This window comes from Bradyrhizobium sp. SZCCHNRI3043 (assembly GCF_032377735.1).
Classification (GTDB): Bacteria; Pseudomonadota; Alphaproteobacteria; order Rhizobiales; family Xanthobacteraceae; genus Bradyrhizobium.
This window is the reverse complement of record NZ_JAUHID010000014.1, coordinates 115344-171899: the sequence shown is the minus strand read 5'-3', so window position 1 is coordinate 171899 and position 56556 is coordinate 115344. Positions and strand designations below refer to the sequence as shown.

The following is a 56556-nucleotide window of genomic DNA, read 5'->3' as shown; positions in this document are numbered from 1 at the left end:
TCGGCCTGATGGGCGCGCGTGGCGGCGATCATGCCCCACATCGTGCCGAGCATCAGGAAGAAGTGCCGCCAGTGGTCGGTGTCGATGATGAAGCTTTCGCCGACCGTGCCGAGGAATGCTGCGAAGATTGCGATGTAGGTGCGCTGCCAGGGCACGCGCACGAACAGATAGCGGAAGCCGAGAATGACGGTGGTGAAGACCAGAGCGGGATAGCAGATGCCGGACAGCCAGCCGCCCGACATGAACGCGTTCAGATAGGAGTTGTGGGTGTCCTCGGGGAAGTAGTTGTGGAACTGCAGCGGCCCGATCCCGAACGGCAGGTCGAGCGCCATGTCGGCGCCGAGAATGTGGCGTCCGAAGCGTCCGAACCGGCCCTCGTCATAGCTCTGGTCGAAGCTTGCCCGCTGCTTGAACATGTCGGCGATGGAATCGATGGAGAGCAGAACGCCGATCAGGACGATGCCGGCCACGGCGGCCGCCAACGTCATGAAGATGATGCGGGAGCGCTCGCCCCGCGTCTGGCTGGTGAGCACCATCATCGCCAGCATGAAGGCGGCGGTGAGGACGAGGCCGCCCCAGGCCGCGCGCGAGAAGGCGAGCAGGATGGCGAGCGCCATCACGCCGAGCGCAAAGCTGGCGCGCAAGGTCGCGGCGAAGCGGGCGGTCACGACGTTCTGCAGCGCGAGCAGCGCCGGCAGGATCAGGAACGCGCCGAGCACGTTCGGGTCCTTGAAGGTGCCGCGCGCACGGCCATAGAGGGTGAGGAGATCGTATCCACCCGGCACCAGATGGAAATAGCCGGCGACGCCCGCGAGGGCTGCGATCGCGCCGCCCATCACGAGGCCGCGGCGGAGCATGTCGAGCCGCGCTTCTGTGTCGTCCGACGTCAGCATGACGATGAAGATCGCCGTGAAGGCCATGTACCAGGAGGTGGCGATCCAGGTCGCGATCTTGGAATCGTCGAGCAACGGTATGGCGCTGATCGTGTAGCCGAGATTGACCAGGACCAGCAACAGCAGGAGCGGCAGGAAGACGAGGCGCAGCCTCATGCCGGTCGCGAAGAACACCGCGGCGGAGGCGAGCGTGACGAGTTCATAGGGGCTCGGTTCGATGAACACGATGGCGCCGGAGACCCCGACCAGCCAGACCAGCGCACGCTGCAGGGCGACGACGCCCGGAGGGGCGATCGGCCTCGATGCGAACTCTCCGGCTGCCGCCGTCATGGCCATCGCGAACTCACACTCATACGCAACGCATGGCGGGATCGGCCAGACACACGCGCGAAGCGGGCGTGTGCCCGCTCCGGATCCCCGATATCAATAGGCGTTCTCGCTCTTGGTCATCAGCGCCAGCGGCGTCTTGAGCAGGATGTAGAGGTCGAACAGCACGGACCAGTTCTCGATGTAGTAGAGGTCGAACTCGACGCGCTTCTGGATCTTCTCCTGGTTGTCGATCTCGCCGCGCCAGCCGTTGATCTGCGCCCAGCCGGTGATGCCGGGCTTGACGCGGTGGCGGGCGAAATAGCCGTCGACGGCCTCGTCGAACATCCGGTTCTGCAATTTGCCCTGCACGGCGTGCGGCCGCGGACCGACCAGCGAGAGGTTGCCCTTGAACACCACGTTGAACAGTTGCGGCAGCTCGTCGAGGCTGGTCCTGCGAATGAAGCGGCCGACGCGGGTCACGCGCGGATCGTTCTTGGTGACGACCTTGGACGCCGTGGGATCAGCCTGGTGGTGATAGAGCGACCGGAACTTGAAGACGTCGATGCGCTCGTTGTTGAAGCCGAACCGCTTCTGCCGGAACAGCACCGGTCCCGGGCTGTCGAACTTGATCGCAAGCGCGACCAGCGCCATCACCGGAAGCGCAAGCAGCAGGATGAGGCCGCCGACCAGCCGGTCGAACAGCATCTTCATCACCAGGTCCCAGTCGGTGATGGGGGCCTCGAACACGTCGAGCGTCGGGACCGCGCCCAGATAGGAGTAAGAGCGCGGCCGGAAGCGCAGCTTGTTGGTATGGGCCGAAAGGCGAATGTCGACCGGCAGCACCCACAGCTTTTTCAGCATGTCCAGGATGCGGGTTTCCGCCGAGATCGGCAGCGCGAACAGCACCAGGTCGACGCGGGTTCTGCGCGCGAACTCGACGATATCATCGACCTTGCCGAGCTTCGGCGCGCCAGCGCAGGTCTCGAGCGCGCGGGAGTCGTTGCGGTCATCGAACACGCCGAGGATCTCGATCTCGGAGTCGTCCTGCGCCTTCAGGGCACGCACCAAGTCCTCGCCGCTCTGGTCGGCGCCGACGATGATGGTCCGGCGATCGAGGCGTCCTTGCCTGGCCCAGCTGCGGATCAGGTTGCGCAGCACGACGCGGCTCGCGATCAACGCGCCGAGCCCCACGAAGAAGAACGCGGCGAGCCAGAGACGGGAGACTTCGTTGCCGATCTTGGCGAAGAAGGAGAGCCCGATGAACAGCAGGAAGACGAAGCAGTAGGACGAGATCATCCGGGTCATCTGCCGCACCTGGGCGCGGAAGACCTGGATTTGGTAGATGTCGGCGGCCTGGAAGCACACCACCGTGGTCACGGCCAGGCCGAGAATGGCAACGAGATACTCCCAATGGAAGCCGCTGAGCGGAACCACGTAGCCGAAATAGATGACGCTGCCGACGACGCTCAGCAGCACGAAATCGATGATGCGAACGATGCCGGCGAGGACGATCGGAGAGTAGGCGCGGTGAACCTTCTGATTGGCGACCGCGAGGGCCGCCGGCGACAAGCGGCGGCGCCGTTCAACGGCCGGCCGTCCGGCCGCGGCGGTCGATGCGGCCGTCGCCGCAGCAGCATCCAACATCGAGCGAGCGTTGATCGGTTCCACAGTCGTACAAGCCCGGATTATGTTTGTTAGTATTTGTGGTCATGTAAGCGCTGATAGCGCCGGGGGAAATTCCCCACCGGCGGGATTAAGGGCCAAATCGGAAGAAACGGTTAGCGATGGTAAATGACGTCAGGTCTTGGTAAACGCCTCGCGATAGCTGTTGAGCACGCCATCGACCATCGCTTTCTGTGAGAAATGCTGGAAGACCCGCTCGCGCAGCGCCTTGGCGCGCAGTTGCGTGGTAGCCGGATCGTCCAGTGCGGCAGCGATTGCGTCGGCCAGCGCGGTCGCGTTGCCCGGCATGAACATCGCGTCGTCGTGCGGTCCGAAGATCTCAGGGATGCCGCCGACTCTCGCTGCGATCATCGGAACCCCGGCGGCTCCCGCCTCGATCACAACATAGGGCATGGAATCGCCACGCGAGGGAACGACGAGCAGCCGCCCTTTCGAAAATCCGTCGCGGGCCTTCACGTGGCCGATGAAGCGTACTGCGGCCGCAAGACCGAGGCGTTCGACCTGAGCCTTGAGTTTCGTCATCTCTTCGCCGTCGCCGCCCAAAGTCAGCGTCAGCGGGCGGCCACGGGAGCGCAGCTCCGCGACGGCATCGATCAGCAGATCCGTGCCCTTGATGTGCCTGAACTCGCCGACATACGCCAGGTCGGTCTGGTCCCGGGCTGGTGCGATCGGGTCGAACTCGCCTGCAGTGACACCGTTGAAGACGCAATTCACCAGTCCCTGAGGATGGCCGATCATGCGCTCATAGGTATCGCGGGCGAATACGCTCTCGAACAGGAAGAGGTCGGTCCGGTTCATCAGCGCACGTTCAAGCCGGCCATACAGCGCGCCTTTGAACGTGTCGCGTGGGTAGTGCAGCGAACCGCCGTGAGGCGTGTAGATGCGGATCGTTCCTGGCCGGTGCGGCAGCAGGCGGACGAATGCGCCGGCCTTGGCGCCGTGGCCGTGCAGAACGTTCGGGGCGAGTGTACGGGCGAGTCGATAAAACCGTCTCAGTGCCAGAATGTCGCTCGGCCAAGGCTCCCGATGAATGGGGATGCGGTGCACGCCGAGTGTCAGGCGAGGCGCGATCTGGGCCAGCGCGGCATCGGCGCGTTCGCCGCCGGTCAGGCTGTCCGCGATGATGCCCACGTCGTGCCCGTGATCGACCTGACCGTTGGCAAGGTCGAGGATATGCCGAAAGATGCCGCCGACGGGAGCTCTGACCGCGTGAAGGATTTTGAGAGGTTTGTTCTGCGACGGTGCCATGTCGAACTCGCCCGCGCCCTCGGCTTGCGCTTGGTTTTGCCAGGCGCCGCTGCGCGAGCTGATCTGACGACTGGCGGATAGCGGAAGCACGGGCGCCTCTCGTCGCTGAATATCGATAGCTCCAACCTCGATAGAGGCTTGATGGTTAACAAAGTCTCACTTGTCGTCACTACCAGGCAAGCTCGCACCAGCATTGTGACGATCTGGCGCAAGCTCACGTGTTGCGAGCAGCATATGGCGAAGGATGACGATTGTTCGATAGGGCGAGGTTGCAGGCGCTCCGGTTAACCCGTCAGCAACCTTAATAGAGTGTAATTGTACCACGTATGGTGGCGGCGTGGCGCGGGTCTCGCGGGAGTGGATAATGCGGTTGGCGTTCTGGCGTGCCGGCAAGAAGACACAGGTTGACGGAGCCTCCGCCCGACCTGTGACAGGCTCGCCGTCGTCGGCGGAGCCCGGCCCGGCCGGCGATCTCGACATCCGGCTGGTCGGTCGTGCCCTGGCGCGAAAGCGTGGCTTCATCCTTCTGCCCACGCTGCTCGCTCTCGTTCTGTCGATTGCCGCAGTCAACATGATCACACCGCGCTACAAGTCCGAAGCGCGGATTCTGATCGACGGCCGCGAGAACGTATTCGTGCGGCCGAACGGGGAGCGCACCGAAGAGCGGACGGCACTCGATGCCGAGGCGGTCACGAGTCAGGTGCAACTGGTCCTGTCGCGCGATCTGGCCCGCGACATCATCAGGAAGAACAAGCTGGGCGAGCTGCCGGAGTTCGATCCCGTGCTGCGGGGCGTGTCCCCGCTGAAGTCGGTCGCGGCGATGATCGGCCTCGTGAAAGATCCGCTCGCCATGACGCCGGACGAGCGCGTCATGGACGCCTATTACGAGCGCTTGACCGTTTACGCCGTGGACAAATCGCGGGTGCTCGTCGTCGAGTTCCAGTCGCAGGATCCGGCGCTTGCGGCGCAAGTCGCGAATTCGATCGCGGATGGCTATCTCGTAGTTCAGCAGAATGCCCGCCAGGCGCAGGCGAAATCGGCCAGCCAATGGCTCTCTGGGGAGATCCAGGGGCTGCGCAAGAAGGTCGAGGAGGCGGAGTCGCGGGTCGAGGAGTTCCGCGCCAAGTCGAATTCGTTCATGGGGACCAACAACACGTCGCTGTCCAACCAGCAGATGGGCGAGGTCAACACCCAGCTCAACAATGCGCGCGCCTTGAAATCGGATGCCGAGACCAAGGCAAGGCTGATCCGGGAGATGCTGCAGAGCGGCCAGCCGATCGAGGCGTCCGAGGTGGTCAACTCCGAGCTGATGCGCCGGCTGTCCGAGCAGCGCGTGAATCTGCGCGCGCAGCTCGCGGAGCAGTCGTCGACGCTGCTCGACAATCACCCGCGCATCAAGGAGCTGAAAGCGCAACTGGCTGATCTCGACCGCCAGATCCGCGACGAGGCCGGCAAGATCTCGCGTTCGCTCGACAGCGACGCGCGAATCGCCGACGGGCGGGTGCAGATGCTGAGCCAGAGCCTCGATCAGGCCAAGAAGCAGGCCACCTCCACCAATGGCCTCGATGTCCAGCTGCGGGCGCTGGAGCGCGATGCGAAGTCGCAGCGCGACCTGCTGGAATCGTATCTCGCCAAGTACCGCGAGGCGAACACCCGTGAGTCGCTCGACACCCCGCCGGCGGATGGGCGGATCATCTCGCGGGCGGTGCTGTCCAACACGCCGGCGTACCCGAAGAAGCTGCCGATCGTGCTGATCGCCACATTGGCGACCTTGATGCTGACCTCGGGCGTGGTCATCACCGGCGAGCTGCTGCGTCTGACCGCGCCGCGCCCAGCGAGCCAGATCCCAGCGGCGAGCGCGATGCCGGATGTCATGGTGCTCGCGGCCCGGGTCGAGCCGATGATCGCGGCGCCCATGGTCGCCGCAGCGCCGGCCGTTGCCGCGTCGGCATCGACTGCAGCGGCGCGTCCCGCCGCGGTCGTGCCGCCAGCGGTGGCCGCCGTCCCGCCCGAACCGGTCAAGCCGCCGCCGATGAACGAGTTCGAGCAGCTCGCATCCGATCTGCTCGCCGCGGGCGAGGGCGCCCGCAAGGTCACCGTGCTCGGTACGGCCGGCGGCGAGGCCGTCACGTCCACCGCGCTCGCGATCGCGCGCACCATGGCAGCGCAGGCGCGCGTGGTGCTGGTCGACCTCGCCGGCAGCCCGCAACTGCTTGCAGGCGTGTCGGTCGATCCGGCCGCGCCCGGCCTCATCGAGCTGATGCTGGGTGAGGCATCGTTTGCGTCCATCATCACCAAGGACCAGGCCTCGCGGCTGCATCTGGTCAACGCCGGCTGCCCCGGCGCCGACCGCAGCCAACTGCAATCGCCGCGGCTCGCGCTCGCGATCGATGCGCTGCTGCGAGTCTACGACCACGTGCTGCTCGACGCCGGCAACGCCTCCGACCTGCCGGCCGAGCTTTTGACCGCAGGCGCGCGCGCCATCGTCGTGCCCGATCCCAACATGCCTGCCGAGGCGCGCAGCCAGATGAGCGAGCAGCTGCGCGAGGTCGGCTTCGGCGCCGTCACCATGCTGAAGGCACCGGTCGGAGGCGCCAACCGCAACCAGCCGGGGCCGCGCGGCGTCGCCGCCTAGTCTCCGGCCTTCTCGTCGGCCTTTTCGTCCACCTGGGCGGCGCCGCCACGCGATTGCAGCGCGCCGCGCAGCTGCTGTGCCAGACGGAACAGGGCAGGGCTGTGCTTGACGGCATGCTTGGCCCGTCCGACCGCAGCCATCGTCGTTGCGGCGACGCGGCCCCGCGCGGTCAACGGCATGAAGCTGTCGAAGATCGGCTCGTCATCCTTGCAGAACATCCGCTTGTAGTCGTCAGATCCGATGCCGAGATCGAGGGCGCGAAAATCCTCTCGCGCGTAATGATCGATGATCGAGCGCATCAGGATCAGCCCGGGGCTCCAGCGCGCATTCTCCGACAGCGTGTAGGTGTTGAACATCATCGAGAAGCGCGCCCCGTCGGCGACGCCGGCAAACAATGCGATGATCTCGGCATCGCAGCGCAGCGCGTGGATATCGATGGCGCGATGCCCGCAGTCGAGTTTTGCCATGCAGGCGCTTCGCACGAAGGCCGCGACGCCGGGCTCGGCAAATACGTTCGGCAGCCTCTGCTCGGCCATGCGGACCGGCTTGGTGCGGAAGAACCAGTCGAGCAGCTCGGCGATCTCGGCGTCGCTGCTCGCGACCATGTAGCGATAGCCGGGCAGCGCCTGCAGCTTCTTTTCCTTGCTCTTCAGCCGCTTTCGGAACGAATTCGACAACAGCGCCGTCGGCGCAGCCCCCGGCGGCATCAACAGCACCGGACAGTCGTTCACCGACGACTGGTGCGGCCATTGCGCCAGTGGATTGGCGAGATCGCGCCAGTGCAGCGGCTGCTGTGTCAAGGCGAGCACGTCGACACCGCCGCGGTCGCGCAACCCTGCGAGCAGGACGTCGAGATCGCCGGCGCTGGCGCGCGTGGCGAATTCGCGATCCATCAGCGGCATGTTGAAGGTCGTATGCTTGCCGCCCATGAAGGTGGCGATGCGCACGCCGCAGGCGTGCCGCAACGTCAGCGGCAGCAGCAGCAGCGGGCGTTGCTCGGCATCACGCCCGATGACGATGAAAGGCGTCGCATGCTCGCGCGCGCCGACGTCGCGCTGCCATGCGCCGAGCAGGTCGAAGCGTTGGTAGGGCGTCGAGACATGTTCGGGGACTTCGAGCGCGCGCCAGACCGGCTCGGCGGCAGCCAGATCGGACACGATGTCGACCCGCGCGAGCCCCGACGGCAGTCGCCGCGCGGGCGCCTGCGCCGTCCGGCTCTCGATCACGGCGGCCATGGTCATCGCGCAGCTCGCGTTGTCGTGGAATTTTGTTGCTTGACGTCGGGAGACCCTCGCAAAGAAGTCTCAACAAAAGGTAATGGCAATGACTTCGTCCCAAATCGGGAATGGCACAAACAAAGACCTGTTCAAATCGGCAGCGGCCACGCGATCTTGACGGCGGACGATCGCTATCATCGGATGGCGGTGATCATGACGCGATCGCGCCATGGTCTGACAGCATCAGGTGGGCGCGGACGGTCTGGTTTCAAGTGGGATTCGGGGAAGGGGCGCGGGAATTGTCGTCGGACAACAGGTGGCTGCGCAGCGCCCGGCTCGAGCTGGCCTATTTCAGCGGTCGCACGCTGCTCGCGTCGCGAGCCACAGCCGGCGCCGGTGCCGTGCTGCGGTTCGAGCGGGTGCGGCCGCGGCGCAAGGGCGCGTTCCAGCCGCTGAAGTGCGCGGAGATCACGCCCGTCTTCCTCGACAAGGTGATCCGGGCGCTGAAGCGCTGGGGCTATGAGATCGTCTCGCTCGACGAGGCCTGCCACCGGTCGGTCCGGCTGCCCGAAAGCCGTCGCTTCGCCTGCCTGAGCTTCGACGGCGCCTCCAAGGACGTGATCACGCATGCCTATCCCGTGCTCGCCCGCCACGGCGTGCCGTTCACCGTTTACGTGCCCCCGGCCTTCCCCGATGGTCTCGGCGAGGCCTGGTGGCTGGCGCTGGAGGCCGTGATCGCGCGCGAGGCGCGCATCAGCCTCGTGATCGACCATCGGGAACAGCGATTCAACGTGGTCACGCCGGCTGAAAAATACGAGTTGTTCGCCCATCTCGCAGGCTGGCTGCGCAAGCTGCCGCCGGCCGAGCTGTCGATCGCGATCCGCGACCTCTGCGCGCGCCATTCGGCCGATCTCGCCGCCCTGAGCCGCGAGTCCGCGATGGATTGGACCGACATCGCCCGTCTCGCCGCCGACCCCAACGTCACGATCGGCAGTGCCACCGTGCATTATTCCGTGCTCGCCAATCTCCGGGATGCCGACGCCCAGCGCGAGATCACGATGGGCAAGGCGGTGCTGGAGACGGCGCTGCGCCGCCCGGTCCGGCACATGGCGTATCCGTTCGGCGACCGCTATTCGTTCCGCCGCAGCGACGTTGTGCTCGCCGAGCAGGCGGGCTTCGTCAGCGCGGCCTCGACGATGCCAGGCGTCGTGCAGAGCGAGGGCCGCACCCATCTGCACATGCTGCCGCGGATCGCCTGGGACGGCCGCTCGCGCTCGCTGCGCGCTTTGAAGGTGCTGATGGCCGGCATCACCCTGCCGCGGGAAAAATCCGCGCCGCAGCCGAAACTCGATCTCGGCTGATCAGCCCTGCTGCCGCTCCGGATCCGGGCGCAGCATCCAGCTCACGATCGGCATCGCCGGCAGCACCCAGCCCATGCCGACCACGACGTAATACACCGCCTGCAGCCAGCCGGAATTGGCGATCAGAGGGAATTGCGCCATCACCATGCCCATCATCGACCAGGCGAAAGCGAGCAGGAGCAGCGCGACGGCGCCGATCAGTTTGCGGGTGCGGATCGTCATGACGGGATTGTCAGCCTCGGCTGGGGGCGGCGCGGCTTGCGCGCGATTTCCTCGGGATTATAAGGGCCTGTCAGCCCCGGTTCAATCGAGCGCTCAACGTCCATGACCACGGTTCCCCGCACGACAGATCTCGCCGCGATCCGCATCTGGCTGCTCGTCGTGGCCGGCCTGATCGCGCTGATGGTGCTGGTCGGCGGCGCCACGCGGCTGACCGAATCCGGGCTCTCGATCGTCGAATGGAAGCCGGTCACCGGCACCTTGCCGCCGCTGTCGGAGCGGGCCTGGACCGACGCCTTCGAGGCCTACAAGACCATTCCGCAGTACCGGCAGATGAACGCCGGCATGACCCTGCACGACTTCAAGACCATCTTCTGGTGGGAGTGGAGCCACCGGCTGCTCGGCCGCGTCATCGGCATGGTCTACCTGCTGCCGTTCCTGTGGTTTTTGTGGCGTGGCGCCGTGTCTGGCCCGCTCGGCCGCAGGCTGTGGCTGATCTTCGGCCTCGGCGCGCTGCAGGGCGCGGTCGGCTGGTGGATGGTGGCCTCCGGCCTCACCGAGCGCACCGAGGTGGCGCCGGTCCGGCTGGCGACGCATCTCGCGCTGGCGCTGCTGATCTACGCGTCGATCGTCTGGACGCTGCGGCGGCTCGCGCCGCGCGAGGAGGCCGAGGTGCCGGCGCGGCTGCGGCTGACGGCCTGGCTGCTGGTCGGCGTCACCTTCGTGCAGCTCTATCTCGGCGCGCTGGTGGCCGGCCTGCGCGCCGGCCTCGTCTACAACACCTGGCCCGAGATCGACGGCGGCCTGATCCCGAAGGCGGCCAATCTGTGGATCCAGTCGCCGTGGTGGATCAACCTGTTCGAGAACGATTTGACGGTGCAGTTCATGCATCGCATGACCGCTTACACGCTGCTGGCGCTGGCGGCGTGGCACGCCTTCGACGTGATGCGCGCCGGCGCCGGACGGGCGGTGGTGCGCAGCGCCCACCGGCTGCTCGCCGCCATCCTGGTGCAGGCCGTGCTCGGCATCCTCACTCTGCTGGCGCTGGTGCCGATCTCGCTGGCGCTGTTGCATCAGGGCACGGCCATCATCGTGCTGACCTTCGCCGTGCTGCAGGCCGAGCGCCTGTCGCCGCGGCGTACGGCTGTTGTCGCCGTGCCGCAGGCGGCGGTGGCTGCGGGGCAGGCGGGGTAGAGTTTCTCTTCCGTCATTGCGAGGAGCCGAAGGCGACGAAGCAATCCAGAGTCCCGCGCGCGACTCTGGATTGCTTCCGCCTTCGCTCTTCGAGCTTCGGCGGACAAGTCGCTTCGCTCGCAATGACGTGGAGACATCAGTTTTCATCCTCGCGCGCTATCGCGCCGAGCTTTGCCGATCGTTTCACCCTCGAAAACACGCGAGGGCGCGGGGAAGGCCGGATGCCTGGCCGGCACCCATGGCCCGCGTGCAAAGAAAAAAGCACGCGGCGGTCACCACAGGTACGGCCGAAAACACCCGGCCTTCCCCGCGCGATGGTTTTAACGCTTATACGCGATCTCCCCGGGGACCGGGCTGTCTTGCCCCCGTCACCTCATGCGATGCGTTGAGCACCCACACGAAACTTAGCGCCAGCGTCGGGGCGCCAGGACCACGCGACTTCGCCGTCCGTGACAGGTCGCTCGTCCGCGCAAGCATACGCCCGCGCACGGCCCGCCACGTCCACCGCATTCCTGCCCTACGCAACTGGACGATCCGGAAGCGCCCCTCGGCTGGACAGGAACAAAAAGAGAACATAAACTGATTTGCGTCGTTTGGCAAGCGTGGCGTGTCGCGGACATCGCCGGGTGGGGCGGACCATGCAATTCGAGTTCGATTGGGATCCGGCCAAGGCAGAGAGCAATCTGCGCAAGCATGGCGTTGCCTTTGAGCGGGCGATGAGCATCTTCAGCGATCCGTTGGCGCTCTCGCGTCTCGATGACGGATCTGGCGCAGGCGAGGAACGATGGGTTACGATGGGACGCAATATTGCGCACGAGCTACTGCTGGTCGTGCATACGTACACGGAGCTATCGGCAGACCGCGCAGCGATCCGCATCATTTCTGTCCGTCGCCCGACCCGGCGCGAAATCCGCTCCTACGAGAATGGGTGATCCGATGAAGGATGAATACGATTTCTCGAACGCCGAACGCGGCAAGTTCTTTCGCAAGGGCGCGCGAATGCTGCCTCCGGTGCATCTCGAGCCTGATGTGCTCGATCACCTGACCGGGCTGGCCAGCGCGCGGGGCGTATCGTTGACCGAATTGGTCAACACGCTTCTCAAGGAGGATATTGAGCGGATCGAGGCTGCGAAATAGCTCTTTGGGAGTTTCTGCGAGCACCTCATGATGCCTTCGCGACCAGACTTCCGCGACACGGTTCGGGCGCGCTCGGACCGCGATCCGGCGTTTCGCGAGGCGTTGTTCCAGGAAGCCGTGAGTGCGCTGCTGCGCGGAGAGGTCGATGACGGCCGCGCCGGCCTGCGTGCGTATATCAACGCAACGATCGGCTTCGAGGCGTTGAGCAAGGCGCTTGGCCGGCCGGAGAAAAGCCTGTTGCGCATGTTCGGACCGTCAGGCAATCGGACGGCGGGTAACCTGCTCGGTGTGATCCGGGTGTTGCAGACCGAGACGGGGGTTCACCTCGAAGTCCGCGCCGTGGCAGCGGAGTGAGGCTGGGCCCGGTTTGACGTGCTCGCAAGGCAGGGGATGACCCCGCCGAATCGGTTTCGCGCCCCTCCGAATTTGCTATGCCGGTTCAGCAAGATGTGCGGAAATGGGGTGGACATGCTGACGGGCGAACTTCGGTCCAAGATCGACAATGTCTGGAATGCGTTCTGGTCGGGCGGCATCGCCAATCCGATCGAGGTGATCGAGCAGATCACCTACCTGCTGTTCATCCGCGGGCTGGATGAGGCGCATACGCGCGAGGAGAACCGCGCCACCCGGCTGGGCAAGCCGATGGAGCGGCGCATCTTCCCCGAAGGCAAGGACGGCGTCGGCACGGGCGGCGGCGTCGCTTACGAGGAGATGCGCTGGTCGCGGCTGAAGAACAAGGACCCGGCGACGATGTTCGACATCGTCTCGGAGCACGTCTTCCCGTTCCTGCGCAAGATGGCCGACGCGGACACCGCGCACGCCACCCACATGAAGGGCGCGCGCTTCACCATTCCGACGCCGGCACTGCTGGCGAAGGTGGTCGACCTGCTCGCCGACATCCCGATGGAGGACCGCGACACCAAGGGCGACCTCTACGAATACATGCTGGGCAAGATCGCCAGCGCCGGCCAGAACGGCCAGTTCCGCACCCCGCGCCACATCATCGCGCTGATGGTCGAGATGATGGCGCCGACGCGCAAGGACGTGATCTGCGATCCCGCCTGCGGCACCTGCGGCTTCCTGGTCGTCGCTGGCGAGTATCTGCGCGACAACGACCCAAAGCTGTTCCACGACAAGGAGAGCCGTGACCATTTCAACGAGGAGATGTTCCACGGCTTCGACTTCGATGCCACGATGCTGCGCATCGGCTCGATGAACATGACCTTGCACGGCGTCGACGATCCTGACATCCGTCGAAAAGATTCTCTGTCACAGGATCATGTCGGTGATACCGACCGCTACAGTCTCGTGCTCGCCAACCCGCCGTTCGCAGGCAATTTGGACTACGAGACCACAGCGAAGGATCTGCTTGCGATCGTCAAGACCAAGAAGACCGAGCTGTTGTTTTTGGCTTTGTTTCTGCGTCTCTTGAAGCCCGGCGGCCGCGCCGCCGTGATCGTGCCGGACGGCGTGCTGTTCGGCTCCTCGACCGCGCACAAGGCGATCCGCAAGATGCTGGTCGAGGACCACAAGCTCGACGGCATCGTCAAGTTGCCGTCCGGCGTGTTCCGGCCCTATGCCGGCGTCTCCACCGCGATCCTGCTGTTCACCAAGACCAATTCCGGCGGCACGGATCACGTCTGGTTCTATGATTGTCAGGCCGACGGTATTTCGCTGGACGATAAACGCACGCCTCTGCTGCCGGCTGACAAGCTCGGGCCGCGGGCTAAGCTTGATGCCGGCGAGCACGAAAAGAACAATCTGCCCGACATTGCGGCGCGCTGGAAGGAACGTGATGGAGCTGAGCGGGAGCGGCCGCGTACGAGTCAGAGCTTCTGCGTGCCCAAGACAGAGATCGCGGAAGCCGGCTACGACTTCTCTCTCAACCGCTACAATGAGGTGGTACACGATGCAGCCGAGCATCGGCCGCCGAAGGAGATCATCGCCGAGTTGAAAATGATTGAACAGGAAATCGCAGACGGTCTTGCTGAGTTGGAGGCGATGTTGTGAATGCGCTGACGCCTTTCCGTTCCAAGACTTGGCCGCGGGTTCGCCTCGGCGAAGTTGCCGAGCATCGTCTCGGCAAAATGCTGGATAACGCGAAGAACACTGGTGAACTGCGTCCTTATCTACGCAATCCCAATATCCGATGGTTTGAGATTGACTTAAATGATCTACAAGAGATTCGCGTTGAGGACAACGAATTACATAAGTACGAATTGCGACCGGGGGATGTGCTGATTTGCGAGGGCGGAGAAGCTGGACGAGCCGCGATTTGGAATGGCGAGGCCGAAGGAATAATTTTCCAAAAGGCTTGTCATCGAGTCAGGGTGGGTTCTGAGCTCGATGCGCGTTTCCTAGTTCACTGCCTGATGCACGACTACTTCAGTGGTAAGCTCAGTGATTATTACACGGGCGCTACGATTAAACATCTTACTGGGCAGGATCTCGCGCGCTACGAAATTCCGCTTCCGCCGATCGAAGAGCAGCGACGGATCGCGGCGATCCTGGACAAGGCCGATGCGCTGCGGCGGAAACGCAGGCATGCAAGAAGGCTGCTTGATAGCGTTGCTCAATCGATTTTTTTTGAGATGTTTGGCGATCCGCTTCGGGCCAACGGGCAGAAGGTGCAATTAATTGAAGTTGTTGAAGGAACGCAGATTGGCCCATTCGGTTCGCTCCTTCACCGCGAAGACTACAAAGCAGGGGGGATTCCCTTAATAAACCCCATGCATATCAATGGCGGACTTTTAACTCCTTCGCCGCAAGTCGCGATAAGTGCCGAAAAATTTGAATCGCTTAAGGCCTATCAATTGCGGCTTGGTGATATTGTGATGGGTCGAAGAGGTGAAATGGGACGCTGTGCAGAAGTCGTTTCAAGAGAAAAACTGGTATGCGGTACCGGATCATTGTTCATTCGACCAAACTTCTCCAAGGCGCTGCCAGCATTTTTGCAGGCATTAATTAGTTCTCCCTCGGCGATTGAGTATTTTGAAGGTGCAGCGGCTGGGATCACGATGCCTAATCTAAACAAGGCGGTCGTTGATAAATTGTCCTTCGTTCTGCCGCCAATCGAGGATCAAGAGAGATTTTCACTCGCAAAAGAAAGGGTTCAGCAGGAAAAAAAGAGGGCAGCTGAGGCCGACATCGCGATAGATGCGCTTTTCTCTTCACTCCAGTATAGCGCATTTTCGGGTTTGCTCTGAGCGGGCGGGTCCGACCCTCAGTAATCGCAGGCGATCATCGTGCCGACGGGGCGGCCGCTTGGCACGCTCGATATGCTCTTGCTAGCGCGTCGAGTGTATGACGTTCCACGAATCGCTGCGTCGCTGCACGTTGAGCCAGAACTCCGGGCTGTTGCCGAAAACGCGGGCGAGCATGAGGGCGGTGGAGGCGGTGACGTTGCGCTTGCCGTTGCAGAGCTCGTTGAGGTGCTTGCGCTGCACGCCCATGGCGGTAGCCAGCGCGGTCTGCGTCAGCCCGGGCGGCTGCATGAACTCCTCGACTAGGATTTCGGCCGCCGTTGCCGGCTTGCGTGTGGTCATCAGCATGGGCTTGCCTCGGAAGACTGGCTGCTCAGGAATGATCAACATGTAACCTGTTGAAAACGCTACTCGCAAGGAGCGACGAGCTATGGTATCGCTCAAGAGTTGCGGTTGTCCAAGGGGCGAAGGGTGGAAGCTGATACGTCGGCGATTGGCACATTCCGGGTGACGCTGCGCGGGCCCATGCTGCGGCGAGGGTTATGGCTCTACGTCTGGCGTGTCGTCAGGCGAGGGCAGCAAGAACTGCTCTATGTCGGTCGGACGGGTGACAATTCGAGCCCCAATGCTTCGTCGCCGTATAATCGCATGGGTCAACATCTCGGCTTGCTTGAGAACCAGAATGCATTGCGGCGGCATCTTTCAGACAAGAAGATCGAACCCGAGGACTGTGAGCGGTTCGAGTTCGTCGCGCATGGTCCGATCTACCCAGAGATCGCAAAACCCGAGAACTTCAAGCATTCCGATAAAGCGGCTGTCCGGGGGCTCATGGAGCTTCACACACCGTATCGGAATATCGTCGGTTCGATGGAGCGGCGCCTTGCTGATGAGCTCAGTAAGGCGGGCTACACGGTCCTCAACACCGTAAATTGGTCTCATGACCTTTCCGATGAGGATTGGCTTCCTGTTCGGCGCGCGTTCGAAGCTGATTTCCCCAAACTCAAGAAGATCGGCTGAATGTCCAACTTCGCCTTTCTCGCCGCTGAATTTCCGGCCGTGCACGAGGCGGCGGTCGAGGCCGAGCGCCAGGCGGCGGTGTCGCCGACAGCAGCGGCGTTCTTTGCCGGCAAGACCGTCGAGGTCGCGGTGAAATGGGCGTTCCGGTCCGACCCCAATCTCAAGCTGCCCTACCAGGATAACATCGCGGCGCTGTTGCATGAGCCGAGCTTCCGCCGCGCCGCGGGCGAGGCTGTCTTCGCCAAGGCCAAATACATCAACACGCTGCGCAACCGCGCCGTTCATGAGGCGCGCCGGATCAGCGCCGGCGATGCCACGGGCGCGGTCAAGGAGCTGTTCCACGTCTGCTTCTGGTTCGCCCGCACCTATGCCAAGGCCAAGCCAGCCGATGGGCTGAGCTTCGACCCGGCCGTGCTGTCGCGCCGCGACGAGGTGTTGAAGAAGGCGTTCGTCCAGCTCAAGACCCAGCAGGCCGAGCTCGATGCCAAGGACGGCGAGCTGACCAAGCTGTTGCTCGACAAGGACAACCTTGATGCCGAGCTGAAGAAGCTGCGCGCCGAGGTCGCCGCCGCGCGGAAAGAGGCCGAGGCCAAGCCGGATCAGCACAATTACGATGAGGCCGAAACCCGCGACCGCTTCATCGATCTGCTGCTGCGCGAGGCCGGCTGGCCGCTGGACCAGCCTGATGATCGCGAGTTTCGCGTCGAGGGCATGCCGAACAATGAGGGCGTGGGCTTCGTCGACTACGTGCTGTGGGGCGCGGACGGCAAGCCGCTCGGCCTGGTCGAGGCCAAGCGCACGCGCAAGGATGCGCGATCCGGCCAGCAGCAGGCCAAGCTCTATGCCGACCGTCTGGAGGCGCGCTACGGCCAGCGCCCGGTGATCTTCTATTCCAACGGCTACGAGCACTGGATCTGGGACGATACGCGCTATCCGCCGCGGCAGATCGGCGGCTTCTACAAGCGCGACGAGCTGGAGCTCCTGATCCAGCGCCGCACCGGCCGCAAGTCGCTGGCCGCGGAGGCGATCAGCCGCAGGATCGTCGAGCGGCCGTATCAGCACCGGGCGATCCGCTCGATCGCCAAACATTTCGAGGAGGACCGCGAGCGCAAGGCGCTGCTGGTGATGGCGACCGGCTCCGGCAAGACCCGCACCGTGATCGCGCTGGTCGACCTCCTGATGCGCGCCGGCTGGGTCAAGCGGGTGCTGTTCCTGGCCGACCGCGTTGCGCTGGTGAACCAGGCGGCGGGTGCGTTCAAGGCGCATCTGCCGGACGCCGCGCCGGTCAATCTGGTGACCGAGCGGACCGCCGACGGGCGCGTCTTCATCTGCACCTATCCGACCATGATGGGGCTGATCGACGGCCGCCAGGAAGGCAAGCTCAAATTCGGCCCCGGCCATTTCGACCTGATCGTGATCGACGAGGCGCACCGCTCGGTCTACCAGCGCTATCGCGCCATCTTCGAGTATTTCGATTCCTTCCTGGTCGGGCTGACGGCGACGCCGAAGGACGAGATCGACCGCAACACCTATTCGCTGTTCGATCTCGAAGACGGCGTGCCGACCGATGCCTATTCGCTGGAGGAGGCAGTGGCCGAGGGGCATCTGGTGCCGCCGAAGACGATCTCGGTGCCGCTGAAAATCGTCCGCTCCGGCCTGCGCTATGACGACCTCTCGGCGGAGGAAAAAGACCAGTGGGACATGCTGGAATGGGGCGAGGACGACGTCCCCGACACGGTCGAGGCGGCGGAGGTCAACAAGCGGCTGTTCAACGAGGAGACGGTCGATCTCGTCATCGCGCATCTGATGCAGAACGGCATCAAGGTCGAAGGCGGCGACCGGCTCGGCAAGACCATCATCTTCGCCAAGAACGAGGACCACGCCAAATATATCGAGACGCGCTTCAACGTGGCCTATCCGGCACTGGCCGGGCATTTCGCGCGCGTCATCACCCACAAGACCGGGGCCTATGCACAGACCCTGATCGACGACTTCTCGATCAAGACCAAAGTGCCGCACATCGCGATTTCGGTCGACATGCTCGACACCGGCATCGACGTGCCCGAGGTGGTCAATCTCGTGTTCTTCAAGCCGGTGCGCTCGAAGACCAAGTTCTGGCAGATGATCGGGCGCGGCACGCGGCTGTGTCCGGACCTGTTCGGTCCTGGGCAGGACAAGGAGGAGTTTTGCGTCTTCGACTATTGCCAGAACATCGAGTTCTTCGGCGCCAATCCGGAGCTGAACGAAGCCTCCGCGGCGAAGTCGCTGTCCGAGCGGCTGTTTGCGGGGCGGCTCGACCTGGTGCGGGCGCTGGATGAGAAGCTGTCGAAGGCGGCTGGCGGCGGTTTTTCGGCCGGCGAGCAGGCGCCTTATGAGGGTGACCAAGACGAGCCACCGAGCGAGCCGGAGATTCGGGCGTCCGCTGCCGCGACCCTGCAGGCGATCGTCGGCGGCCTCAACACGGAGAATTTCATCGTCCGCCAGCACCGCCGCGCGGTCGAGAAGTATCGCGAACCCCGGGAGTGGGACGCGATCGACGAGCACAAGCGCGAGGAGTTGGTCGAAGAGATCGCGCCGCTGCCGTCGAGCCACATGCTCGGCACCGAGGACGCCAAGCGTTTCGACCTCTTGATGTTCCAGCTCGAGCTGGCGCTGCTCAAAGGATCCAAGCGCTTCGATACCTTGCGCAAGCAGCTCCTGGAGATCGCCTCCGCCCTGGAGGACCAGACCGGTATTCCCGCGATTGCCAGGCATGCCGAGCTGATCGAGGAGATCCAGACCGAGCAGTGGTGGGAAGGCGTCACCGTGCCGCTGCTGGAACTCGTTCGCTTGCGGCTGCGCGACCTGATCCAGCACATCGAGAAGGGGCGCAAGACCGTCGTATACTCGAACTTCGCCGACGAGATCGGCGAAGGCGTCGAACTGCAGTTGCCCCAGGTCGGCGAAGCCGACTTTGCCCGCTTCAAGGCCAAGGCGCGCCACTTCCTGCGCGCGCATCGAGACAATCTGTCACTGAACAAGCTGCGTCAGGGCAAACCGCTGACGGCCTATGACCTGACCGAGCTGGAGCGGATGCTGCTGGAGGCCGGGATCGGCGAGGCCGGCGATATCGAACGCGCGCGCGAGGTCAGCCACGGCTTCGGCCGCTTCGTGCGCTCGCTGGTCGGGCTCGACCGCGCGGCGGTCAGCGCGGCCTTCGGCGAGTTCATCGCCGGCGGCACGGCGTCGGCGGCGCAGATCGAATTCATCGACATGGTGATCGAGCACCTGACCGATCAGGGCGTGATGGACCCGGCGCTGCTCTACGAGCCGCCCTTCACGGGCATCGCGCCGACAGGGCCGGAACATCTGTTCGACGAGAGCAGGGTGGTCAAGCTGTTCGACACCATCAAGGCGATCAACGCCAGCGCGGTGGCGTAGCCCTCTCGGCAATATCTATGGGCCTTCGTGTCGCGGGCTCATGCGGCGGATGAGGCTAGTCTCCGCCGTTGCTGTTGGCACGGATATCGCGAGCTTCAATCGGGCGCATACGCGTCCGGGTCGGGACTGCTGCTGGGCGACTTGAACGCGGCGCGTAAGGGGGCCGGCATCGGGTAGTTGAAGTTGATCCCGGTCGGCGGCACGGGTGACTCGAACCACTTCTTGTAGAGCGCCTCGATGGCGGGGCTCTGATAGAGCCCGGCCGTGACGCGATCGGCGATGGCCTTGAACGGCGCATCGTCCTTGCGCAGCATGATGCCGAAAGGTTCGGGCTTGGAGAATGCGTCGCTGCTGATCATGTACGCCGCCGGGTCCTTCGACCGCGCGATGGCGACCGCGAGCTGGACGTCATCGAGCACATAGGCCTGAGCCCGGTCGGTCTCCAGCATCAGGAACGCCTCGGCCTGGTCCTTGGCCGGAACGATGTTGATGCCGAGCTTGCGTTCGACATTGACCTTGTTCAGCTGTGCGATGTTGGTCGATCCGGCGATCGCGACGGCCGTCTTTCCCCTGAGGTCGTCGATCGTCTGGAGCGAGAGCGACTTCTTGGCCGCAAAGCGTGTGGCGCTGAGAAAGTGCGTATTGGCAAAGGTCACGAGTTTCTGGCGTTCGGCGTTGTTGGTGGTGGAGGCGCACAAGAGGTCGATCGTGCCGTTCGTCATCAGCGGTATGCGATTGGATGACGTCACCGGAACGGTTTCGATCGTGAGGTTAGGAAGCCCAAGCTCCTTCTTGACCGCATCCGCGATCCGGGCGCAGATGTCGAGCGCGTAGCCCACCGGCTTCTGGTTGCCGTCGAGATAGCTGAACGGTACCGACGATTCCTGGAAGCCGATCGATATCCTGTTCGTCTCCTTGACCTTCTGCAGCGTGCCCGTCAGTTCCTCGGCGCCGGCGGCGTTTGCAGCGAGCGCTGCCGTCAGCAGAAGTCCCCAAATGCGCATCAAAGCCTCTCCTCGCAGCAACCCTCTTCGCGCGTGCAGCGTTGCACGCGCAGCGACGATGCAGCCTCGCTGCGTCCGGCCTGGATGAAAAGGGATAAAACCGCCTTCTTTCTCATTCCTGGAGGTGATGGATCGCCGCGCCGGGCGTCGTCGCCGGGTTCACCTGCCAGGTCTAACCTTCGAGTTGACGGCCGAAATCGCAGGTCTGGCGCGCCAGATCCGCTACGGCGGCCGCGAAGGCCGAGGGTCTGTCGTTGCGATACATGGCCGCATAGGGCACGGCCGGCAGCGTCGGCTTGACGGGCAGGATGACCAGCTTCTTCTGCTCGAAGAGAGGACGAAAACAGCGTTGCGGAAGATAGCTGATGCCGAGGCCGGCCACGGCGAGCCCGACCAGCGCAGTCAGATTGTCGACCGAGATGGCGCGCTTGAAGGAGACGCCGTTGGCCGCGAGCCATTTGTTGACGAAGAGGCCGGAGCCCGAGCGACGGCCCTGCATCAGAATCGTATGATGACCAAGCTCGTCGAAATCGAGGCTCCGGCGCGATCTGACCAGGCCGGGGCGCGCCGTCCACACGTTCTGCACTTCGGCAAGCCGCACTGACGTCACCTCCGGGTCAGAGAAGACGTCCGGGATGACGACGAGATCGAGGCTGCCCTCGATCAGCCGATCGTAGAGGCTTCGCGAGGTGTCGACTTCAGGCTCGATCATCACCGCCGGATGGGCTTCGCGAATGGCCGAAACCAGACGCGGCAGCCATGTCAGAGCTGACAGCTCCGTCGCCCCAAGCCGCAGACGGCGGGCCGGTGACTGCCGGCCGTCCTTCAACTCCAGGATCTGGTCCTGCAACGCCAACATCTGTCGGCCAAGAGCAAGGATCTGCTCGCCACGTTCGGTCAGACGAGCCCCGCGCTGGCTGCGATCGAACAGCGGAACGCGCGCGGAGGCCTCGAGCTCCTGGATGCGCTTCGAGATCGCCGATTGCGTCGTGTTCAGCTTGGCTGCGGCGCGTTCGAACGTGCCGAGCTCCGCGATCCAGTTCAAAGCTTCTAGCTGCTTCAGGGTGACCATTTTTCGCATTCAAAAAAGAGATGGATCGATATCTCCATTTATCGGTTTTCTGAATTCAAGACGAGTCCTACACCGCCGAGGCGGGGCGCCATCGAGCGACGCTCTGGACTGTGCAAGACGGGGAGCAAGAATGGGTGAGGGACAAGCGCAGCCTGGTGCGCCGATCGATGCGGCGGTCGTCGCCGCGTTCAAGAGCGTTTCCACGGCCGTGATCAGCGACAACCTTCAGCGGTTGCCTGGTGCAGCCAGTCTACGGCCATTCTATACGGGCTCGCCGATGGCCGGGATCGCGCTGACCGTGAATACGGCGCCGGGGGATAATCTCTTCATTCATCGCGCGCTCGATCTTATTACGCCTGGCGACGTCCTCGTCGTCAATGGCGGCGGCAACGAGACGCGGGCATTGGTCGGCGAGATCATCGCCGCCATCGCGAGGGAACGCGGCGCGGCCGGGATTGTCGTCGACGGTGCGATCAGGGATTCCGGCGTGCTGATGAATTCCGACTTCCCCGTGTTCGCGCGTGCGGTCAATCACCGTGGCCCCTACAAGAACGGTCCGGGTACGATCAACGTGCCGGTGTCGATTGGCGGCATGATCGTCACGCCAGGCGATATCGTGGTTGCCGACGCCGACGGAGTGGTCGCTTTCGCGCCGGCGATCGCATCCGAACTGCTCGAGTCCGCCCGCGCGCAGGAGCAGCGTGAAGCCGAAATCCTGGCGAGCATCCGCGCGGGGCGCTATGGCGGTGCCTACGCAAAATAGGCGTCTATTGCGGTCATCCGTACGAGCCTTGGCGGTATGCGGACCTCGTCCTTGTCGTCCCGGATGTCGTTTCGCTCATCCGGGCTACTTGCATGCCAACGGCACCCCGCTCAGCAATACCCATACACGCCGCAGGCATAAGGCAGGCGGAACATGTAGTTGGTGTAGCCTTCGCCGCCGTAATAGGGGCCCTGGTAGTCGTAGGAGAAGGCGCGGCCGTAATAGCCGGGCAGCTCCTGGCGGCCGAACAGCAGCGGCGTCGAGGGCCACATCGGGGAGATCAGCGAGTCCTGGTCCCTGACGACGACGACCGTCGGCGGCGGCGCTCTCACGGCGCGGCGGGCCTTGATGTGCACGATCTTGTCGTGGACGGCCGGCAGGTCGGCTGCGAGCACGACGCCGTTCGCCGCGATGGCCGCCAGCAGCATCATGATCACCAACGTTCGCATCCTGCTCTCCTCGACTTCTGTTCGGGTGGCGTCGGCGCTTCGCGATACATCCACCGCTGCTTTCACGCGGGTCCGGAAGGCGATTCCACGGGCGGCAGGATGAGCCGGGTATGGTTAACGAAATCCTTCCGGCATCCGACAGTTGGCTGCAATCATCCGTAGAAGGACGGGCATTTTCAGCTTTTGTTAAGTTCTGCGGGTGCAAGCTTACTGCTGCCGGCGATTTTGAAGGTCGGCCGAATGCAGCCCGGCCGCTGCGTCCGGGCGCGAAAATCTCTGCTGCATTTCATCAGAGTCTCAGACCAGAAGGTTTCGAGCATGTCGGTGATCATGTTTTCGGCGTCGGCGCGCCAAAATCTCCAATCACGGACCGGCTCAGTCAACGCTGAACTCGCTGCCATCGACGAGGGCGCCGCAGGACTGCAGGCGCTGTCGGCAAGCCGGCTGATCGCGGCCTCCGCGCTGCCACTGGCCGGCCAGATGCACGCGCGCCTGTTGCAGCTGATGAGATGATCACCTGGAGTTAACGAGGGCGCGGTCCGAGAAGCCGGCAACGGCCCGGCCGTGGGACGAAGGAGAGCGCGGAAGCCCAGGGGGCCGCCCGCGCTCTCTTTGTTTTCGGGGCCGCTTGCTGTCTCAGCCGTCAGTTACTCGTCATGCGCGGGCTTGTCCCGCCTGCGGGGCCGAAGCCCCTTCGGCGCGGCGACGGCCCGCGCAGCCACATCGTCATTGCCGGGGCGAAGACGTGGATGGCCGGGACAAGCCCGGCCATGACGTGGTGAGAGATGCGCTCGTCACGCCGCACGCCGATGCGCGGCGCGATCCGTAGAGCGAAACGCGCCTTACGCGCTCAGCGCCTGCTCGAGGTCGGCGATCAGGTCTTCCTTGTCCTCGATGCCGACGGAGATGCGGACGATGTCGGGGCCGGCGCCGGCCTTGATCTTGGCGGCGTCGTCGAGCTGGCTGTGCGTGGTCGAGGCCGGGTGGATGACCAGCGAGCGGGTGTCGCCGACATTGGCGAGATGCGAGAACAGCTTCAGGTTCGACACCAGCTTGACGCCGGCGTCGTAGCCGCCCTTGAGCGAGAAGGTGAACACGGCGCCGGCGCCCTTCGGGCAGTATTTGCGCGCCAGCGTGTAATACTTGTCCTCGGGCAGGCCGGCGTAGTTCACCGAGGCCACGCCGGGATGCTTGCTGAGATATTCGGCGACGGCCTTGGCGTTGTCGCAATGCTTCTGCATGCGCAGCGGCAGGGTCTCGATGCCGGTCAGGATCATGAAGGCGTTGAACGGCGACAGCGCCGGTCCGAGATCACGCAAGCCCAGCACGCGGCAGGCGATGGCGAAGGCGAAATTGCCGAACGTCTCGTGGAGCCGGATGCCGTGATATTCGGGACGCGGCTGCGTCAGCATCGGATATTTGTCGCCGCTGCCGGCCCAGTCGAAGGTGCCGGCATCGACGATGACGCCGCCGATCGAGTTGCCGTGGCCGCCTAAGAACTTGGTCAGCGAGTGCAGCACGATGTCGGCGCCGTGATCGATCGGGCGGATCAGATAGGGCGAGGCCAGCGTGTTGTCGACGATCAGCGGCACGCCCGCCTTGCGCGCCACCTGCGCGACCGCCTCGATGTCGGTGATGGTGCCGCCGGGATTAGCGATCGACTCGATGAATACAGCCTTGGTGCGTGGGCTCACCGCCGCCTCGAAGCTCGCGACGTCATCGGTGTCGGCCCACACCACGTTCCAGCCAAAGCTCTTGAACGCATGCGTGAACTGGTTGATCGAGCCGCCATAGAGTTTTCGCGCGGCGATGAACTCGTCGCCGGGGGACAGCAACTGCTGCAGCGCCACGACCTGCGCGGCATGGCCAGAGGCCACGGCCAGCGCGGCGGTGCCGCCCTCGAGAGCTGCGACGCGCTCCTCGAGCACGGCGTTGGTGGGGTTGCCGATGCGGGTATAGATGTTGCCGAACGCCTGCAGCCCGAACAGCGAGGCGGCGTGGTCGGCATCGTTGAACACGAACGACGTGGTCTGATAGATCGGCGTCGCCCGCGCGCCGGTGGTGGGGTCAGGCTGGGCGCCGGCGTGAATGGCGAGGGTGGCAAATCCCGGGGCACGGTCGGTCATGATGTTTCCTCTTGGCTTGATCCCTCGCGCAGCGGCGCCGGCTGATGCAGGGATCGATGATGGGAGACGGTGTCAATAGCGCGCCGTCGTGCGCCTCCGCGTCATCCCGGCGGAGGACATTTGCCACCGGGCAAGATGCCGTCAAGGCTGGCGGCGATAATCAGTCGGATTTGAAATGCGTTGCTGTGTCGCGCCGTCGTCGCGACACGATCCTTTCGCAGATGCGTCAGGAGGGATCGCTTCTGTCCTTCGCGGCGCGGTCGGCCGCTGCCGTCGTGCCGCCGCCGACGCTGGTGCGGTTCAGCGACAGCCGCATGCCCTGGGTCGGGATCGGCGCGCGCTTGGCGCTGATGGTGCGCGAGTTGACACCCATCCAGGAGATCTCCGACGACAGCCGGCCATATTCGATCTTGGGGCAGCGGTTCATGACGACCTTCAGCCCAGCGGCCTCGGCCTTTTCGGCCGCCGCATCGTCACGCGCGCCGAGCTGCATCCAGATCACTTTCGGCAAAGGCGACAGCCTCAAGGCCTCGTCGACCACTGGCATGATGTGCTGCGAGCTGCGGAAGATGTCGACCATGTCGATGGGACGGCCGATGTCGGCGAGCGAGGCGACGAACGGCCGGCCCATCAGGCTCTTGCCGACATGGCCGGGATTGACCGGGATCATGTCGTAGCCGCGCTGCACCAGATATTTGAAGGCGAAGAAGCTCGGCCTGATCTCGGACGGCGAGGCGCCGACCATCGCGATCACCTTCACGCCGTTGAGGATGCCGCGGATGTAGTCGTCGGGATAGGTGTCGTGATTCATGGGGCACGTTTCTATTAGTTATATCGGGCATCGTCATTCCGGGGCGCCCGAAGGGCGAACCCGGAATCCCGAGCTGAGTTCAGCAATCTCGAGATTCCGGGTTCGATGCTTCGCATCGCCCCGGAATGACGAAGTTATTGATGCCGTCATTGCGAGGAGCCAACGGGTCCGCGCGAACGCGCGGCCCGATGACAGGCTCCGCGACGAAGCAATCCAGAGGCTCGGGTGGAACTCTGGATTGCGTCCGCCTTCGCCTTGCAGGCTTCGGCCGACACGCCGCTGCGCTCGCAATGACGGAGGAGAGAGCGGCGGGCGTCACTCATCCCGCCAGGTCGGAGTCCGCTTCTCGATGAAGGCGCCGATGCCTTCCTCCGCGTCGCGGGCGAGCATGTTCTGCGTCATCACCTCTGCCGCATAACGATAGGCGTCGGCAAGGCTCATCTCGGCCTGGCGGTAGAACGCCTCCTTGCCGAGCTTGATCGTATAGGCTGACTTGCGCGCGACTTGTTGTGCCAGCGCAATCGCCGCGTCGCGTTCAGTCCCGTGGGCGACGACACGATTGACCAGGCCGATGTCGCGGGCGCGCACCGCCGGAACCGGCTCGCCGGTCAGCAGCATCTCCATCGCCTGCTTGCGCGGCACGTTGCGCGACAGTGCCACCATCGGCGTCGAGCAGAACAGGCCGATGTCGACGCCGGGCGTCGCGAACGACGCGCGCTCGGAGGCGACGGCGAGATCGCAGCTCGCGACCAGCTGGCAGCCGGCTGCGGTGGCGATGCCCTGCACGGAGGCGACGACGGGTTTCGGCAGATGCACGATTGCCTGCATCATCGCGCTGCAGGCGTTCATCAGCTTGGCGAAGAAGGCGCGGCCGCGATCGGCATCGCTGCGACGGGCGGTGAGCTCCTTGAGGTCATGGCCGGCGCAGAACGCCGGGCCGTTGGCCGCGATCACCACGGCGCGCACGGCCTTGTCGGCACCGATCTCGGCCAGGGCCTGATGCAGCTCCGCGATCAGCGGCTCGGACAGGCTGTTACGCTGCGCCGGGCGGTTCAGCGTCAGCACGGCAACGGGGCCGACCATCTCGCGCATAAGGATCGGCGCGTCGGCAGCATTGGCGAGGGCAGGGGCGGACATTGCGATTTCCGGTTGGCGATTTCCGTTTGGGCGCTGGATCGCGGCTAATGTAACAGAAGGCAACGCGACAGAGCAGGGGGAGACATGACGGCGAAGATGAGCATCGCGGAACTCGAAGCGTTCCTGCACGCGGAATTTCCCCAGGCCTTCCGCACCGGCGGCGACATCAGCATCGAGAGCGCCGACGGCCGGAGCTGCCGGATGCGCCAGCGCTTCAACGAGCGCATGTTGCGTCCTGGCGGCACGGTCTCCGGGCCCACCCTGATGGCGCTGGCCGACTTCGCGATGTACGTGGTGCTGCTGTCGGCGATCGGCCCGGTCGGGCTCGCGGTCACCACCAATCTCAACATCAACTTCCTGCGCAAGGGCGCGGCAGGCGCCGACGTGCTGGCCGAGGCGCGGCTGCTCAAGCTCGGCAAGCGGCTGGCGGTCGGCGAAGTCACGCTATTGTCAGGGGAATCGCCTGATCCGATCGCCCACGTCACGGCCACCTATTCCATTCCGAATGCGTGAGGTTTTCGAGGGTATTATTGCACCATATTTATAACCTCATGTTTTCGTTGGCGTAATTTTGCGCCGATGGCGTTGACGAATGCGGGGCGCTTCTCTAGAAGCTGCGACCAGTCCGGCGCGTCATCCGCGCCGCATTCTCCCTGTCACGGATATCTCTCATGAAAACCTTTTCGGCAAAGCCGGCCGAGGTCCAGAAGAAGTGGGTCGTGATCGACGCCAAGGGTCTGGTCGTCGGCCGTCTCGCTACGCTGGTCGCCATGCGGCTGCGCGGCAAGCACCTCCCGATCTACACGCCGCACGTCGACTGCGGCGACAACGTCATCATCGTCAATGCCGCGCACGCCGTCCTGACCGGCCGCAAGCGCGAGCAGAAGGTGTACTACAAGCACACCGGCTATGTCGGTCACGTCAAGGAGCGCACCGCGCGCCAGATCCTCGAGGGCCGCTTCCCCGAGCGCGTGATCGAGAAGGCCATCGAGCGCATGATTCCGCGCGGGCCGCTCGGCCGGGTGCAGATGGGCAACCTGCGTGTCTATGGCGGACCCGATCATCCGCACGAGGCGCAGAACCCCGAGAAGCTCGACATCGCCAAGTTGAACCGCAAGAACACGAGGGCCGCATAAGATGGCCGAAAGCATCCAGTCTCTCGATCAGCTGTCGCAGCTCAAGGGCGCCGTCACGGCTCCGGACGCTCCGAAGTATGAGAAGAAGGTCGACAAGTTCGGCCGCGCCTATGCCACCGGCAAGCGCAAGGACGCGGTCGCCCGCGTCTGGATCAAGCCGGGCTCCGGCAAGGTCACCGTCAACACCCGCGACATCGAGGTCTACTTCGCCCGTCCGGTGCTGCGCATGATGATCGAGCAGCCCATGGTCGTCGCCGCCCGCAAGGGGCAGTACGACGTGATCTGCACGGTCGCCGGCGGCGGCCTGTCCGGCCAGGCCGGTGCGGTTCGTCACGGCCTGTCCAAGGCGCTGACGAACTTCGAGCCGGAGCTGCGCGGCGTCCTCAAGAAGGGCGGCTTCCTGACCCGCGACTCGCGCGTCGTCGAGCGTAAGAAGTACGGCAAGGCCAAGGCCCGCCGCTCCTTCCAGTTCTCGAAGCGTTGATCTCGTTGGTTCCGGCTGCGGCCGGACCCGCCAGCTACCAATACGAATGGGCGCCCTTGCGGGCGCCCGTTTTGTTTTGCGTGAGGCCTGTGCGGATCAGGCGCTGGCGCGGCGCGCCGTCAGCCATTGGTTCGGTGCCAGCGGCTTCGACACCACGCGGACCTCGCCGATGCTGCCGATGAAGCCGTCCGACGGTGCGCGATCCCACCAGCCGCAGCCGAGTGCCCAGGGCTGGCTCGCCGCAACGCTCGCGAGGCCGTTGCCGCCGATGACGCTGCGCACGACCGGCGCGCCCTCGATGTAGAGCACGGTCGAATTGTCCTTGGGATCGTTGACGATCGCGAGGTGGTACCAGGTGTTCAGCATGATCTCGCCGGACCAATCGGTCTGCGGCTGCTGGGTCGAACTCGACGGCACGATCTCCCACTGCACCTCGCGCAGGTTCGAGATCGCAAACAGGATCGGCGGCGATTCCGGGTCGCCGCCGGCATAGCCGGGCAGCCAGCCGCGGTTACCGAAGCGGGTGAGGATGTTGCACCAGGCGTGGTCGCTGGCTTTCCAGTTCGGATCGATCTTGATGAAGGCTTCGACGGTATAGCCGGATGCGAACGTTGCCGCGTTGATCGGCGCGTTGGCCGCGGTCGTGAACCAGCTGAAGCGGCCGGCGCCCTGCTTGGTCGTGTTGAGGAACTGCATGCTGCCCGGCGCCGAGGACAGGCGATGCTTGTCGGCGGTGAAGGCGACGTCAGCCACTTGAGCTGCGCCCGTGAGCGAGGCGCGCTGCATCGGGTTGGCGGCGGTGAGGTCCGGCAGTGCAGTGCCGGCGGCCACCGCCTTGCCGATCGCCGACGAGGCGATCCGCCAATGCGCAACCGTCTCGGCGATCAGCGGATAGTCCTGCTCGTTCGCCGGCGGCACCACCACCGGCTCGGGCGCCTCGGTGTAGTTGGCGTAGAGATCCTGCTTGACGCGCGGCAGGATCGGCGTGCCGGCGAAGGCCGGCAGATGGCAGAAATTGGTGAAGCGGGCGAAGCGGCGGCGGAAGTCGATGGGAATGGTGAACTCGTGATTGTCCTCGGTCAGCCAGGCGCGGTCGAACTGCTTGAGGCTGTCCTTCGGCTTCGCGACCACCCACGGTGAAAACGAGGCGACGTCGATCTTGTTGCGGGTGAAGTCGAACTCGTAGAGCCGCATCAGGCCGTTGCCGCCCTGATAGGCCATCTGATAGTCGACCACCATCTGGTGGACCGGATTGTGGAAGTCGTTGATCTTCGTCAGCAGCGCGCCGCCATGATAGTGGCCGTTGAGGGTCATGAAGATCTGGTCGTTGCTGCGGATCAGCTTGTCCCAGAGATACTGGCCGTAGGCGACCTCGAGCGGGCTCGTGCCGTCATTGGCGATGTTGAGCAACTGGTGATTGGCGAGGATGACCGGCAGCATCGGATGGCGCGCGATCATGCTGCGCGCCCAGGCGATGGCATCATCCGAGGCGCGCCAGGACAGCGACAGCACCATGAAGCTGACGCCGCAGGCGTGGAACACATGCGCCTCGTGCCAGCCGGTCGGATGGCGCTCCAGGAAGGTCCGCTGCTTCGCCGCGCGGCTGGTCGGAAACCATGAGAGATAGGGCTCGGATGAGCCGCGCTGCGCATCTGTGCCCGCGCTCTGGCTTGTCGCGCTTTCGAACTCCAGCGCCGACAGCACGTCGTGATTGCCGGCGAGCACCGAATAGGGCCGGCCGGCGTTCTCGAGCAGCTTCATCGCGGCGTCGGCGACCGCCCATTGCTGCGGATGCTTGGACTGGTCGACGACGTCGCCGAGATGGATCGTGAACGGGATGTGATACTTCGCGGCGTTGTCGACGATGAACTGCGTCTGCGCCGGATAGGGCGTGCTGCCATACTGGCGCTGATAGGCCTGGCCTTCTTCCGACGTTGCATAGCGCGAGTAGAACTGCGTATCGGGAAGGACGGCGAGCGCGAAACTGGTCGTGACGTGATGGTGGTGATGATGCATGCGCCAATGCGCGTGCGCCGCCTGGCCGGGCAGCAGGCTGGCGCCGAGGCCGAGCGCCGAAACGCCCATCGCGTTGCGCAGCAGCGTGCGGCGGTCCACGCCCTGCATCGGCTCCGGACCGCGCGACGGATGATGGCCTGCGGCCGGCTTGTTGTTCGATGAATCGTCGTCGAAAGACATCCTCGTCCCCACCTCGAGCGGCGGATCGCGCCGCGGTCGGGACGTGTTAGGGAGAGATGATCTCAAATTTGAGAAGGTTTCTTATCGTTTCGATGAGTGTTCGCCGCAGGACGGGAAACCATTGATTCCGCACGCGGGGGCGCACAACTATCAATGAAGGGGTGTGTGCCGTGTGCAATCTGGGCGGGCGGTCGCGCGGATTGCCTCGGCATTTTTGAATCCTGTTTGCAGATTTCTTGCGCAGCAATTTGTTGACGAGTTGCGCCGGGCTTTTCGAGAAAACTTGGCATCCCAGGCAAACCTCTTTCCAACAAACCGCCCGCTAGGTTGATCGCGATAAGGCCGCGCTAACCCTGACTTCCCGCGCCGCCGCAGCAACCGAGGTGATCGATGGCGCTTGATAGCATGACGCTCGACATCGTAGCGACCATGGTCGCGGCGCTGCTTGGCGCCATGTTGCTCCATTTCGGTCGACAGGAGAACACGCCGGCGCTGCGCTGGTGGGGGGCGGCCTATATTCTCGGCGCCGTCGCGATCGCGCTGTGGACGCTGATCGGCGAGCTCTATGGTGAGGTGGTGTCGCTGTTCCTGAGCTCCATCGGTCTGATCGCCACCGCCATGGTGTGGAATGCCGCGCGCGTGTTCCACGGCAAGCCGCCGAGCGTGCTTGGGCTCGTGCTCGGCGCGACGGTCTGGATCGCCAGCGGCATGCTGCTCGATGCGTCGGCGCAGGCGCTGCGGCTGACGATCGGCGCCGCGATCGTCGTGATCTACGCCATGCTGACCGCGGCCGAGCTGTGGCAGGAGCGGCGGCGGACCTTGCACAAGCGCTGGCCGGCGCTGATCGTGCCGGTGATGCACGGCTTCGTGCTGATGCTGCCGATCCTGCTCGGCAACATGCTGCGCGATTCCGACGGCGCCTTCGCCGCGGCCTGGGTCACGATCTTTTCGATCGAGCTCGTGCTCTATGCGGTCGGCACCGTGTTCGTGATCTTCATGCTGGTGTCAGAGCGCATCGTCAGCGCCCACAAGCGCGCGGCGACCACCGACCCGCTGACGGGCCTGCTCAACCGCCGCGGCTTTGCCGAGTCCTCCGCGCAGCTCATCGAGCGCGAGGCGCGCGAGCAGCGCCCGGTCAGCGTGCTGATCTTCGACATCGATCATTTCAAGTCGATCAACGACCGCTTCGGCCACGCCGAGGGCGACGAGGTCCTGAAGCTGTTCGCAAACGTCGTGGTCAACAATCTGCGCCTCACCGATCTCTCGGGGCGGATCGGTGGCGAGGAGTTCGCAGCACTTTTGCCCTGTTCGATCGAAGAGGCCATGGTCGCCGCCGAGCGTGTCCGTGAGGCGTTCGCGGCCTCCGGCGTGGTGTGCGAGGACAAGCCGGTGGACACCACCGTCAGCATCGGCGTCGCCGGCGGGCCGGGCGGGACCGATCTCGACGTGCTGCTCGCGGCCGCCGATACCGCGCTCTACAAGGCCAAGCGTTCCGGGCGCAACCGGGTCGAAGCGTCGGCGGAGCTGCCACTGTCGCTCGACCGCTACCGCCGCCAGCGCGCCGCTGCCAGCCTGCCGCAGTCGGGACAGGCGGTGTTGTCCAGCTGAGGCGCGGCTTTCGCTCTCCCGAGGTCTGGGCTAGACAAGCGGCCCACACCAGGGGAGGCCGACAAAACATGATCACGGAAATCGCCCAGATCGACGTCAAGCCGGGCACGGAGAAGGATTTCGAGGCCGCGGTCGCGAAAGCACGCGCTGCTTTCGGCCGCTCCAAGGGCTTTCACGGCTTCGAGCTGCACAAATCGATCGAGAAGCCGCAGCGCTACCGCCTGATGGTGAAGTGGGAGACGCTCGAAAACCACACGGTCGATTTCCGCGGCTCGGAGAACTTCACCGAATGGCGCGGCCTGGTCGGGCAGTATTTTGCCAGTCCTCCGGATGTCGAGCACACCGAGACGGTGCTGACCTCGGCCGGCTGAGGCCGCGCCAGCGCTGCTCGCCGCGGAACACCATCATGACGCATGACGATCTGGTCGAAGCCTACGCTGCCGCCGGACGGCACTACCATGATCTTCGCCACGTCCGGGACTGCCTGGCCCAGCTCGATCGCGTCGCGGACCTCAGCGTCCGCGACCGCGAGATCCTGACCCTCGCGATCTGGTGGCACGACGTCGTGTATGATCCCACGCGCTCCGACAATGAGGAGCAGAGCGCCATCCTTGCCGAGCGTCACGTCGCGCCCGAGCTGCGCGACGAGGTCGGACGCCTGATCCGGCTGACCCGGACGCACGATGTCGCGCCCGGCGATCGGCTGGGCGCGCTGCTCGTCTCGATCGATCTCGCCATTCTCGGCACCGATGAGGCCGGTTACGACGCCTATGCGGATGCGATCCGGCGCGAATATGCGCACGTGCCGGACGACGCCTACCGCGCCGGGCGCGCGGCCGTGCTGGAGCGGTTCGCGGCGCGCCCCGTGATCTATCCGGATGCGGGCTTTGCCGCTGCCCTCGACCAGAAGGCGCGGGCCAACCTCGCGCGCGAGCTGAGCGGTCTTCGATCATAGGCAGGATCAGCTCAGGCATTTCGAGCGGCCGCATCGCTGCGGCAATGCAGCCTGCGCAGCATCGCATGAGCGAATGTGGCTTGTCTTTTGCTGCGGCTCGACATGCAATGAGATGACATGCGCGTCGCCATGGCGCGCTCCTCATTTTCTGGAACTCCGTCATGCCGATCATCAACCGCGCCGCCGAGCTGGCGGAAGACGCCAAGGTCTGGCGCCGCGATTTCCACCAGCATCCCGAGCTGCTCTACGAGGTGCATCGGACGGCCGCGCGTGTCGCCGAGCTGCTGGCCTCGTTCGGTGTCGACGAGGTCGTCAGCGGTATCGGCAGGACCGGCGTCGTCGGCGTCATCCGCGGGCGCGAGCCGTCGCAGCGTGTGATCGGCCTGCGTGCCGACATGGATGCGCTGCCGCTGCAGGAGATCAGCGACATCCCGCACAAGTCCACCATTCCGGGCCGGATGCACGCCTGCGGCCATGACGGCCACACCGCGATGCTGCTGGGCGCGGCGCGCTATCTCGCCGAGACGCGGAACTTCGCCGGCACGGCCATCGTCATCTTTCAGCCAGCCGAGGAGGGCGGGGCCGGTGGCCGTGCCATGGTCGAGGACGGCCTGATGGAGCGCTTCGGCATCGAGGAGGTCTACGGCCTGCACAACGCGCCGGGCCTGCCGCTCGGAACGGTCGCGACGCGCACCGGCGCCGTGATGGCCGCCGCCGACACCTTCGAGGTGCGCCTGAAGGGCCTCGGCGGCCATGCCGCGCGGCCGAACAAATGCGTCGATCCGATCATCGCCGGCGCGCAGATCGTGACCGCGCTGCAGACGATCGTGGCGCGCAACGTCGATCCGGTCGAAAGCGCGGTGCTGTCGATCACGCGCTTTCACGCGGGGACGACCGCCGACAACATCATTCCGCAGACCGCAATCATCGGCGGCACCGTGCGCACGCTCGACGAGGACATCCGCCGCTTGATGGACGAGCGCTTCAAGGGCCTCGTGACGGCGCTCGCGAGCGGGATGGGCGTCGAGGCGGAGATCGACTATGAATGGGGCTATCCGGTCGTCATCAATCACGCGGAGCAGACCGCGTTCGCAGCCGACGTGGCGCGCAGCGTCGTCGGGCCGGAAAAGGTCATCACCGATATGCCGCCCCGGCTCGGCGGCGAGGATTTCGCCTACATGCTGCAGGCGCGGCCCGGCGCGTTCGTCTTCATGGGCATCGGCGATGGGGCCGGCGTGCATCACCCCGAATATGATTTCAACGACGACGTGATCCCGCACGGCATCAGCTATTGGGCCAAGCTCGTCGAGACCGCGATGCCGGCCGGCTGAGCGGGCTCTGACCGGGCCTCAGATCGCGGCCGCGGCGTCCTCGGTGCGGCGGTCGCTCTTGAAATAGTCGATCATGACCTTGGCGATCGCCATCAGCGGCAGCGCCAGGGTCAGGCCCCAGACGCCGAACACGATGCCGAGCAGGATCTGGAACGCGAACAGCGTGGCCGGCGGGATGTCCAGCGCCTGGCGCTGGATTAGCGGCGTCAGCACGTAGCTCTCCATCGCGTGCACGCCGAGGAACAGCACGAAGGCGCTGACCGCTGCGACCCAGCCGGAGGCAAGGCTCGCCAGCACCACGATGACGCCGGCGATGATGGCACCGACGGTCGGAATGAACGCCAGCAGGCCGGCCTGGATGCCGAGGATGAACGAGCTCTGCACGCCGATGATGGCGAGGCCTATCCAGGTGACGAGGAAGACTGCGAACATCGTCGTGATCTGGGCGATCAGCCAGCGCTCCAGCGTGTAGCTGATGCGGTCCACGATCACGGTGGCCTGGTCCCGGTACTTCGCCGGCGCCAGGAAAAGCAATCCGCTGCGGTAGACCGCCGGCTGGGCGGCGAAGGCGAGGCCTAAGAACAGGACGATGAAGAAGTTGCCGACGGCGCTGACGGTGCCCAGCAGCAGCTTGAAGGTCTGGCTGACGATGGCGCCGCCGGAGGAGGCCAGCGCGCTCGGCGAGGGCAGGCCGCCCGGCAGGCCATGGGACGGCGTCTGGGTCGGTGTGGTCGAGCCGCCATCAGGCGCGGCAGTGGCCGTGCTCGCGGCGTTGAAGTCGAAGAAGCTGGTGTCGATGCCGTTGCGGTCGAGGAAGCCCTTGATGTTGCCGAGCTGCGACTTGATCGTATCGCTCAGCACCTTGGCCTGGTCCGCGATGGTGGTGCCGCCGAGGAAGACGATGCCGACGAGCACGGCCGCGAGGGCCAAGCAGACGATGACGAGCCGCGCCGGATGCGGCCAGGGCAGGACGCGGCCGAGCAGGCTGGTCATCGCGTTGAGCGCGACGCCGAGCAGCATGCCCGCGAACAACAGGAAGATCGCAGCCGCGTAATACCAGGTGAAGGCCATGCCGGCCATGAACAGGGTTACCCCGATGCCGCCCACGGCAATGGCCCAGGCCAGGTCGCTGCGGGCCTGGAGGCGCGGGTCGGCGGGGGCGGTCATGAGGCGTCCTCTGTGCTGATCGGCCCCCACACATTGGCGAAAACGGCTGGCGGATCAAGCGCAGGCTTGAAGAAGCGGGGCGCTGCAGGACGCTTGCGGGGGTGTCCGGAATTGGCATTGGGGACCCGCGTGGCCATATGTTGATCCTGCCGTGCGACGCAGGCATGATTTGTGCCTGCCGGACTGGCGGATGCGGCAGCCGAAGGCCGGACAAAAGGGAGAGAAACGAAAGCAATGAAACGTCCGGTGGTCGGCGTGATCGGCAACAGCCATCGCGTCGAGAATAGGTTCACCGTGCAGATGGTGGGCGAGCGCAACCTGAGCGCCGTGGCCGAGGTCGCGGGCGCGCTGCCGCTGATGTTTGCCGGCGTTCCCGAGATCACCGACATCGCCGCGCTGCTCGATGTCGTCGATGGCGTGGTGCTGACCGGCGCCCGCGCCAACGTGCATCCGACCCGTTTCAACACCGAGCCGAGCCTCAAGCACGAGCCCTACGACATCCACCGCGACGAGGTCGCGCTGCAGCTGTCGGAGGCCTGCGTCTCCAGAGGCATTCCGCTGTTCGGCATCTGCCGCGGCCTCCAGGAGATGAACGTCGCCTTCGGCGGCTCGCTGCATCCGGAGATCCGCGAGATTCCCGGCCGCATGAATCATCGCATGCCCCGGCTGGAGAACGGCGAGATCCATCCCGATCCGACCGTCATCTTCGCCGATCGCCACGAGGTCAAGCTGACGCCGGGCGGCGCCTTCGCCGGCATCCTCGGCTGCGACATTATCAAGGTCAATTCGCTGCATGGTCAGGGCATCCTGGAGCCGGGCGCCCGCGTCGTGATCGAGGGCATCGCCGAGGACGGCACCATCGAGGCCATTCGCATCGCCGACGCGCCGAGCTTTGCGCTGGGCGTGCAATGGCACGCCGAATATGACCCGCAGAAGAACCCGATCAATCGCAAGCTATTCGAGGCGTTCGGGGCGGCGGTCAAGAAGCGCCATCTGTCATCCTGAAGGCCGGGACTGAACCGGATTTCCCGCGCGGCAGACGAAGCTGCAGAGACGCCTCATCGTGAGCCCGTCACAAGGAAGCCCGGATGCGCCACGTCCTGACTGCTGCAGCTCTGCTCCTCGCCGCTCCTGCGCTGGCCCAGACCGCAGCGCCGAACGAGGGACCGATCACCTGCACGCTGCCGGTGGCGGCCACCGACACCGTGCAGAGTCTCAAGCAGCGCTACGGCGATGAGGCCGTGGTTCAGGATCTCCCCGGCGCCGAAGGCGAGACCTATAAGGGCCTCGTGCTGTTTCCGCGGGCGCTGGACCGGCGCATCGAGGTCGCCTTCATCGACGACAAGATTGCGACGGTGTCCGGGCTGACCTTGCGCGACACGGCCAAGACCAGCCGCTGGAGCGTTGCGGGCATCACCATCGGCGCGAGCCTCGCCGCGGTCCAGAAGGCCAACGGCAAGCCGTTCGTCGTCTCGGGCTTCGGCTGGGACTATGGCGGCTTCGTCACCGACTTCAAGAACGGCGCGCTGGGACGCATTTTGCCAGGCGGCTGCTCGATCACGGTGCGCTTTGGCAAAGACAAGGACGCGCCGCGCTCGCTCTCCGGCGACGGCGTGAAGGTGTCGTCGGACAATCCGGCGCTCGTCAAATTCGCGCCCGTCGTCACGGAGATCGGCATCAATTTCGCCGCGAAGTGATGGCTTCATGGTCGCAGGACTGACCGGGACGAGCATGCGCCGAACGAGCTTGTTGTTGATGCTTCTGGCTGTGCCGGTATGGGCACAGCCCGCGCCGCCTGCCGATGGGCCGATCACCTGCACCTCGCCGGTGTCGGTCACGGACTCCGCCAAGAGCCTGATGCAGCGCTACGGCCAGGAGGCGGTGACTGACGACCAGTTGTTCACCGGGGTGGAGGACATCACCTATCAAGGCGTCGTGCTGTCGCCAAAAGCGCCGGACCGGCGTATCGAGATCGGCTTTGCTGACGAGACGATGCAGCGGGTGTCACGTCTCACCTTGATCGACTCCAAGACGAGTCACTGGAATGTTGCCGGCGTGACGCTCGGCTCGACCTTGGCCGAGGTGCAGAAGATCAATGGCAGGCCGTTTCTGATCCGCGAGTTCTTCACCGATGGTGGCGGCTTCGTTGTCGACTGGAAAGGCGGCACGCTGAGCCGTCCTTTGCCGGGTGGATGCTCCGTCAGCGTTCGCTTCGGCAGTGACGACCACGAGGGAAATCCGATCGGTGATCGCATCGCATCCGACAAGGCGGAGTTGCGCAAATGGGGACCGGTGGTCGAGCAGATCGTGGTGAGCTTTCCCGAGAAATAGCGGCTGAGTTGCGCCCTCGGGCCTCATGGTTCGAGACGGCGCGCGCACTTCTGTCGGATGATCTCATTGACTCATGGGCGCTCCTCACCATGAGGAGAAACCGCGGCCTTGCGCGACCTCCATCTCCTCATCCTTAAGGAGCTTGGCGATAGCCGAGCGTCTCGAAGGACGAGTCCCGTTGGATCATCGCAGATGAGCAGCCACCAACAAAAGGCGCTCGGTGAAGGGCGCTGGGGGCAGGGGTGGTGCGGCAAGATCTCCATCAGGAAAGCTTGCCGCATTTCTCGATAGCCACGACAACGCAGCGCTCATCAATGGGCGCCGGTCGCAGGCGCGTCCGGCGGATTCTCCGAGAGTGGCCGTCTCCTACGGCCAAGCCCAATCCGTACAGCTCGTCCCGCGCGTGGCGAGAGCGCGGCTGCGATCAGGGCTTTGCGAGATGCCAGGCGTTGTTCAGGAAGCCATCGCCTGTGATGTCGCCGGGCTTCTGATCCTTGGCGAAGGTGTAGAGCGGCTTGCCCTTGTAAGCCCACTGCCTGGAGCCGTCATCCCGTGTGATGATGGTGTAGTTGGCGTCGGCCTTGTCGCTGGCTTCGGCTTTCAGGACCGGCCAGTTGGTCGCGCAGGGACCGTTGCAGGCTGATTTGCCGTCGACGTCCTTGTCGAACGTGTAGAGCGTCATGCCCTTGTTGTCGGTGAGGATGTCACCCTTCGCGCTGCTGCCGCCCTTGGTTGGAGGCGCCGCGCTGGCGGACGAGATCGCCGCGAGTGAGATTGCGGTGGTCACGAAGAGGCACGAGATCGAAAGCTTGGTCATTCGAAATCTCCCAATGCATGTGGATCACAGGGATAGAAACTCATTCCGGCCCGATCTATTCCTTGCGCCTGTCCCTATTCGTCATTGGGCGGAATGTCGTACCGCCGTTCTGGCGCTCATGCCGGCCTTGGCATTCGCCAGCACGGCACTGCGACACCAACGAAAAGGGCGCCCCGCAAGGGGCGCCCTGGTGTCGTCATCCGCCGATCTTATCGGGCCTTAGCCCGAGTAGTACATGTCGAACTCGACCGGGTGCGGGGTCATTTCGAAGCGCTCGACCTCGGTCATCTTCAGCGCGATGTAGCTGTCGATGAAGTCGTCGTCGAACACGCCGCCGGCCTTCAGGAAGGCGCGGTCCTTGTCGAGGTTCTCGAGCGCCTCGCGGAGCGAGCCGCAGACGGTCGGGATCTGCTTCAGCTCTTCCTTCGGCAGGTCGTAGAGGTCCTTGTCCATCGCCGGGCCCGGATCGAGCTTGTTCTTCACGCCGTCGAGGCCGGCCATCAGCATCGCGGCGAAGCCGAGATAGGGGTTGGCGAGCGGATCGGGGAAGCGGACCTCGACGCGCTTGGCCTTCGGCGACGAGGTGTAGGGGATGCGGCACGAAGCCGAGCGGTTGCGCGCGGAGTAGGCGAGCAGCACCGGCGCCTCATAGCCCGGGACCAGACGCTTGTAGGAGTTGGTCGACGGGTTGGTGAAGGCGTTGATGGCCTTGGCGTGCTTGATGATGCCGGCGATGTAGGACAGGCAGGTCTCCGACAGGTCGGAATACTTGTTGCCCGCGAACACCGGCTTGCCGTCCTTCCAGATCGACTGGTGGACGTGCATGCCCGAACCGTTGTCGCCATAGACCGGCTTCGGCATGAAGGTGGCGGTCTTGCCGTAGATGTGCGCGACCTGGTGGATGCAGTACTTGTAGATCTGCATCTGGTCGGCCATCAAGGTCAGCGTGTCGAACTTCATGCCGAGCTCGTGCTGGGCGGAAGCGACCTCGTGGTGGTGCTTCTCGACCTTGACGCCCATGCGGGCCATGGCGCCGAGCATCTCCGAGCGCATGTCCTGCACCGAGTCCTGCGGCGGCACCGGGAAGTAGCCGGCCTTGGTGCGGATGCGGTGGCCGAGATTGCCGCCCTCATACTCGGTGTCGGAATTGGTCGGCAGCTCCGAGGAGTCGAGGTGGAAGCCGGTGTTGTAGGGCGAGGAGCTGTAGCGCACGTCGTCGAACACGAAGAACTCGGCTTCGGGGCCGACGAACACGCTGTCGCCCACGCCCATCGACTTCACCATCGCCTCGGCCTTCTTGGCGATGCCGCGGGGATCACGGTTGTACGGCTCGCCGGTGGTCGGCTCGAGCACGTCGCAGGTGATGATCATGGTCGTTTCGGCGAAGAACGGATCGATCGTCGCGGTGACCGGGTCGGGCATCAGGCACATGTCGGATTCATTGATCGCCTTCCAGCCGGCGATCGAGGAGCCGTCGAACATCGTGCCTTCGGCAAAAATGTCTTCGTCGATCATGCTGACGTCGAAGGTGACGTGCTGCCACTTGCCCCGCGGGTCGGTGAAGCGGAGGTCGACGTATTTGACGTCGTTGTCTTTGATTGCTTTCAAGACGTCCTTGGCGGTCTTCATGAATACCCCTCTTGGCTTATAACGTCACGGCCCGGCGCGGGACGGCGTCCGCGGGTCATGCTCCATAGCCTCGTGCGGGGGCCAAGACAACATCGGAAACGGCAAAACGGCCGCGTGCAAGCGCCTCGCAGAGGACACTTGAGCTGCCGTAGGGGCTGCTGGCGCAGCAAACGCTCCGTGCGGGGCCTGGAGCGGACGGTCCGTTCCAGGCCTGCGGTCGGGCTAGATCGCGTCCAGTCCGGATTCTCCGGTTCGGATGCGGATGGCTTCCTCGATGTTGGACACGAAGATCTTGCCGTCGCCGATGCGGCCGGTCTGGGCAGCGCGACGGATCGCCTCGATCGCGCGCTCGACCAGGTCGTCGCCGATCACGATCTCGATCTTCACCTTGGGCAGGAAATCGACGATGTATTCGGCGCCCCGGTAGAGCTCGGCATGGCCTTTTTGCCGGCCGAAACCCTTCGCTTCGGTGACGGTGATGCCCTGAAGTCCCACTTCCTGAAGCGCCTCCTTCACCTCGTCGAGCTTGAACGGCTTGATGATGGCTTCGATCTTCTTCACTGAGCGCCTCCCGGGCATTCCGCTATAAACAACAGGTGGGTCATCGTCAGGCTGCGCGCACGCGCAGGTCGTTCGATCATTTCGTTACCGGGCCCGACACTCTCCGGCGGAGGCCCGGTGATTGACTGCCCGACTTGCCCCGTGCCGAAGTGGCTCCACAAAAGCAGGGTCTATGCCAAGTCGTTAACGGGCCCAAATCGAGCCGATAATCAGGCATTTCACGAGCACCCGACGATTCCCTCAAGGAACGTCTAGAATACTGGAGCCTTGAGATTAGGCAAACAGATCAAACGTTGTGCAGGTCTTGACGGCGGAGCCGGGCGCTGTCCGAAATGCCCAGGGAAAAGGCGACGTGCCGGGTTTCGTCGCGGCTTGCCAGATGTGCAGCGCCCTTGGAAGTTGCGGGCCGGCGCGGCAATAGGAAGCGCGGGATTCGCGCGTACCGGCTCCGAGGAACGGGGCGCCGACGTCCCCTGCGAGGCCATGGGGACGACATCAGGCCGCCGGCGCAAGACGGCGGCTGGATACGAGAGCGGTTTATGGAAATCTTGACCACGAGCGAAATGGAGCGCGCCGACCGGCTGACGATCGCGGCCGGCACGCCGGGCTTTTCGCTGATGCTGAGTGCCGGACAGGCGGTGGCCGAGGCGGCCATGGACCTGGTCGAGACCGGGCCGATCGTGGTCGTGTGCGGGCCGGGCAACAATGGCGGCGACGGCTTCGTTGCCGCGGCCGAGCTCGCCGCGCAGGGCAGGGACGTGTCGGTCATCCTGATGTGCGAGCGCGACGCGCTGCATGGCGATGCGGCCTCCGCCGCCAAGGGCTGGAAGTTTCCGGTGCTGCCGTTCACGCCGCAGGCGATCGGCAAGCCGGCGCTGATCATCGACGCGCTATTCGGCGCCGGTCTTAGCCGGCCCGTCACCGGCGAGCCCCATGACGTCATCGCAGCGATCAACGGCAATGGCGCGCCGGTGCTCGCCGTCGACCTGCCGAGCGGCATCAACGGCACCACGGCTGCGGTGATGGGCATTGCGGTCCGCGCCACCGAGACGGTGACCTTCTTCCGCAAGAAGCCAGCGCACCTGCTGCTGCCGGGCCGCCAGCATTGCGGGCGCGTCCGGCTCGCCGACATCGGCATCGATCCCCAGGTGCTCGCCGAGATCAGGCCGCAGGCCTTCGAGAACGAACCCGAACTCTGGCAGGGCCGCTTTCCCGTGCCTGTTATCGACGGCCACAAATACGCGCGTGGCCATGTGCTCGCGATGTCCGGCGACGTCGCCGCGACAGGCGCGGCGCGGATGGCCGCGCGCGCCGCGTTGCGGGCCGGCGCCGGTCTGGTCACGCTGGCCTCGCCGCGCGATGCGCTCGCGGTCAATGCGGCAGCGCTGACGGCGGTGATGGTGCGCGCCGCCGACACCGCGATCGAGTTCGGCGAGCTGCTCGGCGACAAGCGTTACAGCACCTGCATCATCGGGCCCGGAACGGGCGTCAATGAGCGCACGCGCGACCTCGTCTTCACCGCGCTGTCGGCGCAGCGTCATCTCGTGCTCGATGCCGACGCGTTGACGAGCTTCGCCGATGCGCCGGAGCGGCTGTTCGAGCAGATCAGGGCGATGGCCGACGCGCAGATCGTGCTGACGCCGCACGAGGGCGAATTCCCGCGCCTGTTCTCGGATCTCAGCAACAAGCATCCCGGCCGCTCCAAGCTGGAGCGCGTCCGCGCGGCCGCCGCGCGCTGTGGCGCCGTGGTGCTATTGAAGGGCGCCGACACAACGGTGGCCGCGCCCGACGGCCGCGCCGCCATCGCCGCCAATGCGCCGCCCTGGCTCGCCACCGCCGGCGCCGGCGACGTGCTCGCCGGCATCATCGCAGGGCTGCTCGCACAGGGCGTGCCGGCGTTCGAAGCCGCCACCATCGGCGTCTGGATGCATGGCGAGGCCGGCAACGAGGCCGGCCCCGGCCTGATCGCGGAGGATCTCACCGAGACCCTGCCGGCCGTGTTCAGGCGCCTCTTCGACCGGTTCGGCGTCGACTACTGATGCCGCGCCGTCACTCGAGTTCGACGACGATCTTGCCGGTCGCGCCGCCCGCGAGCGCGGCATAGGCGGCGTCGACCTCGGAGCGTGAGAAGCGGCGCTCGTCCATGCGTGGTGCGAGGTGACCCGCGTCCGCGAGCTTGGCGGCCTGGGCGAGGATGAAGCCGTGATGCTCGCGGCCTTCACCGGTCAACAGCGGCAACAGCGTGAACACGCCCGAATAGCTGGCAGCCTTGAATGACAGGGGCGCCAGCGCATGACTGCCCCAGCCGAGGGCGCTCACGACATGGCCGAAGCGGGCGACCGCATGGAACGAGGCGTCGAGCGCCGCACCGCCAGCGGTGTCATAGACGACGTCGAAGCCGCGTCCGGCCGCATACTCTCGGACATACTGATCGACGCTCGTCGTGTGACGGTCGATCGGGGTGACGCCGAGCGCGCTGAGTTCCGCGCGCCGTTCGGCCGAGGCGACCACGAACACCTCGGCGCCGCGCGCCCGTGCAAGCTGTGCCGCGACACGTCCCACGCCGCCGCCACCCTGGACCAGAACCGTCTGGCCGCGGCTTACGGCGGCGCGGTCGACCAGTCCTTCCCAGGCCGTGATGGTGATCAGGGGCAGGGCGGCGGCCTCGCGCATGCCGAGCCGCGTCGGCTTGTGCGCAATCAGCCGGGCATCGACGGCGGCGAATTCGGCGAGCGATCCCTGGATGCCGCCGACACCGCCGGTCATGCCGTAGACCTCGTCGCCGGCCTTGAAGCCGGTGACGCCGGAGCCGACCCGCTCCACCGTTCCCGCGAGATCGATGCCGAGCACGGCGGGCAGAGGATGCCTCGCATGCGCAGCTTTGCCTGCGCGAATCTTCAAGTCGAGCGGATTGAGACCGCTGGCCGCGACGCGGACCAGCACCTCGCCCGGGCCGGGACTGGGGCGCGGCACCTCAGCGATCCGAAACGGCCCGTCCACCTCGTCCAAGACCACGGCGCGCATCGATTGATTGAAGGCCATCACAACACCTCGTTGCTGTTGGGTCTTGTGTGGCGACGTCGAAAGTGTTTGGAAATGGCCTTATTTGATATTGTCTCATTCAAAAATGAATGGGTGGTGCCGAGATGGATTGGAGCGATCTGCAGGTCTTCCTGGCAGTTGCGCGCGAGGGCACCCTGGGCGCCGCCGGCCGGCGGATCGGGCAGAGCCAGCCGACGGTCGGCCGTCGGTTGCGGGCGCTGGAGCGGAGTGTCGGCCAGACGCTGTTCCAGCGCACGACCACGGGTTTCGTCCTGACCGATGAAGGCGCCATGGTCCTGGCCCACGCCGAGCGGATCGAGGAGGAGACGCTTTCGATCGGGCGCAACCTCGGCGGCGGCGATCAGGGCCTCGACGGCACCCTGCGCATCGCCTGCTCGGACTGGTTCGGCCTGCACATGCTGTCGCCGGTGGTCGCGGAGTTCGCGCAATCGCATCCCCGCGTCATGGTCGAGATGTTGACGGATGCGCGGGTCTACAGCCTGGCACGGCGCGAGGCCGACATTGCCTTCCGGATCGCGTCGTTCGACGAGCCCGACGTGATCGTGCGCCGGCTCACCCACATCCGCTACGGCGTCTATCTCCAGACCGGTCGGCCGCAGCCTCGTCCCGGCGATGGCGAAGGCCACGACCTGATCACGATGGACAGCGGTTTTGGCGGGATGCCCGACGCGGTCTGGCTCTCACGCGTGCTGCCGGGGGCACGCGTCGGCATCCGAAGCAACAGCCGCGACGTTCAGGCGCGCCTGTGCGCGCTCGGCCGCGGCGTCGCCGTGCTGCCACGTCCGCTCGGCGATGCCACCCCCGGCATTTCCCGCATCGACCTCGGCGAAGAGCCGCCGGGACGCGATACGTTCGTCGGCTACCACCGCGATCTCAAGCGGCTGGCGCGGCTGCGCGCCCTGCTCGATCTCGTTGTGGCGCGCTTCGCCCGCGACACAATGTGAGCGCGGGCGCGCCGTCACGTCACCTGATACTTCGCGACCGCGCTCTCGTTCCAGGCGAGGCCGAGACCCGGACCTCGCGCGGTCACCTTGCCGTCGATGACCTGCAGCGGCTCGGCGAGGATGGCGCCGGCAAAGTCCAGCACCTCGAGCCAATGCGCGGTCGGCGTCACCGCCAGCACATGCGCGCTCGCTTCTGGCAGGATGTGGCTCGACATCGGGATCGAGGCCGCATCGGCTTGCCCGGCGACGTTGAGCCAGCCGGTGATGCCGCCGACCTTCATCAAATCGGGCATGATGAAGTCGGAGGCGCCGGCGGCGATCGCCTCGGCAAAGCCACGCGGAAACCACCAGTTCTCGCCGGCCTGGATCGGGATCTCCGAGCGCTCGCGCAACCGGGCATGGCCGGAGAGGTTTTCCTGCGGCACCGGCTCCTCGATCCAGGTCAGGTCGTAGGCAGCAAGGCGCGTGATTCTGCGCGTGGCTTCAGTGGGATCGAGCGACTGGTTGAAGTCGAGCATCAGCGCCATGTCCGGGCCGAGCAGGGCGCGCAGGCCCTTGATCATCGTTTCGTCGGTGGCGAGATCGCCATGACCGCCCTTGGTCTTGATGGCGCGGAAGCCGTGCTCGTCGCGCGCGGTGCGCAAGGTGCGCTCGTCGTCTTTGGCATCGAGCACGCCATAGCTGTCATAGGCCGGAATTGGTCGCGCCGTGCCGCCGAGCAGCTCGACCACGGGCTTGCCCGCGAGCCGACCGAGCGCGTCCCAGAACGCCATGTCGAGGCCCGAGACGGCCATGCCGACGAGACCCTGCCAGCCGAGCAGGCGGAATTTGGCGTCCATGAGTTTCATCAGGTCGAACGGGACCAGGGCTTGGCCTTTGAGCTCGCGGCCGATCTCCTCGACCAGATGCAGCAGCGGTTTCAACGCGAGCCTGGTGTAAGCGAACAGGTAGGAATGGCCGGTAACCCCCTGATCGGTTGCGACGTCGATCAGCACCAGCGGTCCGGAGTCGATGATCCCGAACGCGTTGCGCAGGGGACGCTTCATGGGCGTGATCACGGCACGCGCCGTGACCCCGGTGATGGCGGCAGTGATCATGGGGACTGTTCCCTCAGGTTCGTTTCCTCACCGGATCTCATACCACCGCAGCAGGCGCGGCGCCGCCCAGTTCGTCGCCATGCCTTCGACCAGGAACCGGCCGGACTGCTCGGCAAGGAATGCAATGCGCTGGGCCTGGCCGGCCTCCAGCGCCAGCGTGTCGAGCCAATAGGGCTTCCAGCCATCGTCGAGCCGGTCGAGCAGCCGGAACGGCTGGCCATGAAGGTGGACCACATGGGTGCCGGCGGTCTTGTTTGCCAATGCCAGCACGACCGCTTGGCCGGCCTTGGCCTGGAAGGTGGGGGCGCCGGCGGCGTTGAACGCGGCGGGCGGTTGCCAGCCGGCGCCGTCGAGCGTGAGCTCGGCCCGAGCGGCGGTCCTCAGGTCCAGCTTTTCCGGCAAACCGTTCGAAGGCAAAGGCGGCGCCGGCGGCAACGGGGCGGCACGGAGCGGCGGCTCGCTCGACGCCACCAGCCGGGCGAGGGGACGCGCATTGCTGCCGTCGTGCAGCAGCACGGCCAGCGTTGTCTTGGCGGCGGGCATGTCGAGGAAGACGTCGGTGCGGCCGCCGGGCGGCAGCACCACCGCGCCGTTTCGAGCCAGGAAAGGCTCGGCCGGCTGGCCGTCGATGGCCATCACGCGGACGGCGTCGAGGTCGGCGATTTTGATCGCGATCAGAGCGCGTTGACAGCCATTGATGAACCTCAACCTGACCCGCGCATGGGTTCGCAGCGCGATCTCCGGCTGGATGTGCCCATTGACGGTGTAAAGGGGGGCGGCGTCTCTCGCCTCGGTTCGTGGCGCAACCGCGGTTCCGTCCGCCTCGAGCCTGAAGTCCTCGACCAAGAGAATTTCGTCGTGGTCGACAGTTACCGTCTCGGCTTCGTCGACGATGACAGGCAGTGGCCGGATCGGCACGGCGTCGGCGAGCAGCCGCAGGTCGAGCAGGCCGGTCCCGGCGCGCGACGCCAAGGCTGGAATGGTGGCCCGGCCGCCGGGGCCGATCTCTGGCTGCGCCAGCAGCGGGGCGGGTAAAGTGAGGCCGCGGCTGGACAGCGCGGCCGGGATCGAAAGGCCATTCGAAAGGTCCAGATCGAGCGCCGTGCCGCGTGCGAGCCGGATCACCGGAGCCGGTGCAGCCAACCGCCATAGCGGGCTCGGTGAACGTCCCGGGCTCAGCGCGAGAGATTCGCCGCGAGCGTCCAAGGAAACCGAGATTCGGCCAGCGGCCGGAGCCGGGCGAGCAAACGAGGCCGCGCCGGCTGCGGCGAGGCCGCCGAGCAGGGCACGGCGGCTGAGCCCCTCGGACGGTTCCGTCATGCGACAAAACATCGTGCGATGAGGGGGATGCGGATCATGTTGTTTTCCCTTATCTGTGCGTGCGACACGGTCGATCGGCCTGCCGGTGGTGCTTTCGACAGCCCATTTTTTTGCTGCGGACGGTTTCGTGCGTGGTATAAGCCGCGCCGCCCGCGGCACCGCGGCCGGGCTATCGATGCAGTTCACGCGGGCGTGGCGGAACTGGTAGACGCGCTGGATTTAGGTTCCAGTGACGAAAGTTGTGGGGGTTCGAGTCCCTCCGCCCGCACCAAGCGCTTCTCCGGCGTTTGCCCCAAGTTTTACCGGCGAACCCGTTGTCTCGCAAAGAGAAGCGGGGCCGCCGATCCCACCGGCGCAAAGCCTTTGCCGCGCGTCGTCCACAATTGAGTCAGATGTGTCCGGATCGCAAGGGTTCGGACCGAAGCGGAAGAAGATTGACGCCATGCAGGTCACAGAAACCTTGTCGGAAGGCTTGAAGCACGAGTTCCAGATCAGCGTTCCGGCGGCGGATCTCGACGCCAAGGCGGATGCCAAGCTGGTCGATCTCAAGGACAAGGTCCGCATCAACGGCTTCCGCCCCGGCAAGGTGCCGGTGGCGCATCTGAAGAAGATCTATGGCAAGTCGGTCATGGCCGAGACCATCGACCAGACCATCCGCGACACCAACACGCAGATCTTCACCGAGCGCGGGTTCCGCCTCGCCACCGAGCCGAAGGTGACGATGCCGACGGAGGAGGCCGAGGTCGAGAAGATCCTCGCTGGCCAGTCCGACCTGACCTACACCGTGGCCGTCGAGGTCGTGCCGGCGATTGCGCTAGCCGACTTCAAGACCTTCTCGGTCGAGAAGCCCGTGGCCGACATCACCGACGCCGATGTCGACGAGGCGATCAAGCGCCTGGCCGATGCCAACCGCAGCTACGCCGCGAAGGCGGAGGGCGCGAAGGCCGAGAGCGGCGACCGGGTGAAGATCAACTTCAAGGGCACGATCGATGGCGTCGCCTTCGAGGGCGGCACCGGCGAGGGCATCGATGTCGTGATCGGCTCGAACACCTTCATTCCCGGCTTCGAGGACCAACTGATCGGGATCGGCGTCGGTGAGACCCGTACGCTCAAAGTGACGTTCCCGACCAACTATCTCAACAACGAGCTCGCGGGGAAGGCCGCGGAGTTCGAGACCACGGCGACCGCGGTCGAGGCTCCGGAGGACAAGGTGGTGGACGATGAGTTCGCCAAGACGCTCGGCCTCGAGTCGCTCGACAAGCTGAAGCAGCTGATGCGCGACCGCCTCGCCGGCGAGTTCAGCCAGGCGACCCGCCAACGTGTCAAGCGCGCGCTGCTCGACCGTCTCGACGAGACCCACAAGTTCGATGCGCCGCCGTCGCTGATCGACGAGGAGTTCAACCTGATGTGGAACTCGGTCAAGGCCGAGATGGACTCCAGCGGCAAGACCTTCGCCGACGAGAACACCACCGAGGACAAGGCGAAGGAGGAGTACCGCACCATCGCCGACCGCCGCGTCCGTCTCGGCCTCGTGCTGTCGGAGATCGGCGAGAAGAACAAGATCACCGTGACCGACGACGAGGTCGGCCGCGCCGTGATGGAGCGCGCGCGCTCGATGCCGGGCCGCGAGAAGGAGGTCTGGGACTTCTATCGCAACAACCCGCAGGCGCTCGCGCAGCTGCGCGCGCCGATCTACGAGGACAAGGTCGTCGACTTCATCCTCGAGCTCGCCAACGTGACCGAGAAGAAGGTCTCCAAGGACGAGCTGTTCAAGGACGACGACAGCGACAAGGCGGCCTGAACAGGTCGCCCATCGTAGGGTTCGCGACATAAGCGCGTGATTAAGGTTGACCGGCGAAAGCGCCGGTCGGCCCGGTTCAGGCGCTGGCCGCCGCCGCGGGAATCAGCTTGAACAGCGCAATGACCTTGCTCGCGGCTGGCCAGGGGACCCGGTCTTGTCACCGGCGAATTGGTCCATATCTGTGAGTTCGGTCTTGAAGTTCTGCATCACGGGACACCTGTCCGTCGCTGCTCGTTGAAATGAGCCTCACCTGCGGCGGCCGGTCGTCTCAACTGCTGGTCCAACCCTTGGGTGATTCATGCGCGATCCCGTCGAAACCTATATGAACCTTGTGCCCATGGTGGTCGAACAGACCAACCGCGGTGAGCGCGCCTACGACATCTTCTCGCGCCTCCTGAAGGAGCGCATCATCTTCGTGACCGGTCCGGTGGAGGACGGCATGGCGACCCTGATCGTCGCGCAGCTCCTGTTCCTCGAGGCCGAGAACCCGAAGAAGGAAATCGCGATGTACATCAACTCGCCCGGTGGCGTGGTGACGTCGGGCCTCGCGATCTACGACACGATGCAGTTCATCCGTCCGGCGGTGTCGACGCTGTGCACCGGCCAGGCGGCTTCGATGGGCTCGCTGCTGCTCTGTGCCGGCCACAAGGACATGCGCTTCTCGCTGCCGAACTCGCGCATCATGGTGCATCAGCCGTCCGGCGGGTTCCAGGGCCAGGCGACCGACATCATGCTGCACGCCCAGGAGATCCTGAACCTGAAGAAGCGGCTGAACGAGATCTACGTCAAGCACACCGGCCAGTCTTACAAGGCGATCGAGGACGCCCTGGAGCGCGACAAATTCCTCACGGCGGAAGCGGCCCAGGAGTTCGGCCTGATCGACAAGGTTCTCGACAAGCGGCCGGAGGATCCGGCGGCGATGGGCAAGTGAGCCGTCCGTGATCGAGGCGGGGTCCGATTGACGGGCCTCGGAACGCAACAGCATCGCCTTTGCCGGCTCGGGCCGGCAAAGGTACCAAGGTGGGGTCCCAAAAGGGCCGCAACCCTGCCGTGCGGCCGGCAAATAGGCGTGGCAAACACGCAACGCTTCGCTGATTTCGCGTGTTCTTACCGTGTCAAGCCCCAAAATCACGGTAATGTCACGGTCTAGGGTCTGTGCTCCGATTAGCGAATTCTTGATAGTCGGATGACAGCATGATTGGCTAGAGTGTCCAGTTATGGATCGTGGGGGATTCGCGTAGGTCGTCGGTGCACGACGGGTGAAGAACAAGGTGTTAATTTTGGTACGAAATTTGCTCTTTCACCAGTCTGGTCCGGCCCGTGCCGGATCGGAACGAACGAGCGGACAAGAGCGAACCGCGGACGGAGACAGGAATGAGTAAGGTCGGCACGAGCGACTCGAAGAACACGCTATATTGCTCGTTCTGCGGCAAGAGCCAGCACGAAGTCCGCAAACTGATCGCAGGTCCAACCGTCTTCATCTGCGACGAGTGCGTCGAACTCTGCATGGACATCATCCGCGAGGAGAACAAGTCCTCGCTGGTGAAGTCGCGCGACGGGATTCCGACCCCGAAGGAGATCTGCAAGGTCCTGGACGATTACGTCATCGGCCAGAACCATGCGAAGAAGGTGCTCTCGGTCGCCGTCCACAACCACTACAAGCGGCTGAACCATCAGACCAAGCACTCGGACGTCGAGCTCGCGAAGTCGAACATCCTGCTGATCGGTCCGACCGGCTCGGGCAAGACGTTGCTCGCCCAGACGCTCGCCCGCATCCTGGACGTGCCGTTCACGATGGCGGATGCGACGACCCTGACCGAGGCCGGCTATGTCGGTGAGGACGTCGAGAACATCATCCTGAAGCTCTTGCAGGCGGCCGACTACAATGTCGAGCGCGCGCAGCGTGGCATTGTCTACATCGACGAGATCGACAAGATCAGTCGCAAGTCGGACAATCCGTCGATCACCCGCGACGTGTCGGGCGAGGGCGTCCAGCAGGCGCTGCTCAAGATCATGGAGGGCACGGTTGCGTCGGTTCCGCCGCAGGGCGGCCGCAAGCACCCGCAGCAGGAGTTCCTGCAGGTCGACACCACCAACATCCTCTTCATCTGCGGTGGTGCGTTCTCCGGACTGGAGAAGATCATCTCGGCGCGCGGCCGGTCGACCTCGATCGGCTTCGCCGCCCAGGTTCTGGCGCCGGAAGACCGCCGTACCGGCGAGATCTTCCGTCACGTCGAGCCTGAGGATCTCCTGAAGTACGGCCTGATCCCCGAGTTCGTCGGCCGTCTGCCGGTCGTGGCGACGCTCGAGGATCTCGACGAGAACTCGCTGAAGAAGATCCTGACCGAGCCCAAGAACGCGCTGGTGAAGCAGTATCAGCGGCTGTTCGAGATGGAGAACATCGAGCTCACCTTCGCCGACGAGGCGCTGGGCGCAGTGGCGCGCAAGGCCATCGAACGCAAGACCGGCGCGCGTGGCCTGCGGTCGATCCTCGAGAGCATCCTGCTCGAGACGATGTTCGACCTGCCGGGTCTCGAGGGCGTCGAGGAAGTGGTCATCTCGCGCGAAGTGGTCGAGGGCACGGCCCGTCCGCTCTACATCTACGCCGATCGGTCCGATCGTGCGGTGGAAAGCAGCGCCAGCGCGTGAGGCGCGCTGGCACGAGAGACAGAAGACCTCGATTTGTTAGATCGGCGATCGCTGCGGACATCATGTCCGCGGCATCGCAGCGTTTCAGCGTCCCGCCGCGTAAAGCCATTTTTGGCGGGTGTTTACCGATACTTGACACCCCCCGGGTCGATAGCCACCTAATGTCGCGTGGCGATACAAATCTCAATCCCGGGATTCGCCTCAACAAACGATCCGAAACAAGCGGGCGATATCGACGCGTCAGTGATGTCCGGATCAGATCGCACCTTGTGGCGGTTGCGCACGATGGCGGACTGCGTGCAAGGGGGCTAAACAAAAGGAACAGGCCATGACGACCCCCAAACCCCGGCCGACCATCGTCTACGGCGAGAGCCACGCCTATCCGGTTCTGCCGCTCCGCGACATCGTCGTCTTCCCGCACAACATCGTTCCGCTGTTCGTCGGCCGCGAGAAATCCATCCGCGCCCTCGAAGAGGTGATGAAGAACGACGCGCTGGTGATGCTGGCGACGCAGAAGAACGCGTCCGACGATGATCCAGCTGCGGATGCTATCTACGAGACCGGGACGCTCGCCAGCGTGCTGCAGCTCCTCAAGCTGCCCGACGGCACTGTGAAGGTGCTGGTCGAGGGCCTGGAGCGCGCGCGCGTCGAGAAGTACACCGATCGTGCCGACTACTACGAAGCCACTGCCGTTGCGCTCGAGGATACCGACGCGAAGTCGGTCGAGGCCGAAGCGCTCGGGCGGTCCGTCGTGTCGGACTTCGAAAGCTACGTGAAGCTGAACAAGAAGATCTCCGCCGAAGTCGTCGGCGTCGTTCAGTCGATCACCGATTTCGGCAAGCTGGCCGACACCGTCGCCTCGCATCTCGCCGTCAAGATCGCCGATCGCCAGGGCATCCTGGAGACGCTGTCCGTCACCACGCGCCTGGAGAAGGTGCTGGGCCTGATGGAGAGCGAGATCTCGGTGCTGCAGGTCGAGAAGCGCATCCGCTCGCGCGTCAAGCGCCAGATGGAGAAGACCCAGCGCGAGTACTACCTGAATGAGCAGATGAAGGCCATTCAGAAGGAGCTGGGTGACGAGGACGGCCGCGACGAGCTCGCCGATCTGGAAGAGCGCATCAACAAGACCAAGCTCTCCAAGGAAGCGCGAGAGAAGGCGCAGCACGAGCTGAAGAAGCTGCGCCAGATGTCGCCGATGTCTGCGGAAGCGACCGTCGTGCGCAACTATCTGGATTGGCTGCTGTCGATCCCGTGGAACAAGAAGTCCAAGGTGAAGAAGGATCTGGAGGCCGCGCAGGCGGTTCTGGATGCGGATCACTATGGGCTGGAGAAGGTCAAGGATCGCATCGTCGAGTACCTGGCGGTGCAGTCGCGCGCCAACAAGCTGACCGGCCCGATCCTGTGCCTGGTCGGACCTCCCGGCGTCGGCAAGACCTCGCTCGGCAAGTCGATCGCGAAGGCCACCGGCCGCGAGTTCGTTCGCGTGTCTCTGGGCGGCGTGCGCGACGAGGCGGAGATCCGCGGTCATCGCCGGACCTATATCGGTTCGATGCCCGGCAAGATCATCCAGTCGATGCGCAAGGCCAAGACCTCGAACCCGCTCTTCCTGTTGGACGAGATCGACAAGATGGGCTCGGACTTCCGGGGTGACCCGTCGTCGGCGCTGCTGGAGGTTCTGGACCCCGAGCAGAACACGACGTTCAACGACCACTATCTGGAGGTCGACTACGACCTGTCGAACGTGATGTTCATCACGACCGCGAATACGCTGAATATTCCCGGCCCGCTGATGGACCGCATGGAGATCATCCGCATCGCGGGCTACACCGAGACCGAAAAGCTCGAGATCGCCCGCAAGCATCTGATCCCGTCCGCGCTGTCAAAGCACGGCCTGGATTCGAAGGAGTGGTCGATCGACGATGACGCGCTGCTGCTCGTGATCCGGCGCTACACCCGCGAGGCGGGCGTGCGTAACCTGGAGCGTGAGATTTCCACACTGGCCCGCAAGGCCGTGAAGGAGCTCATGATGTCCAAGAAGAAGTCGGTGAAGGTCACCGAGAAGGCCGTCGAGGAATTCTTGGGTGTGCCGAAGTATCGCTTCGGTGAGATCGAGAGCGACGATCAGGTCGGGATCGTCACGGGTCTGGCATGGACCGATGTCGGCGGTGAGCTGCTCACCATTGAAGGCGTCATGATGCCCGGCAAGGGCAAGATGACGGTGACGGGCAATCTGCGCGACGTCATGAAGGAGTCGATCTCGGCGGCGGCGTCCTACGTCCGCTCGCGGGCGATCGTCTATGGCATCGAGCCGCCGATGTTCGACCGCCGCGACATCCACGTCCACGTTCCGGAGGGGGCGACCCCGAAGGACGGTCCGTCGGCGGGCGTCGCGATGGCAACCGCAATCATCTCGGTCATGACGGGCATTCCGATCCGTCACGACGTGGCGATGACCGGCGAGATCACCTTGCGTGGTCGCGTGCTGCCGATCGGCGGTCTGAAGGAGAAGCTGCTGGCTGCGGCCCGCGGCGGCATCAAGACGGTGCTGATCCCCGAGGACAACGCCAAGGATCTCACGGAGATCTCCGATGCGATCAAGGGCGGCATGGACATCATCCCGGTGTCCCGTCTCGACGACGTCGTCGCCCGTGCCCTGGTCCGCAAGCCGGTGCCGATCGTCTGGGAAGAGGACACCAAGGTGCCGGTGAAGGCCGACGGCGACGAAGCCGCCGGCGGCCTGACCGCCCACTGAGGTCCGAACTGATCCAAGGAAACGGCGCCCGTAAGGGCGCCGTTTTCGTTGGGAGATCGAACCACCGACCCTTCGAGCGTGCGTGGTCTGCCCCCACCGTTCCCGCTGCGGCGGTTTCTCGCTGCCGCCGCGTGGTTCCGGCGTTGATTGAGGATCGGGCAGGGGGTAAAGAAGCGCGACGTGAGGGCGGCTAGCTCAGCTGGTTAGAGCATCTCGTTTACACCGAGAGGGTCGGGAGTTCGAATCTCTCGCCGCCTACCATTAGCATCCGCTGGGACGCACCCTCGCTATGGTGACGCTGCTATTGTCGTGCGCGTCGATTTTCCAAGCTGATGGCGATGCTCTCCAGACGCGCGTTTGTGCGTCGGGTTTCATCGATCTGCTGCTCTCGTAAAGCTGAGCCACCTTGCCATCGAGCCTCGGCGGCTGAGCCAAACCCACGTCCCGATCACGATGATGGCGCCGCCGAGTGCTCAATTCGGACAGGGGTTTAAAATCCTTTGCGACAGCTGGTGCGAAGCGCCCGGACGATTTCGCGTGGCGATGAACCGTTCTTCGGCTAGCTTGGCGCGCGGAGTGAAACATCGCGGGCGAACCGATGACCGACTTCCTGCGCCACTGCACCGGCGGACATGAGCGTGCCATTCCGGCGGGCACCATGCTGCTCGAGGAGGGGCATAGCACCGGGCATCTCTACATCCTGCTCGAGGGGCGGCTGGAGGTGATCAAGGCCGGCGCCACGGTGGCGGTCGTGTCGGAGCCGGGCGCGCTGTTCGGTGAAATGTCGCTGCTGCTTGAGCAGCCTCACACGGCGACCGTGCGCGCCGCCGCGGATTGCCTGATCTACGAAATTCCCGACGCTCGGCGCTTCCTGGCTGAAAATCCCGAGGCGACGCTCGCGATTGCGCGCATGCTGGCGCAGCGCCTGAACGTCGCCAACAGCTATCTCGCCGACCTGAAGCGGCAATATGCCGGCCATGGCACCCATCTTTCGATGGTCGGCGAGGTGCTGCAGAGCATGATCAACCTGCCGCCGCAGCAGGTTTCGCCAGGAACGGATCTGGAATCCGATCCACGACTCTGAGCCAGTCCGGCGCCGCCGTTACGGGTTGCGCCGGGCGTTGCAGCGGGCCGGCGAGATCGATCCATTCGGCTTGCCCGGCCGCCAACCAGAAGGCGCGCCCTTCATCGGTGTCGAGCACCATGTAGGTCGGCGGTCGCCCGGGCTGCCGTCCGGTGTTGAACACCCAAGTCTCACCGACGCGATCGAACCAGGACCCGTCCTTGATGAACGGCGACTGGTGGACGTGGCCGGAGATCACCATCGCCGGGCGGTGCCGCGCGATGAAGCCTTCGAGCTCGGTGTCGCCGAAGAAGCGCTTGCCGCCCCAGCTCACCGGCGAGTTGGCCGGCGGCGCATGATGCACCCAGATCCAGCGGGCTGCGTCGCGCGTCGCGGCGGCATCGAGCTGGCGTCCGATCGCGGCCTTGACCAGCGGACCGTCCCACCATGGGCAAAGCGAGAACAGCGTATCGCCGATCAGGACGTCATCGCCGTCGGCCGCGATGCCGAGCTCGCGGACCGTCCCGATCCAGGCCGCGATCTTCTCGCCATCCGGGCTGCGCTCCTCCAGGTCATGATTGCCCGAGCAGATCATGACCCGCGTCTTGGCCGCCAGGAGCACGAGATATGTCTTCACGACCACGATCTGGGCGCGAATGTCGACGATCGAGGCGAGATCGAGCGCATCGCCGGCGAACACCACCGCATCAAAATGATCGGCAGCCGCCACCAGCCAGTCGAACTGCGGCAGCGA

The 56556-nt window shown here is 64.8% G+C and carries 50 protein-coding genes and 2 tRNA genes (1 of these 52 cut by a window edge); 31 read left to right on the top strand and 21 right to left on the bottom strand.

Annotation, left to right across the window (positions count from 1 at the left end):
* The 3 genes from QX124_RS24165 to QX124_RS24155 form a co-directional block, all read right to left on the bottom strand.
* On the bottom strand, window positions 1-1229 hold a 1229-nt coding region (locus QX124_RS24165; protein WP_315798481.1), incomplete at its 3' end, for an O-antigen ligase family protein.
* A gap of 87 nt (window positions 1230-1316) precedes the next feature.
* Window positions 1317-2846, bottom strand: a complete 1530-nt coding sequence (locus QX124_RS24160; protein WP_315798480.1) for an undecaprenyl-phosphate glucose phosphotransferase — start codon at window positions 2844-2846, stop codon at window positions 1317-1319.
* Between the two features lie 153 nt (window positions 2847-2999).
* Window positions 3000-4133 carry a glycosyltransferase family 4 protein gene (locus tag QX124_RS24155; RefSeq protein WP_315780317.1) on the bottom strand — a complete coding sequence of 378 codons (1134 nt, stop codon included), beginning with the start codon at window positions 4131-4133 and terminating at the stop codon, window positions 3000-3002.
* A gap of 364 nt (window positions 4134-4497) precedes the next feature.
* Here QX124_RS24155 and QX124_RS24150 point away from each other — a divergent pair, with 364 nt between their 5' ends.
* Window positions 4498-6768 (top strand): exopolysaccharide transport family protein, encoded by a 2271-nt coding sequence (locus QX124_RS24150; RefSeq protein ID WP_315798479.1) that lies wholly within the window; start codon window positions 4498-4500, stop codon window positions 6766-6768.
* Here QX124_RS24150 and QX124_RS24145 read toward each other — a convergent pair.
* Window positions 6765-8009 (bottom strand): GNAT family N-acetyltransferase, encoded by a 1245-nt coding sequence (locus QX124_RS24145; RefSeq protein ID WP_315798478.1) that lies wholly within the window; start codon window positions 8007-8009, stop codon window positions 6765-6767. The genes QX124_RS24150 and QX124_RS24145 overlap by 4 nt on opposite strands.
* Before the next feature lie 275 nt (window positions 8010-8284).
* On the opposite strand from QX124_RS24145, the gene QX124_RS24140 reads away from it, so the two are divergent.
* On the top strand, window positions 8285-9346 hold the full coding sequence (locus QX124_RS24140) for a polysaccharide deacetylase family protein (RefSeq protein ID WP_315798477.1): 1062 nt from the start codon (window positions 8285-8287) through the stop codon (window positions 9344-9346).
* Here the strand turns inward: QX124_RS24140 and QX124_RS24135 are convergent, their stop codons facing one another.
* Window positions 9347-9568 carry a DUF2842 domain-containing protein gene (locus QX124_RS24135; protein ID WP_315711497.1) on the bottom strand — a complete coding sequence of 74 codons (222 nt, stop codon included), beginning with the start codon at window positions 9566-9568 and terminating at the stop codon, window positions 9347-9349.
* A 102-nt stretch (window positions 9569-9670) separates the two neighbouring features.
* Here QX124_RS24135 and QX124_RS24130 point away from each other — a divergent pair, with 102 nt between their 5' ends.
* The 6 genes from QX124_RS24130 to QX124_RS24105 all read left to right on the top strand — a co-directional run bounded on the left by QX124_RS24130 (window position 9671) and on the right by QX124_RS24105 (window position 15102).
* On the top strand, window positions 9671-10759 hold the full coding sequence (locus QX124_RS24130; protein ID WP_315798476.1) for a COX15/CtaA family protein: 1089 nt from the start codon (window positions 9671-9673) through the stop codon (window positions 10757-10759).
* Between the two features lie 638 nt (window positions 10760-11397).
* Entirely contained in the window at window positions 11398-11691 is a 294-nt protein-coding gene (locus QX124_RS24125) for a BrnT family toxin (protein WP_315738306.1), read from the top strand.
* A 4-nt stretch (window positions 11692-11695) separates the two neighbouring features.
* Entirely contained in the window at window positions 11696-11896 is a 201-nt protein-coding gene (locus QX124_RS24120) for a hypothetical protein (protein ID WP_315738305.1), read from the top strand.
* Between the two features lie 30 nt (window positions 11897-11926).
* A complete protein-coding gene (locus QX124_RS24115) occupies window positions 11927-12250 on the top strand; it encodes a transcriptional regulator (RefSeq protein ID WP_315798475.1) in 324 nt (107 codons plus the stop codon).
* Between the two features lie 114 nt (window positions 12251-12364).
* Window positions 12365-13906: a class I SAM-dependent DNA methyltransferase gene (locus QX124_RS24110; RefSeq protein WP_315798484.1), complete on the top strand. Its 1542-nt coding sequence runs from the start codon at window positions 12365-12367 to the stop codon at window positions 13904-13906.
* Entirely contained in the window at window positions 13903-15102 is a 1200-nt protein-coding gene (locus QX124_RS24105; protein WP_315798474.1) for a restriction endonuclease subunit S, read from the top strand. Before QX124_RS24110 ends, QX124_RS24105 begins: the two co-directional genes overlap by 4 nt.
* Before the next feature lie 81 nt (window positions 15103-15183).
* Here QX124_RS24105 and QX124_RS24100 read toward each other — a convergent pair whose 3' ends face one another.
* Window positions 15184-15447 carry a HigA family addiction module antitoxin gene (locus QX124_RS24100; RefSeq protein WP_315798473.1) on the bottom strand — a complete coding sequence of 88 codons (264 nt, stop codon included), beginning with the start codon at window positions 15445-15447 and terminating at the stop codon, window positions 15184-15186.
* Between the two features lie 123 nt (window positions 15448-15570).
* Between QX124_RS24100 and QX124_RS24095 the strand changes: the two genes are divergently transcribed.
* Together QX124_RS24095 and QX124_RS24090 are read left to right on the top strand one after the other, a co-directional pair.
* The gene (locus QX124_RS24095) at window positions 15571-16116 is read left to right on the top strand and encodes a hypothetical protein (RefSeq protein WP_315798472.1); all 546 of its coding nucleotides are present in this window, start codon (window positions 15571-15573) and stop codon (window positions 16114-16116) included.
* Window positions 16117-19536 (top strand): DEAD/DEAH box helicase family protein, encoded by a 3420-nt coding sequence (locus tag QX124_RS24090; protein WP_315798471.1) that lies wholly within the window; start codon window positions 16117-16119, stop codon window positions 19534-19536. It begins immediately after the preceding gene.
* Window positions 19537-19631: 95 nt separating this feature from the next.
* Here the strand turns inward: QX124_RS24090 and QX124_RS24085 are convergent, their stop codons facing one another.
* Both QX124_RS24085 and QX124_RS24080 read right to left on the bottom strand, forming a co-directional pair.
* On the bottom strand, window positions 19632-20540 hold the full coding sequence (locus QX124_RS24085) for an amino acid ABC transporter substrate-binding protein (RefSeq protein WP_315798470.1): 909 nt from the start codon (window positions 20538-20540) through the stop codon (window positions 19632-19634).
* A gap of 172 nt (window positions 20541-20712) precedes the next feature.
* The gene (locus QX124_RS24080) at window positions 20713-21612 is read right to left on the bottom strand and encodes a LysR family transcriptional regulator (protein WP_315798469.1); all 900 of its coding nucleotides are present in this window, start codon (window positions 21610-21612) and stop codon (window positions 20713-20715) included.
* A 130-nt stretch (window positions 21613-21742) separates the two neighbouring features.
* On the opposite strand from QX124_RS24080, the gene QX124_RS24075 reads away from it, so the two are divergent.
* The gene (locus tag QX124_RS24075; protein WP_315738301.1) at window positions 21743-22375 is read left to right on the top strand and encodes an RraA family protein; all 633 of its coding nucleotides are present in this window, start codon (window positions 21743-21745) and stop codon (window positions 22373-22375) included.
* A gap of 110 nt (window positions 22376-22485) precedes the next feature.
* Here QX124_RS24075 and QX124_RS24070 read toward each other — a convergent pair whose 3' ends face one another.
* Entirely contained in the window at window positions 22486-22824 is a 339-nt protein-coding gene (locus QX124_RS24070) for a hypothetical protein (protein WP_315738300.1), read from the bottom strand.
* A gap of 318 nt (window positions 22825-23142) precedes the next feature.
* On the opposite strand from QX124_RS24070, the gene QX124_RS24065 reads away from it, so the two are divergent.
* Window positions 23143-23337 (top strand): hypothetical protein, encoded by a 195-nt coding sequence (locus QX124_RS24065; protein WP_315798468.1) that lies wholly within the window; start codon window positions 23143-23145, stop codon window positions 23335-23337.
* Window positions 23338-23666: 329 nt separating this feature from the next.
* Here QX124_RS24065 and QX124_RS24060 read toward each other — a convergent pair whose 3' ends face one another.
* The 3 genes from QX124_RS24060 to QX124_RS24050 form a co-directional block, all read right to left on the bottom strand.
* Window positions 23667-24950, bottom strand: a complete 1284-nt coding sequence (locus QX124_RS24060) for an O-acetylhomoserine aminocarboxypropyltransferase (RefSeq protein WP_315780277.1) — start codon at window positions 24948-24950, stop codon at window positions 23667-23669.
* Between the two features lie 226 nt (window positions 24951-25176).
* Window positions 25177-25761 (bottom strand): CoA-binding protein, encoded by a 585-nt coding sequence (locus QX124_RS24055; RefSeq protein ID WP_315780275.1) that lies wholly within the window; start codon window positions 25759-25761, stop codon window positions 25177-25179.
* 315 nt (window positions 25762-26076) lie between these two features.
* On the bottom strand, window positions 26077-26898 hold the full coding sequence (locus QX124_RS24050; RefSeq protein WP_315798467.1) for an enoyl-CoA hydratase: 822 nt from the start codon (window positions 26896-26898) through the stop codon (window positions 26077-26079).
* 84 nt (window positions 26899-26982) lie between these two features.
* Here QX124_RS24050 and QX124_RS24045 point away from each other — a divergent pair, with 84 nt between their 5' ends.
* The 3 genes from QX124_RS24045 to rpsI all read left to right on the top strand — a co-directional run bounded on the left by QX124_RS24045 (window position 26983) and on the right by rpsI (window position 28518).
* Window positions 26983-27411, top strand: a complete 429-nt coding sequence (locus QX124_RS24045) for a PaaI family thioesterase (RefSeq protein ID WP_315738295.1) — start codon at window positions 26983-26985, stop codon at window positions 27409-27411.
* 158 nt (window positions 27412-27569) lie between these two features.
* Window positions 27570-28034 (top strand): 50S ribosomal protein L13, encoded by a 465-nt coding sequence (rplM, locus tag QX124_RS24040; protein WP_315798466.1) that lies wholly within the window; start codon window positions 27570-27572, stop codon window positions 28032-28034.
* A gap of 1 nt (window position 28035) precedes the next feature.
* Window positions 28036-28518 (top strand): 30S ribosomal protein S9, encoded by a 483-nt coding sequence (rpsI, locus tag QX124_RS24035; RefSeq protein ID WP_172109671.1) that lies wholly within the window; start codon window positions 28036-28038, stop codon window positions 28516-28518.
* 96 nt (window positions 28519-28614) lie between these two features.
* Here the strand turns inward: rpsI and QX124_RS24030 are convergent, their stop codons facing one another.
* Window positions 28615-30714, bottom strand: coding sequence for a LamG-like jellyroll fold domain-containing protein (locus QX124_RS24030; protein WP_315798465.1), 2100 nt, complete (start codon window positions 30712-30714; stop codon window positions 28615-28617).
* 390 nt (window positions 30715-31104) lie between these two features.
* Here QX124_RS24030 and QX124_RS24025 point away from each other — a divergent pair, with 390 nt between their 5' ends.
* The 4 genes from QX124_RS24025 (at window position 31105) to QX124_RS24010 (ending at window position 34608) form a co-directional block, all read left to right on the top strand.
* Complete coding sequence (locus QX124_RS24025) at window positions 31105-32322, top strand: GGDEF domain-containing protein (protein WP_315738293.1); 1218 nt, start codon at window positions 31105-31107, stop codon at window positions 32320-32322.
* Between the two features lie 68 nt (window positions 32323-32390).
* Window positions 32391-32693 (top strand): antibiotic biosynthesis monooxygenase family protein, encoded by a 303-nt coding sequence (locus QX124_RS24020; protein WP_006611040.1) that lies wholly within the window; start codon window positions 32391-32393, stop codon window positions 32691-32693.
* Between the two features lie 35 nt (window positions 32694-32728).
* On the top strand, window positions 32729-33277 hold the full coding sequence (locus tag QX124_RS24015; RefSeq protein WP_315798464.1) for a phosphohydrolase: 549 nt from the start codon (window positions 32729-32731) through the stop codon (window positions 33275-33277).
* Window positions 33278-33438: 161 nt separating this feature from the next.
* A complete protein-coding gene (locus QX124_RS24010; RefSeq protein ID WP_315738291.1) occupies window positions 33439-34608 on the top strand; it encodes a M20 aminoacylase family protein in 1170 nt (389 codons plus the stop codon).
* A gap of 18 nt (window positions 34609-34626) precedes the next feature.
* On the opposite strand, the gene QX124_RS24005 is transcribed toward QX124_RS24010, so the two are convergent.
* On the bottom strand, window positions 34627-35775 hold the full coding sequence (locus QX124_RS24005; RefSeq protein WP_315711522.1) for an AI-2E family transporter: 1149 nt from the start codon (window positions 35773-35775) through the stop codon (window positions 34627-34629).
* A gap of 234 nt (window positions 35776-36009) precedes the next feature.
* Between QX124_RS24005 and QX124_RS24000 the strand changes: the two genes are divergently transcribed.
* The 3 genes from QX124_RS24000 (at window position 36010) to QX124_RS23990 (ending at window position 38106) form a co-directional block, all read left to right on the top strand.
* Window positions 36010-36780 carry a gamma-glutamyl-gamma-aminobutyrate hydrolase family protein gene (locus QX124_RS24000; protein WP_315775081.1) on the top strand — a complete coding sequence of 257 codons (771 nt, stop codon included), beginning with the start codon at window positions 36010-36012 and terminating at the stop codon, window positions 36778-36780.
* 83 nt (window positions 36781-36863) lie between these two features.
* A complete protein-coding gene (locus QX124_RS23995; protein WP_315798463.1) occupies window positions 36864-37472 on the top strand; it encodes a hypothetical protein in 609 nt (202 codons plus the stop codon).
* 58 nt (window positions 37473-37530) lie between these two features.
* Window positions 37531-38106 carry a hypothetical protein gene (locus QX124_RS23990; protein ID WP_409997742.1) on the top strand — a complete coding sequence of 192 codons (576 nt, stop codon included), beginning with the start codon at window positions 37531-37533 and terminating at the stop codon, window positions 38104-38106.
* Window positions 38107-38530: 424 nt separating this feature from the next.
* On the opposite strand, the gene QX124_RS23985 is transcribed toward QX124_RS23990, so the two are convergent.
* The 3 genes from QX124_RS23985 to QX124_RS23975 form a co-directional block, all read right to left on the bottom strand.
* Window positions 38531-38923: a hypothetical protein gene (locus tag QX124_RS23985; RefSeq protein WP_315798462.1), complete on the bottom strand. Its 393-nt coding sequence runs from the start codon at window positions 38921-38923 to the stop codon at window positions 38531-38533.
* Window positions 38924-39142: 219 nt separating this feature from the next.
* A complete protein-coding gene (glnA, locus tag QX124_RS23980) occupies window positions 39143-40552 on the bottom strand; it encodes a type I glutamate--ammonia ligase (protein ID WP_315798461.1) in 1410 nt (469 codons plus the stop codon).
* Between the two features lie 222 nt (window positions 40553-40774).
* The gene (locus QX124_RS23975) at window positions 40775-41113 is read right to left on the bottom strand and encodes a P-II family nitrogen regulator (RefSeq protein WP_009027873.1); all 339 of its coding nucleotides are present in this window, start codon (window positions 41111-41113) and stop codon (window positions 40775-40777) included.
* A gap of 539 nt (window positions 41114-41652) precedes the next feature.
* Between QX124_RS23975 and QX124_RS23970 the strand changes: the two genes are divergently transcribed.
* Window positions 41653-43152 (top strand): NAD(P)H-hydrate dehydratase, encoded by a 1500-nt coding sequence (locus QX124_RS23970; RefSeq protein WP_315798460.1) that lies wholly within the window; start codon window positions 41653-41655, stop codon window positions 43150-43152.
* Between the two features lie 10 nt (window positions 43153-43162).
* On the opposite strand, the gene QX124_RS23965 is transcribed toward QX124_RS23970, so the two are convergent.
* Window positions 43163-44155 (bottom strand): zinc-dependent alcohol dehydrogenase family protein, encoded by a 993-nt coding sequence (locus tag QX124_RS23965; protein ID WP_315738284.1) that lies wholly within the window; start codon window positions 44153-44155, stop codon window positions 43163-43165.
* Window positions 44156-44259: 104 nt separating this feature from the next.
* Here QX124_RS23965 and QX124_RS23960 point away from each other — a divergent pair, with 104 nt between their 5' ends.
* Window positions 44260-45120 carry a LysR family transcriptional regulator gene (locus QX124_RS23960; RefSeq protein ID WP_315738283.1) on the top strand — a complete coding sequence of 287 codons (861 nt, stop codon included), beginning with the start codon at window positions 44260-44262 and terminating at the stop codon, window positions 45118-45120.
* Between the two features lie 14 nt (window positions 45121-45134).
* Here the strand turns inward: QX124_RS23960 and QX124_RS23955 are convergent, their stop codons facing one another.
* Together QX124_RS23955 and QX124_RS23950 are read right to left on the bottom strand one after the other, a co-directional pair.
* Window positions 45135-46217: an enolase C-terminal domain-like protein gene (locus QX124_RS23955; RefSeq protein ID WP_315798459.1), complete on the bottom strand. Its 1083-nt coding sequence runs from the start codon at window positions 46215-46217 to the stop codon at window positions 45135-45137.
* Window positions 46218-46244: 27 nt separating this feature from the next.
* Window positions 46245-47537: a multicopper oxidase family protein gene (locus QX124_RS23950; protein WP_315798458.1), complete on the bottom strand. Its 1293-nt coding sequence runs from the start codon at window positions 47535-47537 to the stop codon at window positions 46245-46247.
* A 186-nt stretch (window positions 47538-47723) separates the two neighbouring features.
* Between QX124_RS23950 and QX124_RS23945 the strand changes: the two genes are divergently transcribed.
* The 7 genes from QX124_RS23945 (at window position 47724) to QX124_RS23915 (ending at window position 55823) form a co-directional block, all read left to right on the top strand.
* Window positions 47724-47808, top strand: a tRNA-Leu gene (locus QX124_RS23945).
* A 171-nt stretch (window positions 47809-47979) separates the two neighbouring features.
* Complete coding sequence (gene tig / locus QX124_RS23940; protein WP_315759189.1) at window positions 47980-49338, top strand: trigger factor; 1359 nt, start codon at window positions 47980-47982, stop codon at window positions 49336-49338.
* A 298-nt stretch (window positions 49339-49636) separates the two neighbouring features.
* On the top strand, window positions 49637-50269 hold the full coding sequence (locus QX124_RS23935; RefSeq protein WP_315738280.1) for an ATP-dependent Clp protease proteolytic subunit: 633 nt from the start codon (window positions 49637-49639) through the stop codon (window positions 50267-50269).
* A 443-nt stretch (window positions 50270-50712) separates the two neighbouring features.
* The gene (gene clpX / locus QX124_RS23930; protein WP_012044595.1) at window positions 50713-51987 is read left to right on the top strand and encodes an ATP-dependent Clp protease ATP-binding subunit ClpX; all 1275 of its coding nucleotides are present in this window, start codon (window positions 50713-50715) and stop codon (window positions 51985-51987) included.
* Window positions 51988-52315: 328 nt separating this feature from the next.
* On the top strand, window positions 52316-54739 hold the full coding sequence (gene lon / locus QX124_RS23925; RefSeq protein WP_315738279.1) for an endopeptidase La: 2424 nt from the start codon (window positions 52316-52318) through the stop codon (window positions 54737-54739).
* Window positions 54740-54923: 184 nt separating this feature from the next.
* Window positions 54924-55000 (top strand) — tRNA-Val (locus QX124_RS23920).
* 337 nt (window positions 55001-55337) lie between these two features.
* Window positions 55338-55823, top strand: a complete 486-nt coding sequence (locus tag QX124_RS23915; RefSeq protein WP_315780256.1) for a cyclic nucleotide-binding domain-containing protein — start codon at window positions 55338-55340, stop codon at window positions 55821-55823.
* On the opposite strand, the gene QX124_RS23910 is transcribed toward QX124_RS23915, so the two are convergent.
* Window positions 55762-56556: the 3' portion of a metallophosphoesterase gene (locus QX124_RS23910; RefSeq protein ID WP_315780254.1), read on the bottom strand. The gene runs 33 nt beyond the window's last position; the window shows 795 of its 828 coding nt (coding positions 34-828); its start codon lies beyond the right edge, outside the window; the stop codon is at window positions 55762-55764. The genes QX124_RS23915 and QX124_RS23910 overlap by 62 nt on opposite strands.

Bases quoted from the DNA above. Each gene is read 5' to 3' on its own strand.
- QX124_RS24010 (WP_315738291.1), top strand. From the start codon at position 33,439: ATGCCGATCATCAACCGCGCCGCCGAGCTGGCGGAAGACGCCAAGGTC.
- QX124_RS24085 (WP_315798470.1), bottom strand. From the start codon at position 20,540: ATGCGCATTTGGGGACTTCTGCTGACGGCAGCGCTCGCTGCAAACGCC.
- QX124_RS23990 (WP_409997742.1), top strand. From the start codon at position 37,531: ATGCTTCTGGCTGTGCCGGTATGGGCACAGCCCGCGCCGCCTGCCGAT.
- QX124_RS24065 (WP_315798468.1), top strand. From the start codon at position 23,143: ATGTCGGTGATCATGTTTTCGGCGTCGGCGCGCCAAAATCTCCAATCA.
- QX124_RS24030 (WP_315798465.1), bottom strand. From the start codon at position 30,714: ATGTCTTTCGACGACGATTCATCGAACAACAAGCCGGCCGCAGGCCAT.
- QX124_RS24110 (WP_315798484.1), top strand. From the start codon at position 12,365: ATGCTGACGGGCGAACTTCGGTCCAAGATCGACAATGTCTGGAATGCG.
- QX124_RS24055 (WP_315780275.1), bottom strand. From the start codon at position 25,761: ATGAATCACGACACCTATCCCGACGACTACATCCGCGGCATCCTCAAC.
- QX124_RS24015 (WP_315798464.1), top strand. From the start codon at position 32,729: ATGACGCATGACGATCTGGTCGAAGCCTACGCTGCCGCCGGACGGCAC.
- QX124_RS24100 (WP_315798473.1), bottom strand. From the start codon at position 15,447: ATGCTGATGACCACACGCAAGCCGGCAACGGCGGCCGAAATCCTAGTC.
- QX124_RS24050 (WP_315798467.1), bottom strand. From the start codon at position 26,898: ATGTCCGCCCCTGCCCTCGCCAATGCTGCCGACGCGCCGATCCTTATG.
- QX124_RS23915 (WP_315780256.1), top strand. From the start codon at position 55,338: ATGACCGACTTCCTGCGCCACTGCACCGGCGGACATGAGCGTGCCATT.
- QX124_RS23955 (WP_315798459.1), bottom strand. From the start codon at position 46,217: ATGATCACTGCCGCCATCACCGGGGTCACGGCGCGTGCCGTGATCACG.
- rplM (WP_315798466.1), top strand. From the start codon at position 27,570: ATGAAAACCTTTTCGGCAAAGCCGGCCGAGGTCCAGAAGAAGTGGGTC.
- QX124_RS24080 (WP_315798469.1), bottom strand. From the start codon at position 21,612: ATGGTCACCCTGAAGCAGCTAGAAGCTTTGAACTGGATCGCGGAGCTC.
- QX124_RS24045 (WP_315738295.1), top strand. From the start codon at position 26,983: ATGACGGCGAAGATGAGCATCGCGGAACTCGAAGCGTTCCTGCACGCG.
- rpsI (WP_172109671.1), top strand. From the start codon at position 28,036: ATGGCCGAAAGCATCCAGTCTCTCGATCAGCTGTCGCAGCTCAAGGGC.
- QX124_RS23960 (WP_315738283.1), top strand. From the start codon at position 44,260: ATGGATTGGAGCGATCTGCAGGTCTTCCTGGCAGTTGCGCGCGAGGGC.
- QX124_RS23985 (WP_315798462.1), bottom strand. From the start codon at position 38,923: ATGACCAAGCTTTCGATCTCGTGCCTCTTCGTGACCACCGCAATCTCA.
- QX124_RS24135 (WP_315711497.1), bottom strand. From the start codon at position 9,568: ATGACGATCCGCACCCGCAAACTGATCGGCGCCGTCGCGCTGCTCCTG.
- QX124_RS24145 (WP_315798478.1), bottom strand. From the start codon at position 8,009: ATGACCATGGCCGCCGTGATCGAGAGCCGGACGGCGCAGGCGCCCGCG.
- clpX (WP_012044595.1), top strand. From the start codon at position 50,713: ATGAGTAAGGTCGGCACGAGCGACTCGAAGAACACGCTATATTGCTCG.
- QX124_RS24125 (WP_315738306.1), top strand. From the start codon at position 11,398: ATGCAATTCGAGTTCGATTGGGATCCGGCCAAGGCAGAGAGCAATCTG.
- QX124_RS24090 (WP_315798471.1), top strand. From the start codon at position 16,117: ATGTCCAACTTCGCCTTTCTCGCCGCTGAATTTCCGGCCGTGCACGAG.
- QX124_RS24075 (WP_315738301.1), top strand. From the start codon at position 21,743: ATGGGTGAGGGACAAGCGCAGCCTGGTGCGCCGATCGATGCGGCGGTC.
- QX124_RS24060 (WP_315780277.1), bottom strand. From the start codon at position 24,950: ATGACCGACCGTGCCCCGGGATTTGCCACCCTCGCCATTCACGCCGGC.
- QX124_RS24020 (WP_006611040.1), top strand. From the start codon at position 32,391: ATGATCACGGAAATCGCCCAGATCGACGTCAAGCCGGGCACGGAGAAG.
- QX124_RS24025 (WP_315738293.1), top strand. From the start codon at position 31,105: ATGGCGCTTGATAGCATGACGCTCGACATCGTAGCGACCATGGTCGCG.
- QX124_RS24160 (WP_315798480.1), bottom strand. From the start codon at position 2,846: ATGTTGGATGCTGCTGCGGCGACGGCCGCATCGACCGCCGCGGCCGGA.
- QX124_RS24115 (WP_315798475.1), top strand. From the start codon at position 11,927: ATGCCTTCGCGACCAGACTTCCGCGACACGGTTCGGGCGCGCTCGGAC.
- glnA (WP_315798461.1), bottom strand. From the start codon at position 40,552: ATGAAGACCGCCAAGGACGTCTTGAAAGCAATCAAAGACAACGACGTC.
- QX124_RS24005 (WP_315711522.1), bottom strand. From the start codon at position 35,775: ATGACCGCCCCCGCCGACCCGCGCCTCCAGGCCCGCAGCGACCTGGCC.
- QX124_RS23995 (WP_315798463.1), top strand. From the start codon at position 36,864: ATGCGCCACGTCCTGACTGCTGCAGCTCTGCTCCTCGCCGCTCCTGCG.
- QX124_RS23970 (WP_315798460.1), top strand. From the start codon at position 41,653: ATGGAAATCTTGACCACGAGCGAAATGGAGCGCGCCGACCGGCTGACG.
- lon (WP_315738279.1), top strand. From the start codon at position 52,316: ATGACGACCCCCAAACCCCGGCCGACCATCGTCTACGGCGAGAGCCAC.
- QX124_RS24150 (WP_315798479.1), top strand. From the start codon at position 4,498: ATGCGGTTGGCGTTCTGGCGTGCCGGCAAGAAGACACAGGTTGACGGA.
- QX124_RS24070 (WP_315738300.1), bottom strand. From the start codon at position 22,824: ATGCGAACGTTGGTGATCATGATGCTGCTGGCGGCCATCGCGGCGAAC.
- QX124_RS24000 (WP_315775081.1), top strand. From the start codon at position 36,010: ATGAAACGTCCGGTGGTCGGCGTGATCGGCAACAGCCATCGCGTCGAG.
- QX124_RS24155 (WP_315780317.1), bottom strand. From the start codon at position 4,133: ATGGCACCGTCGCAGAACAAACCTCTCAAAATCCTTCACGCGGTCAGA.
- QX124_RS24120 (WP_315738305.1), top strand. From the start codon at position 11,696: ATGAAGGATGAATACGATTTCTCGAACGCCGAACGCGGCAAGTTCTTT.
- QX124_RS23950 (WP_315798458.1), bottom strand. From the start codon at position 47,537: ATGACGGAACCGTCCGAGGGGCTCAGCCGCCGTGCCCTGCTCGGCGGC.
- QX124_RS24130 (WP_315798476.1), top strand. From the start codon at position 9,671: ATGACCACGGTTCCCCGCACGACAGATCTCGCCGCGATCCGCATCTGG.
- QX124_RS23935 (WP_315738280.1), top strand. From the start codon at position 49,637: ATGCGCGATCCCGTCGAAACCTATATGAACCTTGTGCCCATGGTGGTC.
- QX124_RS23965 (WP_315738284.1), bottom strand. From the start codon at position 44,155: ATGGCCTTCAATCAATCGATGCGCGCCGTGGTCTTGGACGAGGTGGAC.
- tig (WP_315759189.1), top strand. From the start codon at position 47,980: ATGCAGGTCACAGAAACCTTGTCGGAAGGCTTGAAGCACGAGTTCCAG.